The organism is Actinomycetospora chiangmaiensis DSM 45062, assembly GCF_000379625.1.
GTDB lineage: Bacteria > Actinomycetota > Actinomycetes > Mycobacteriales > Pseudonocardiaceae > Actinomycetospora > Actinomycetospora chiangmaiensis.
The window spans coordinates 1-57,671 of the sequence record NZ_KB903243.1 but is presented as its reverse complement, the minus strand read 5'-3'; the positions used below and the strand labels follow the sequence as shown (position 1 = coordinate 57,671).

Annotated in this window: 51 protein-coding genes and 1 pseudogene (1 of these 52 running past the window's edge); 29 read left to right on the top strand and 23 right to left on the bottom strand. The window is 74.7% G+C overall.

All coding sequences use genetic code 11. The features are described from left to right. Positions 1-2,275, bottom strand: the 5' portion of a protein-coding gene (locus A3CO_RS40440) for a serine/threonine-protein kinase (protein ID WP_018333960.1). The gene continues 626 nt to the left of window position 1, outside the view; only the first 2,275 of its 2,901 coding nucleotides appear in the window; the start codon lies at positions 2,273-2,275; its stop codon lies off the left edge, out of view. A gap of 351 nt (positions 2,276-2,626) precedes the next feature. Between A3CO_RS40440 and A3CO_RS0119665 the strand changes: the two genes are divergently transcribed. Then, positions 2,627-3,850 carry an amidohydrolase gene (locus A3CO_RS0119665; RefSeq protein WP_051086028.1) on the top strand — a complete coding sequence of 408 codons (1,224 nt, stop codon included), beginning with the start codon at positions 2,627-2,629 and terminating at the stop codon, positions 3,848-3,850. Between the two features lie 147 nt (positions 3,851-3,997). Further along, positions 3,998-6,529: a Tex family protein gene (locus A3CO_RS0119660; protein ID WP_018333958.1), complete on the top strand. Its 2,532-nt coding sequence runs from the start codon at positions 3,998-4,000 to the stop codon at positions 6,527-6,529. A gap of 120 nt (positions 6,530-6,649) precedes the next feature. Here A3CO_RS0119660 and A3CO_RS0119655 read toward each other — a convergent pair whose 3' ends face one another. Beyond that, positions 6,650-7,117, bottom strand: a complete 468-nt coding sequence (locus tag A3CO_RS0119655; RefSeq protein ID WP_018333957.1) for a gamma-glutamylcyclotransferase family protein — start codon at positions 7,115-7,117, stop codon at positions 6,650-6,652. 171 nt (positions 7,118-7,288) lie between these two features. Between A3CO_RS0119655 and A3CO_RS0119650 the strand changes: the two genes are divergently transcribed. Next, positions 7,289-8,695 (top strand): NAD(P)H-quinone dehydrogenase, encoded by a 1,407-nt coding sequence (locus tag A3CO_RS0119650; protein ID WP_018333956.1) that lies wholly within the window; start codon positions 7,289-7,291, stop codon positions 8,693-8,695. Between the two features lie 68 nt (positions 8,696-8,763). Here the strand turns inward: A3CO_RS0119650 and glpK are convergent, their stop codons facing one another. Then, complete coding sequence (gene glpK, locus A3CO_RS0119645; RefSeq protein ID WP_018333955.1) at positions 8,764-10,266, bottom strand: glycerol kinase GlpK; 1,503 nt, start codon at positions 10,264-10,266, stop codon at positions 8,764-8,766. Positions 10,267-10,305: 39 nt separating this feature from the next. After that, a complete protein-coding gene (locus A3CO_RS0119640) occupies positions 10,306-11,037 on the bottom strand; it encodes an MIP/aquaporin family protein (protein WP_018333954.1) in 732 nt (243 codons plus the stop codon). A 334-nt stretch (positions 11,038-11,371) separates the two neighbouring features. Between A3CO_RS0119640 and A3CO_RS0119635 the strand changes: the two genes are divergently transcribed. Continuing rightward, a complete protein-coding gene (locus A3CO_RS0119635) occupies positions 11,372-13,093 on the top strand; it encodes a glycerol-3-phosphate dehydrogenase/oxidase (RefSeq protein ID WP_026204790.1) in 1,722 nt (573 codons plus the stop codon). 650 nt (positions 13,094-13,743) lie between these two features. Here the strand turns inward: A3CO_RS0119635 and A3CO_RS33275 are convergent. From A3CO_RS33275 to A3CO_RS0119620, 3 genes and pseudogenes are all read right to left on the bottom strand, one after another. Next, positions 13,744-15,177 (bottom strand): annotated as a pseudogene (locus A3CO_RS33275) (DHA2 family efflux MFS transporter permease subunit); the annotation flags it as partial. A gap of 116 nt (positions 15,178-15,293) precedes the next feature. Then, the gene (locus A3CO_RS36105) at positions 15,294-15,758 is read right to left on the bottom strand and encodes a DUF1707 SHOCT-like domain-containing protein (RefSeq protein ID WP_018333951.1); all 465 of its coding nucleotides are present in this window, start codon (positions 15,756-15,758) and stop codon (positions 15,294-15,296) included. 82 nt (positions 15,759-15,840) lie between these two features. Next, positions 15,841-17,643: an acetyl/propionyl/methylcrotonyl-CoA carboxylase subunit alpha gene (locus tag A3CO_RS0119620; protein WP_018333950.1), complete on the bottom strand. Its 1,803-nt coding sequence runs from the start codon at positions 17,641-17,643 to the stop codon at positions 15,841-15,843. Between the two features lie 243 nt (positions 17,644-17,886). Here A3CO_RS0119620 and A3CO_RS0119615 point away from each other — a divergent pair, with 243 nt between their 5' ends. Then, positions 17,887-18,663 (top strand): hypothetical protein, encoded by a 777-nt coding sequence (locus A3CO_RS0119615; protein WP_157647719.1) that lies wholly within the window; start codon positions 17,887-17,889, stop codon positions 18,661-18,663. Here A3CO_RS0119615 and A3CO_RS0119610 read toward each other — a convergent pair. Both A3CO_RS0119610 and A3CO_RS0119605 read right to left on the bottom strand, forming a co-directional pair. Then, positions 18,629-19,261 carry a Maf family protein gene (locus A3CO_RS0119610; RefSeq protein WP_018333948.1) on the bottom strand — a complete coding sequence of 211 codons (633 nt, stop codon included), beginning with the start codon at positions 19,259-19,261 and terminating at the stop codon, positions 18,629-18,631. The two genes, A3CO_RS0119615 and A3CO_RS0119610, sit on opposite strands and share 35 nt — an antisense overlap. 11 nt (positions 19,262-19,272) lie before the next feature. Next, positions 19,273-20,217 (bottom strand): chymotrypsin family serine protease, encoded by a 945-nt coding sequence (locus A3CO_RS0119605; protein WP_157647718.1) that lies wholly within the window; start codon positions 20,215-20,217, stop codon positions 19,273-19,275. Between the two features lie 147 nt (positions 20,218-20,364). Between A3CO_RS0119605 and A3CO_RS0119600 the strand changes: the two genes are divergently transcribed. Then, complete coding sequence (locus A3CO_RS0119600) at positions 20,365-20,790, top strand: hypothetical protein (RefSeq protein ID WP_157647717.1); 426 nt, start codon at positions 20,365-20,367, stop codon at positions 20,788-20,790. Continuing rightward, complete coding sequence (locus tag A3CO_RS0119595; protein ID WP_018333945.1) at positions 20,787-21,278, top strand: hypothetical protein; 492 nt, start codon at positions 20,787-20,789, stop codon at positions 21,276-21,278. Before A3CO_RS0119600 ends, A3CO_RS0119595 begins: the two co-directional genes overlap by 4 nt. A 111-nt stretch (positions 21,279-21,389) precedes the next feature. On the opposite strand, the gene A3CO_RS0119590 is transcribed toward A3CO_RS0119595, so the two are convergent. Both A3CO_RS0119590 and A3CO_RS0119585 read right to left on the bottom strand, forming a co-directional pair. Then, the gene (locus A3CO_RS0119590) at positions 21,390-21,623 is read right to left on the bottom strand and encodes an acyl-CoA carboxylase epsilon subunit (RefSeq protein WP_018333944.1); all 234 of its coding nucleotides are present in this window, start codon (positions 21,621-21,623) and stop codon (positions 21,390-21,392) included. A 34-nt stretch (positions 21,624-21,657) separates the two neighbouring features. Beyond that, positions 21,658-23,301, bottom strand: a complete 1,644-nt coding sequence (locus A3CO_RS0119585) for an acyl-CoA carboxylase subunit beta (RefSeq protein WP_018333943.1) — start codon at positions 23,299-23,301, stop codon at positions 21,658-21,660. 83 nt (positions 23,302-23,384) lie between these two features. Here A3CO_RS0119585 and A3CO_RS0119580 point away from each other — a divergent pair, with 83 nt between their 5' ends. The 3 genes from A3CO_RS0119580 to A3CO_RS0119570 all read left to right on the top strand — a co-directional run bounded on the left by A3CO_RS0119580 (position 23,385) and on the right by A3CO_RS0119570 (position 25,452). Further along, complete coding sequence (locus A3CO_RS0119580) at positions 23,385-24,260, top strand: biotin--[acetyl-CoA-carboxylase] ligase (protein WP_245561554.1); 876 nt, start codon at positions 23,385-23,387, stop codon at positions 24,258-24,260. 99 nt (positions 24,261-24,359) lie between these two features. Further along, positions 24,360-25,073: a PH domain-containing protein gene (locus A3CO_RS36100; RefSeq protein ID WP_018333941.1), complete on the top strand. Its 714-nt coding sequence runs from the start codon at positions 24,360-24,362 to the stop codon at positions 25,071-25,073. Between the two features lie 127 nt (positions 25,074-25,200). Next, positions 25,201-25,452 carry a hypothetical protein gene (locus A3CO_RS0119570; protein WP_018333940.1) on the top strand — a complete coding sequence of 84 codons (252 nt, stop codon included), beginning with the start codon at positions 25,201-25,203 and terminating at the stop codon, positions 25,450-25,452. Here A3CO_RS0119570 and A3CO_RS0119565 read toward each other — a convergent pair. Continuing rightward, on the bottom strand, positions 25,439-26,236 hold the full coding sequence (locus tag A3CO_RS0119565) for an inositol monophosphatase family protein (protein WP_018333939.1): 798 nt from the start codon (positions 26,234-26,236) through the stop codon (positions 25,439-25,441). The two genes, A3CO_RS0119570 and A3CO_RS0119565, sit on opposite strands and share 14 nt — an antisense overlap. Positions 26,237-26,301: 65 nt before the next feature. On the opposite strand from A3CO_RS0119565, the gene A3CO_RS0119560 reads away from it, so the two are divergent. Further along, positions 26,302-26,976 (top strand): response regulator transcription factor, encoded by a 675-nt coding sequence (locus A3CO_RS0119560; RefSeq protein ID WP_018333938.1) that lies wholly within the window; start codon positions 26,302-26,304, stop codon positions 26,974-26,976. A 12-nt stretch (positions 26,977-26,988) separates the two neighbouring features. Next, positions 26,989-28,269 (top strand): ATP-binding protein, encoded by a 1,281-nt coding sequence (locus tag A3CO_RS0119555; RefSeq protein WP_018333937.1) that lies wholly within the window; start codon positions 26,989-26,991, stop codon positions 28,267-28,269. A 61-nt stretch (positions 28,270-28,330) separates the two neighbouring features. Here the strand turns inward: A3CO_RS0119555 and A3CO_RS0119550 are convergent, their stop codons facing one another. Continuing rightward, positions 28,331-28,813 (bottom strand): GtrA family protein, encoded by a 483-nt coding sequence (locus A3CO_RS0119550; protein WP_018333936.1) that lies wholly within the window; start codon positions 28,811-28,813, stop codon positions 28,331-28,333. 74 nt (positions 28,814-28,887) lie between these two features. On the opposite strand from A3CO_RS0119550, the gene A3CO_RS0119545 reads away from it, so the two are divergent. After that, on the top strand, positions 28,888-29,772 hold the full coding sequence (locus A3CO_RS0119545; protein ID WP_018333935.1) for an LLM class flavin-dependent oxidoreductase: 885 nt from the start codon (positions 28,888-28,890) through the stop codon (positions 29,770-29,772). Here A3CO_RS0119545 and A3CO_RS0119540 read toward each other — a convergent pair. Beyond that, a complete protein-coding gene (locus tag A3CO_RS0119540) occupies positions 29,729-30,616 on the bottom strand; it encodes a class I SAM-dependent methyltransferase (protein WP_018333934.1) in 888 nt (295 codons plus the stop codon). The genes A3CO_RS0119545 and A3CO_RS0119540 overlap by 44 nt on opposite strands. Positions 30,617-30,756: 140 nt before the next feature. Between A3CO_RS0119540 and A3CO_RS0119535 the strand changes: the two genes are divergently transcribed. After that, positions 30,757-32,013, top strand: coding sequence for an alpha-hydroxy-acid oxidizing protein (locus A3CO_RS0119535; protein WP_018333933.1), 1,257 nt, complete (start codon positions 30,757-30,759; stop codon positions 32,011-32,013). Here A3CO_RS0119535 and A3CO_RS0119530 read toward each other — a convergent pair. Then, positions 32,007-32,660, bottom strand: coding sequence for a DUF1707 SHOCT-like domain-containing protein (locus A3CO_RS0119530; protein ID WP_018333932.1), 654 nt, complete (start codon positions 32,658-32,660; stop codon positions 32,007-32,009). The two genes, A3CO_RS0119535 and A3CO_RS0119530, sit on opposite strands and share 7 nt — an antisense overlap. A 305-nt stretch (positions 32,661-32,965) precedes the next feature. Beyond that, positions 32,966-34,528 carry a sigma-70 family RNA polymerase sigma factor gene (locus A3CO_RS38285; RefSeq protein WP_051086012.1) on the bottom strand — a complete coding sequence of 521 codons (1,563 nt, stop codon included), beginning with the start codon at positions 34,526-34,528 and terminating at the stop codon, positions 32,966-32,968. A gap of 190 nt (positions 34,529-34,718) precedes the next feature. Here A3CO_RS38285 and A3CO_RS37615 point away from each other — a divergent pair, with 190 nt between their 5' ends. From A3CO_RS37615 to A3CO_RS0119505, 4 genes are all read left to right on the top strand, one after another. Further along, on the top strand, positions 34,719-35,702 hold the full coding sequence (locus tag A3CO_RS37615; RefSeq protein ID WP_018333931.1) for a hypothetical protein: 984 nt from the start codon (positions 34,719-34,721) through the stop codon (positions 35,700-35,702). Between the two features lie 11 nt (positions 35,703-35,713). Then, positions 35,714-36,901: a 5-(carboxyamino)imidazole ribonucleotide synthase gene (locus A3CO_RS0119515; RefSeq protein WP_018333930.1), complete on the top strand. Its 1,188-nt coding sequence runs from the start codon at positions 35,714-35,716 to the stop codon at positions 36,899-36,901. A 72-nt stretch (positions 36,902-36,973) separates the two neighbouring features. Then, complete coding sequence (gene purE, locus A3CO_RS0119510; protein ID WP_026204787.1) at positions 36,974-37,477, top strand: 5-(carboxyamino)imidazole ribonucleotide mutase; 504 nt, start codon at positions 36,974-36,976, stop codon at positions 37,475-37,477. Positions 37,478-37,629: 152 nt separating this feature from the next. Next, positions 37,630-38,787, top strand: a complete 1,158-nt coding sequence (locus A3CO_RS0119505; RefSeq protein ID WP_018333928.1) for an acyl-CoA dehydrogenase — start codon at positions 37,630-37,632, stop codon at positions 38,785-38,787. Position 38,788: 1 nt separating this feature from the next. Here A3CO_RS0119505 and A3CO_RS0119500 read toward each other — a convergent pair whose 3' ends face one another. Beyond that, the gene (locus A3CO_RS0119500) at positions 38,789-39,487 is read right to left on the bottom strand and encodes a TIGR03089 family protein (protein WP_018333927.1); all 699 of its coding nucleotides are present in this window, start codon (positions 39,485-39,487) and stop codon (positions 38,789-38,791) included. 23 nt (positions 39,488-39,510) lie between these two features. Next, the gene (locus tag A3CO_RS33250) at positions 39,511-41,280 is read right to left on the bottom strand and encodes an LCP family protein (RefSeq protein WP_018333926.1); all 1,770 of its coding nucleotides are present in this window, start codon (positions 41,278-41,280) and stop codon (positions 39,511-39,513) included. 244 nt (positions 41,281-41,524) lie between these two features. Here A3CO_RS33250 and rfbD point away from each other — a divergent pair, with 244 nt between their 5' ends. From rfbD to A3CO_RS0119480, 3 genes are all read left to right on the top strand, one after another. After that, positions 41,525-42,418, top strand: a complete 894-nt coding sequence (gene rfbD / locus A3CO_RS0119490) for a dTDP-4-dehydrorhamnose reductase (protein WP_018333925.1) — start codon at positions 41,525-41,527, stop codon at positions 42,416-42,418. 128 nt (positions 42,419-42,546) lie between these two features. Continuing rightward, a complete protein-coding gene (locus tag A3CO_RS0119485) occupies positions 42,547-42,792 on the top strand; it encodes a hypothetical protein (RefSeq protein ID WP_018333924.1) in 246 nt (81 codons plus the stop codon). 35 nt (positions 42,793-42,827) lie between these two features. Next, positions 42,828-43,709 (top strand): glycosyltransferase family 2 protein, encoded by an 882-nt coding sequence (locus A3CO_RS0119480; RefSeq protein WP_018333923.1) that lies wholly within the window; start codon positions 42,828-42,830, stop codon positions 43,707-43,709. Between the two features lie 30 nt (positions 43,710-43,739). Here the strand turns inward: A3CO_RS0119480 and A3CO_RS36095 are convergent, their stop codons facing one another. Further along, on the bottom strand, positions 43,740-44,204 hold the full coding sequence (locus tag A3CO_RS36095) for a hypothetical protein (protein ID WP_018333922.1): 465 nt from the start codon (positions 44,202-44,204) through the stop codon (positions 43,740-43,742). 154 nt (positions 44,205-44,358) lie between these two features. Here A3CO_RS36095 and manB point away from each other — a divergent pair, with 154 nt between their 5' ends. The 4 genes from manB (at position 44,359) to A3CO_RS36090 (ending at position 48,153) form a co-directional block, all read left to right on the top strand. Then, positions 44,359-45,456, top strand: a complete 1,098-nt coding sequence (gene manB, locus A3CO_RS0119470; protein ID WP_026204785.1) for a mannose-1-phosphate guanylyltransferase — start codon at positions 44,359-44,361, stop codon at positions 45,454-45,456. Further along, complete coding sequence (locus tag A3CO_RS0119465) at positions 45,449-46,381, top strand: DNA-3-methyladenine glycosylase family protein (RefSeq protein WP_018333920.1); 933 nt, start codon at positions 45,449-45,451, stop codon at positions 46,379-46,381. The genes manB and A3CO_RS0119465 overlap by 8 nt, the downstream gene beginning before the upstream one ends. Before the next feature lie 3 nt (positions 46,382-46,384). Then, a complete protein-coding gene (locus tag A3CO_RS0119460; protein WP_018333919.1) occupies positions 46,385-46,900 on the top strand; it encodes a MerR family transcriptional regulator in 516 nt (171 codons plus the stop codon). Positions 46,901-46,965: 65 nt separating this feature from the next. Further along, complete coding sequence (locus tag A3CO_RS36090; protein ID WP_018333918.1) at positions 46,966-48,153, top strand: hypothetical protein; 1,188 nt, start codon at positions 46,966-46,968, stop codon at positions 48,151-48,153. Here the strand turns inward: A3CO_RS36090 and A3CO_RS0119450 are convergent. From A3CO_RS0119450 to A3CO_RS0119435, 4 genes are read right to left on the bottom strand one after another with little or no spacing between them, the layout of a single operon-like run. Further along, positions 48,122-48,682 (bottom strand): NUDIX hydrolase, encoded by a 561-nt coding sequence (locus A3CO_RS0119450; protein WP_018333917.1) that lies wholly within the window; start codon positions 48,680-48,682, stop codon positions 48,122-48,124. The genes A3CO_RS36090 and A3CO_RS0119450 overlap by 32 nt on opposite strands. Next, positions 48,679-50,046 carry a coenzyme F420-0:L-glutamate ligase gene (locus tag A3CO_RS0119445; RefSeq protein ID WP_026204782.1) on the bottom strand — a complete coding sequence of 456 codons (1,368 nt, stop codon included), beginning with the start codon at positions 50,044-50,046 and terminating at the stop codon, positions 48,679-48,681. The genes A3CO_RS0119450 and A3CO_RS0119445 overlap by 4 nt, the downstream gene beginning before the upstream one ends. Then, on the bottom strand, positions 50,039-50,998 hold the full coding sequence (gene cofD, locus A3CO_RS0119440; protein ID WP_018333915.1) for a 2-phospho-L-lactate transferase: 960 nt from the start codon (positions 50,996-50,998) through the stop codon (positions 50,039-50,041). The genes A3CO_RS0119445 and cofD overlap by 8 nt, the downstream gene beginning before the upstream one ends. Positions 50,999-51,045: 47 nt before the next feature. Further along, positions 51,046-51,807: a site-2 protease family protein gene (locus A3CO_RS0119435; protein WP_018333914.1), complete on the bottom strand. Its 762-nt coding sequence runs from the start codon at positions 51,805-51,807 to the stop codon at positions 51,046-51,048. Positions 51,808-52,136: 329 nt separating this feature from the next. Here A3CO_RS0119435 and A3CO_RS0119430 point away from each other — a divergent pair, with 329 nt between their 5' ends. The 4 genes from A3CO_RS0119430 (at position 52,137) to A3CO_RS0119415 (ending at position 57,665) form a co-directional block, all read left to right on the top strand. Further along, positions 52,137-52,388 carry a WhiB family transcriptional regulator gene (locus A3CO_RS0119430; RefSeq protein ID WP_033414730.1) on the top strand — a complete coding sequence of 84 codons (252 nt, stop codon included), beginning with the start codon at positions 52,137-52,139 and terminating at the stop codon, positions 52,386-52,388. A gap of 116 nt (positions 52,389-52,504) precedes the next feature. Continuing rightward, entirely contained in the window at positions 52,505-56,200 is a 3,696-nt protein-coding gene (locus A3CO_RS38765; RefSeq protein ID WP_018333912.1) for a glycosyltransferase, read from the top strand. Positions 56,201-56,210: 10 nt separating this feature from the next. Beyond that, complete coding sequence (locus A3CO_RS0119420) at positions 56,211-56,585, top strand: VOC family protein (RefSeq protein WP_026204780.1); 375 nt, start codon at positions 56,211-56,213, stop codon at positions 56,583-56,585. 120 nt (positions 56,586-56,705) lie between these two features. Further along, positions 56,706-57,665, top strand: coding sequence for an IS481 family transposase (locus A3CO_RS0119415; protein ID WP_026204779.1), 960 nt, complete (start codon positions 56,706-56,708; stop codon positions 57,663-57,665). Positions 57,666-57,671 lie beyond the last annotated feature (6 nt).

The window sequence follows — 57,671 nt, the reverse complement described above, 5'->3', positions numbered from 1 at the left end:
CGACCCGCCGGCGCCGCTGCTGCTCGGGCGACGGACCGGTCGGTCGCGACGGGGCGAACGGCAGCGGACCCGGGTCCGGGGCGAGCGCCTGCGGCCCACCCGGGCGGCGGGGTCCGCCCGGCCCGGCCGGGTACGGCGGACGGCGGTGCGGCGGGGCGGGCGCCGGCCACGGGCCCGGCGTGGTCGGGCCGCGGCGCGGCGGCACGCGCGGGTTCACCATCGTCGTCTCGGCCGCCGACGGCGCGGGCACCGGCATGCCGCCCGACGGGGTCGACCGGGGCGTCCCGCCCGACGGCGTCGACGTCCGCGTCCGCGATCCCGACGACGGGTCGGGTCGCTCGGGCGCGTCGCCGGCCTTCGTGTCGCCGGCCTTCGAGTCGCCGGCCTTCGGGTCGGAGCCCGGTGCGTCGCCGTCCGTCGAGGTGTCCTTGCGGGCGGCGGCCGCGGCCGCCGCTGCCGCTGCTGCGGTGCCCGCGACGAGCGTGGTCCGCCCGCCGTCGAGGCCGCCCCGGGACTCCTCGGGCGTGTCCGGTGCGGCGGCCTCCTCGGGCGTGTCCGCTGCGACGGCGTCCTCGGCCGGGGTGGCGGCCGCGCTGTCGCCGGCACCGGCGCCCGTCGCGGGGGCGGACCCGGGGGCGTCGGCCGCCTCGGTCTCGTCGGCGTCGGCCTCGGAACCGGCCCCGGCCCCGGCCCCGGTCTCCGGGGCGACGTCCTCGGCCTCCGGCCCGGCGTCGCCGGTCGCGGTGCCGTCGCCCTCTGCTGCGGCGGGTGGGGCGGTCGCCTCGGCACGGTCCGGGTCCGCGGTGGCGTCGGCCTCGCCGTCGGGCGTCCCCGTCTCCGTGGCCGTCGATCCGGCAGCCGCGTCGGAGTCGGGGTCCGGCTCGGCTGCAGGTGCCTCCGCCTCGTCAGCCCCTGCGGTGCCGTCCTCCGCACCGCTCGTCACCGGCGCGTCGGCCGCGTCGGCGTGGTCCGCCGACGTTTCGTCCGGCTCGTCGTCGGCGGTTGCGTCGGCCTCGGCGGCAGGGGTGCCCTCCTCGGCGGCGTCCGTCCCGTCCGGCTCGGCCGCGTCGTCCGCGGCGACCTCGGGCGCGGCGGGGGAGTCCGCGCGCCCCTCCGCGGCCTCCTCGGCGGGGCGTGACTCCGGCTCCGCCGACGTGCCGGCCGCGGGCGTGTCGGGCGTGGCCGCCGGCGCCGCGTCGTCCGCCGCCGACCCACCCGAGCCGCTCGACCCGGCGTCGGGAACGGAGCGACCGGGAGCACGCAGCGGTGCCGTGCGGGGTGCCGGGCCGGGCTGCTCGGCGGGCACCTGCCCGTCGACGAGCGTGCCGCTGCGGCCGCGGGCGACCGGGATGAGGCCGGAGTGGTCGGCGGCGTCGGGCCGGGCGGGCGGCGGGGGGAGCCGGAACTCCGTCGTGGCGGGGGAGGGCGGCGCCGAGAGGATCGGGCCCTCCGGGTCGGCCATGAGCGGGCGCAGGCGGCGCCGGACGGCGGGCAGCGGCATCCGCAGCGTCGGGTCCTTGACCATCAGCCCGCGGATCACGTCCTGCACGGGGCCGTGGCCGGACGGGCGGGGCACGTCGCCGTGCACGACGGCGGACACGGTGGAGACCGGGTCGCCCGCGTCGTAGGGCGGCCGACCCTCCAGGCAGGCGTAGAGCGTGGCGCCGAGGCCCCAGAGGTCGGCGGGCGGGCCGACGGCACGCCCCATCGCGACCTCGGGGGCGATGTAGGGCGGCGAGCCCAGCACCGTGCCGGTCTGCGTCATCGAGGACTCGGCGGCGTTGCGGGCGATGCCGAAGTCGGTGAGCTTGATCTGCCCGTCCGTGCCGATGAGGACGTTGCCGGGCTTGACGTCGCGGTGGGTGATTCCGGCCCGGTGGGCGGTCATGAGGGCGGACGCGACGGCCGACCCGATCTCCGCGGTCTCGGCGGGGGTGAGCGTCCCCCGCTCGCCGATGTAGGAGGCGAGGCTGCGCGAGGGCAGCAGCTCCATGACGACGTAGGGCTCGGCGTTGACCTCGACGACGTCGTAGAGGGTGACGACGTTGGGGTGGCTGAGCATCGCGGTGGCGCGCGCCTCGCGCAGCGTCCGCTCCCGCACGATCGCCCGCTCGGACACGGGGACGAGGGAGAGCCGGACCTCCTTGACGGCCACGGGGCGGTGCAGGACCTCGTCGTAGGCCGACCAGACCGTGCCCATCGCGCCACGCCCGAGTTCGGAGTCCAGGCGGTAGCGCCCGACCAGGCGGCGGGTGTCGGCGGGGCGGGGACTCACCCCTCCATGATGGCGGCACCGCCGACCGTGGCCCCCGCCCCACCCGTCCGGTGGCACTCCGGCGCGGGGACGCGGGACGAACGGTAGGGCGCGCTCGGATCGTGTGCCGTACGACTCCGGACAACCGACCGCTCGTCCCGTTATTCGTCCGTACGGGGACCGCTGAGCCGGTGACCTGCGAGAACCGTCCGCTCGTCTCGTTACGGGACGGAGACGTGCGCCACTGACAGCAGCCCCGGGACCCCTCGGCGCGACCGCCCCGGACCGGGCTGAAGCCGCCGTTCGGGGGATGGATAGTGGTGGGCATCCGTCGCGGGGCGTGCCGTGCCGCGACCCGAGGAGGTGGAGACGGTGACGCTGCTGCAGACCCGCCCTGACGACCCGAGTGTGGTGGACCTCGGGGCGGGCACCGGCCCGCAGTGGCTGGACGCCTGGCTCGCCGAGCACTCCGCCGACCTGGTCGGTTGGCGCCGGGCGATCCACGCGCACCCGGAGCTGGCCCGCGCCGAGCGGGTCACCACCGACCTCTGCGCCAACGTGCTCCGCTCCGTCGGCCTGGCGCCGCGGCTGCTGCCCGGCACCGGCCTCGTGTGCGACATCGGCACCGGCCCGCGCACCGTCGCGCTGCGCGCCGACATGGACGCCCTGCCGCTGCACGAGCACGCCGACGTCCCGTTCGCCTCGCGCACCCCGGGCATCGCCCACATGTGCGGGCACGACGCCCACACCGCCGTGCTGCTGGGCGCCGGCGTCGCGCTCGCGTCGGTGGCCGACCGGCTGCCCGGCCGGGTCCGGCTCGTGTTCCAGCCGGCCGAGGAGGTCCAGCCGGGCGGGGCGCTCGACGTCATCGCCGCCGACGGCCTCGCCGGGGTCGACCGCATCTTCGCGCTGCACTGCGACCCGCGGCTGGAGGTCGGTCGGGTCGGCACCCGCGTCGGCCCGATCACCTCCGCCTGCGACATGCTCGAGCTGCGCCTCACCTCGCCCGGTGGGCACACCTCGCGCCCGCACCTCACCGCCGACCTGGTGCACGCGCTCGGCACCGTGATCACCGGCCTGCCCGACCTGCTGTCCCGCCGCGTCGACCCCCGCTCGGGCACGGTGCTCGTGTGGGGCCAGGTCGACGCCGGGCACGCCGCGAACGCGGTGCCCGAGGTCGGGACGCTGTCCGGGACGCTGCGCACCGCCCAGCACCAGACGTGGAACGAGCTCGAGCCGCTGGTCCGCCAGCTGGTGACGGCCCTGCTCGCCCCGACCGGGGTCGGCTACGTCCTGGAGCACCGCCGCGGGGTGCCGCCGGTGGTCAACGACGCCGTCTCGGCCGACCTGCTCGCGCGGGCCGCCGAGCGGGCAGTCGGGCCCGGCGCGGCGACCGACACCGAGCAGTCGTCGGGCGGCGAGGACTTCGGCTGGTACCTGGAGCACGTGCCCGGCGCCATGGGGCGCCTCGGCGTGTGGTCCGGCGAGGGCCCGCAGTCCGACATCCACCAGCCCACGTTCCAGCTCGACGAGCGCGCGCTGCCCGTCGGCGTGCGCACCATGGTGCAGGCGGCGCTGCTGTCGCTGGAGGGCTGAGGGTCCCCGCCCCGTGACAGCGGAGCGTCGTTGCTGTCATCCAGTGGCAGGGACGCCGCATCGTCGCCTCCGCCTGCCACACCCGATCCCGACGACGGGTCGCGGGGCCCGGCGAGGCTGTCGGTGGGGTGTTGCACGATGGCTCCCGTGACCGCGTCAGTCCCCGCCACGCTCCCGCCCGTCCCGAGCCGCATCGCCGCCGAGCTGGTGGTCGGCGAGGGGCAGGTCCGGTCCGCGATCGAGCTGCTCGACGGCGGGGCGACGGTCCCGTTCGTCGCGCGGTACCGCAAGGAGGCCACGGGCGGGCTGGACGACGCCCAGCTGCGCACACTGCACGAGCGCCTCGGGTACCTCCGCGAGCTCGAGGAGCGGCGGACCGCCGTCATCGACTCGGTGCGCGAGCAGGGCAAGCTCACCGACGAGCTGCACGCGCAGCTGCTGGGCGCGGAGACGAAGAGCCGGCTGGAGGACGTCTACCTCCCCTACAAGCCGAAGCGCCGCACGAAGGCCATGATCGCCCGCGAGGCCGGCCTGGAGCCGCTGGCCGACGGGCTCCTCGGCGACCCGACGGTCGAGCCGCGGGCCGCCGCCGCCGCGTTCGTCGACGCGGAGAAGGGCGTCGCCGACGCCGACGCGGCGCTCGAGGGCGCGCGGGCGATCCTCGTCGAGCGTCTCGCCGAGGACGCCGACCTCGTGGGTGAGCTGCGCGAGCGGATGTGGACGCGCGGCCGCCTGACGGCGGTGGTCCGCGAGGGCAAGGCGGACGACGCCGACGCCGCCAAGTTCTCCGACTACTTCGCGTTCGACGAGCCGTTCACCCGGCTGCCCTCCCACCGGATCCTCGCACTCCTGCGCGGCGAGACCGAGGAGGTCCTCCAGCTCACGTTCGACCCCTGCTCCCACGACGACGACGGCGACACCTCCGTCTACGAGGGGCGCATCGCCGCGGTGGCGGGCATCGCCGACCGCGGACGGCCCGCCGACCCGTGGCTGCTCGGCGTCGCGCGCTGGGCCTGGCGCACCCGCATCTCGTCGCGCCTCGCCGTCGACCTGCGGGTCCGACTGCGCGAGGTCGCCGAGGAGGGCGCCGTCGGCGTGTTCGCCGGCAACCTGCGCGACCTGCTGCTCGCCGCCCCGGCCGGCGCCCGCCCCACGATGGGGCTCGACCCGGGGCTGCGCACCGGCGTGAAGGTCGCGGTGGTCGACGGCACCGGCAAGGTGGTCGCGCACGAGACGATCTACCCTCACGTGCCCCGGAACCAGTGGGACGCCTCGCTCGCCACCCTCGCCCGGCTGGCGGCCGAGCACCGCGTGGAGCTGGTCGCGATCGGCAACGGCACCGCGAGCCGGGAGACGCACAAGCTCGCCGTCGAACTCGCCAAGCTGCAGACCGGGCTGATCCCGGCGATGGTCTCCGAGGCGGGCGCCTCGGTGTACTCGGCGTCGGAGGAGGCGTCGAAGGAGCTGCCCGAGCTCGACGTGTCCATCCGCGGAGCCGTCTCCATCGCTCGTCGCCTGCAGGACCCGCTCGCCGAGCTCGTCAAGATCGACCCGAAGTCGATCGGCGTCGGGCAGTACCAGCACGACGTCTCGGGCACGCTGCTCTCCCGGTCGCTCGACGGCGTGGTGGAGGACTGCGTGAACGCCGTCGGGGTCGACGTGAACACCGCCTCCGCCCCGCTGCTCCGCCGGGTCTCCGGCATCTCCAGCGGCCTCGCCACCACCATCGTCGGGTTCCGCGACGAGCACGGTCCGTTCGCGTCGCGGAAGGCGTTGACGAAGGTGCCGCGCCTCGGGGCGAAGGCGTTCGAGCAGTGCGCGGGCTTCCTTCGCATCCCCGACGCGCCCGACCCGCTCGACCGCTCGGGCGTCCACCCGGAGGCCTACCCGGTCGTGCGGCGGATCGTCGAGAAGACGGGCACGGACGTGGCGTCGCTGGTGGGCAACTCGTCGCTGCTCGGGCGGCTCGACCCCACCGACTTCACCGACGACACCTTCGGCGTCCCCACCGTCACCGACATCATCGCCGAGCTCGACAAGCCCGGCCGCGACCCGCGCCCGGCGTTCGAGACCGCCACCTTCGCCGAGGGCGTCGAGAAGATCACCGACCTGAACCCCGGGATGGTGCTCGAGGGCGTGGTCACCAACGTGGCCGCCTTCGGCGCGTTCGTCGACGTGGGCGTGCACCAGGACGGGCTCGTCCACATCTCGGCGATGTCGAAGGAGTTCGTGTCCGACCCGCGGGCGGTCGTCGGGCCCGGCGACGTGGTGCGCGTGAAGGTCCTCGAGGTCGACGTGCCGCGCAAGCGCATCTCGCTGACGCTGCGTCTCGACGACGAGCCGGGTGCCGGCTCGGGCGGCCGGGGCGGCGGCCGCGAGGGAGGTCGGCCGAACGGCGGGCGCGAGGGTGCTGGTCGGGACGGTGGTGGCCAGGCGCGGGGAGGCCAGGCGGGCCGTAGTGGTCAGGCGGGCCGTGATGGTCAGGCGGGCCGTGGTGGTCAGGCGGGCCGTGGTGGTCAGGCGGGCCGTGGTGGTCAGGCGGGTCGTGGTGGTCAGCAGCGCGGCGGGGACCAGCAGCGGGGCGGCCAGTCGAAGGAACGCGGCGGCGACCGCGACCGCCGGCCCGCCCCGGGCGGCGCGATGGCCGACGCCCTGCGCCGGGCGGGCTTCGACAAGTAGCCCGGCGCGCCATCCGCGAGAGTGACGTGGGGCAGGTTCGGGGCGCGCAGACCCTGTCTGGTGCAGCCCTCGCGGCGAGACGCACCCGCCCGACCTACCCCGACCCGCCGTCGGGAAGGGCTACATCGACGCGGAGCCCGGCCCGACCGACCGGCAGGGGCGTTCCCGCAGGGCCTGGACGTAGTCGTCCGGCGCCCCGGCGGCCTCGGCGGCGTCGGAGAGCACCCCGATGTAGCGGGCGGAGGGCAGGCCGCCCTCGTAGGCGTCGAGGACGTACACCCAGGCGAGCTGCGGGCCGTCCATCGTCTGGATGCGCAGGCGCAGCTTCTTGTGCATCCCGAGCTCGCCGCCCTCCCAGCGGTCGAGCTGGTCCACGTCGAGCGGGCTGACGTCGTAGAGCACCACGAAGACGCGGGACGCCGGGTCCTCGACCACGGTCGAGAGCGCACCCTCCCAGCCGAGGTCCTCGCCCCCGAAGGTGATCCGCCAGCCCTCGAGCCAACCGGTGCCCGAGACAGGCGAGTGGGGCGCGCGTTGCATCATCTGCGCGGGATCCATGTTCGACCCGTACGCGGCGTAGAGCGGCACGGCGCACAGGGTAGCCAGGAGTGGGCCGTTCGTTGTCAATGGTCGAGCTGCGTCGCACACGACGTCCCACACACGGGCACCTCACCCGACGGGCAGGATGGACCCTGTCCGGTCACCCCGGCACACACCACGCACCACCACCCCCACACCACCACGGAGGGACGTCCACCCATGACGCGCATCGTGATCCTCGGCGGCGGACCCGCCGGGTACGAGGCGGCGCTGGTCGCCGCACAGCACGAGGCCTCCGTCGTGCTCGTCGAGGAGGACAGCGTCGGCGGCTACTGCGTCGCGTACGACTGCGTGCCCTCCAAGACGTTCATCGCCTCGGCGGGTGTCCGCGCCGGCTTCCGCCGCAACGCCGACATGGGCATCGAGGTCGACGAGAGCGAGGCCGTCGTCGACCTGCCGCGGGTCAACGGCCGGGTCAAGGGCCTCGCACTCGCCCAGTCCTCCGACATCAAGGCGACGATCCAGCGCGCCGGGGTGCGGGTCGTCGACGGCCGGGGCCGCTTCCGCGCCGCGTCGGAGAACAGCGCCACCCACGACATCGAGATCACGCCGTCGCACGGCGGGGAGCCCGAGACGGTCACGGCCGACGTCGTGCTCATCGCCACCGGGGCCTCGCCCCGCGTGCTGCCCGACGCGGTCCCCGACGGCAGGCGCATCCTCACCTGGCGCCAGCTCTACGACCTCGAGGAGCTGCCCGAGCACCTCGTCGTCGTGGGTTCCGGGGTCACCGGCGCCGAGTTCGTGTCGGCGTACTCCGAGCTGGGGGTGCCGGTCACGCTCATCTCGAGCCGCGACCGCGTGCTGCCCCACGAGGACCCCGACGCCGCCGCGACGCTGGAGGAGGTCTTCACCGAGCGCGGCGTCACCATCGAGCCCCGCTCGCGCGCCGACAAGGTCGTGTCCACCGCCGACGGGGTGCGCGTCACGCTCTCCGACGGCCGCGAGGTCACCGGGTCGCACGCGCTCATGACGGTCGGGTCGATCCCGAACACCGCCGACCTCGGGTGCGACGAGGTCGGGCTGGAGCTGCGCGACACCGGCCACATCACCGTCGACCGCGTGTCGCGGACCTCCGTGCCCGGCGTCTACGCGGCGGGGGACTGCACCGGCCTGCTGCCGCTGGCCTCCGTGGCGGCGATGCAGGGCCGGATCGCGATGTGGCACGCGCTGGGGGAGGGCGTCTCCCCGCTGCGGCTCAAGACCGTCGCGTCGGCGGTGTTCACCCGCCCCGAGGTGGCGACCGTGGGCATCGGGCACAAGCAGGTCGAGTCGGGGGAGTTCGCGGCCCGCGAGGTGCTGCTGCCGCTGGGCACGAACCCGCGCGCCAAGATGCAGGGCCTGGACCGGGGCTTCGTGAAGATCTTCTGCCGGCCCGCGACCGGTGTCGTCATCGGCGGGGTGATCGTCGCGCCCGTGGCGAGCGAGCTCGTGCTCCCGCTCGCGATGGCGGTGCAGAACAACCTCACGGTGGACGACCTCGCCCACACGTTCTCGATCTACCCGTCGCTCTCGGGGTCGGTGACCGAGGCGGGCCGCCGCCTCATGCAGCACGACGACCTGGACTAGGTGGCTTCGCCCTGTGAGTACTTTTCCGTGCCCTGGCACGGATTACTACTCACAGGGCCGCAGGCCACCTACGCCCAGTCGAAGGTGCGCGTGACCGCCTTCTTCCACTGCTCGTAGAGCCGGTCGCGCTCGGCCGGGTCCATCGAGGGCTCCCAGACCTTGTCCTGCGCCCAGTTGTCGCGGATGTCCTGCTCGGAGGACCAGAACCCGACGGCGAGACCGGCCGCGTAGGCCGCGCCGAGGGCCGTCGTCTCCGAGACCACCGGGCGGACCACCTCGACGCCGAGCAGGTCGGCCTGGAACTGCATCAGGACCTCGTTGCCGACCATCCCGCCGTCGACCTTGAGCGTCGTCAGCGGGACGCCGGAGTCGGCGTTCATCGCGTCGATGACCTCGCGGGTCTGGAAGGCGGTGGCCTCCAGCACCGCCCGGGCGATGTGCCCCTTGTTCACGTAGCGGGTCAGACCGACGATCACGCCGCGCGCGTCGGAGCGCCAGTGCGGGGCGAACAGGCCGGAGAACGCGGGGACGATGTAGGCGCCGCCGTTGTCGTCGACCGCCTTCGCGAGGTCCTCCACCTCAGGTGCGGAGGAGATCATCCCCAGGTTGTCGCGCAGCCACTGCACGAGCGAGCCGGTCACCGCGATCGACCCCTCGAGTGCGTACACCTGCGGCTGGTCGCCGATCTTGTAGCAGACGGTGGTGAGCAGGCCGTTCTTCGACTCGACCTTCTCGGTGCCGGTGTTGAGCAGCACGAAGTTGCCGGTGCCGTAGGTGTTCTTGGCCTCGCCGACCTCCAGGCACGCCTGCCCGAAGGTCGCCGCCTGCTGGTCACCGAGGATCCCCGAGACCGGGACGTCGCGGAACGTGCCGCGCGCCCGGATGTTGCCGTAGGTCTCCGACGACGATCGGATCTCCGGCAGCATCGCCAGGGGGACGCCGATCTCCTCGCAGAGCTCCGGGTCCCACTCGAGGGTGTCGATGTTCATGAGCAGGGTGCGCGACGCGTTGGTCGGGTCGGTGACGTGCAGCCCGCCGTCGGTCCCGCCGGTGGCGTTCCACAGCACCCAGGTGTCCATCGTCCCGAACGCGAGCTCACCGCGCTCCGCCCGCTCCCGCGCGCCGTCGACGTGGTCGAGGATCCAGCGCGCCTTCGGGCCGGCGAAGTAGGTGGCGAGGGGGAGCCCGGTCTTCGCGCGGTAGCGCTCCGCGCCGCCGCCGAGCGCGCCGAGCTCGTCGCAGATCTCCTGCGTGCGGGTGTCCTGCCAGACGATCGCGTGGTGGATCGGCTCACCGGTCGCCTTGTCCCAGATGACCGTGGTCTCGCGCTGGTTGGTGATGCCGACGGCGGCGATGTCGGAGGCGTCCAGGTCGGCGCGGGCGAGCGCCCCACCGCAGACCTGGCGGGTGTTGCCCCAGATCTCGGCGGCGTCGTGCTCCACCCAGCCGGCCTTCGGGAAGATCTGCTGGTGCTCGAGCTGGTCGACGGCCACGACCCGACCCGAGTGGTCGAAGATCATGCACCGCGTCGAGGTGGTGCCCTGGTCGATCGCCGCGACGTACTGGGTCATCGAGCCTGCTCCTCTTCGGGTCGGGGTGGGGCGATGGTGTCAGCTGGCGTGGGGCAGGACGAGGGACAGCAGGCCCGCGAGGACCGCTCCGAGGAACGGGCCGATGATCGGCACCCAGGAGTAGCCCCAGTCGGCGGTGCCCTTCCCGGGGATCGGCAGCACCGAGTAGGCCACCCGGGGCCCGAGGTCGCGGGCCGGATTGATGGCGTAGCCGGTGGGGCCGCCGAGCGCCGCGCCGATCCCGACGACGAGCGCGGACACCGCGGCGTAGTTCGCCGGCGACTTGTACGGCCCGACGAGGATGAACAGGACCAGGAAGAAGGTCGCGATCGTCTCGCTGGTCAGGTTCCACACCGGGCTCTTCAGCGGCGGGTTGGTCGAGAAGATGCCGACGGTCCCCTCGTTGTTCTCCGCGTTCGCGTCGAACTGGAGCTTGTACATCAACCACGCGAGGGTCGCGCCCACGAACGCCCCCAGGAACTGGCCGATGAGGTAGAAGGGCACGAGGCCCCAGGAGACCTTCCCGGCGATCGCGAGGCCAATCGTCACGGCCGGGTTGATGTGACCACCCGTCGCGTCGGCGATGCTCGCGCCAGCGAGGACACCGACGCCCCAGCCGATGACGATCAGTACCCAGTGCGAGGTGTCCCCGTCGGCGTTGGACCGCGGGAGGATCACGTTCGCGACGACCCCGACACCGAAGAGGAGCAGCGCGGCCGTCCCGAGGAACTCCCAGAGGATGATCTCGCCGCCACTGAGCGTCGGAGTCACGTCGACCTCCCCCGTCGTGCCCTCGACGAGGCCCGGTCCGCGCCGACGAGCGCGGCGGACGCTAGTCGTGCATGTCACATGTGTCTATGGTCTTCCGGCCCGACGGAAGCGCTTTCCCGACGCCGGGTCGGTGCATCCCGGGGGTAGCGGCGCGCGGGTAGCGTGGGTGGCTCCGGTGCGGGGCACTCCCCGGACGTTGCCGCAGGTGACGACGGGTGAACACCTGTTGCGCCGCACGGAGCAGAGGCCTGACACCGAACGTACGAGGAGGCCCGACGTGGCTGCGAAGTCCGCGAACGGAGGCGGCGCCCCGGAGGCCGAGTCGCTCGACGCCGTGACCGAGCCCGCGCGGCTCGGACCCGCCGAGCGGGCCCGGTCGTGGGAGCGGCTGCGGAACGAGACGTTCGACGTCGTCGTCGTGGGCGGCGGCGTGGTGGGCGTGGGCGCCGCGCTCGACGCCGCGACCCGCGGCCTCTCGGTCGCCCTCGTCGAGGCGCGCGACCTGGCGGCGGGGACCTCGAGCCGGTCGTCCAAGCTCTTCCACGGCGGCCTGCGCTACCTCGAGCAGCTCGACTTCGGGCTGGTCCGGGAGGCGCTGTTCGAGCGCGAGCTCAACATGACCCGCCTGGCACCGCACCTGATCAAGCCGGTGCCGTTCCTGTACCCGCTGACCCACCACGTCTGGGAGCGTCCGTACGTGACGGCCGGTGTCACGCTCTACGACACGATGGGCGGCAAGAGTTCGCTGCCCAAGCAGAAGCAGCTGACCCGCTCCGGGGCGCTGCGCATGGCGCCCGCCCTCAAGCGCGACGCCCTCGTCGGCGCGGTGCGCTACTACGACGCGCAGGCCGACGACGCCCGCCACACCATGATGGTGGGCCGCACCGCCGCCCAGTACGGCGCCGTGGTGCGCACCTCGACCCAGGTCGTCGACTTCATCCACGAGGTCGACCGGATCGCCGGGGTCCGCGTCCGCGACGTCGAGACCGGCGACGAGGCGAACGTGCGCGCGCACGTCGTCGTCAACTGCACGGGCGTCTGGACCGACCAGATGCAGCACACCGCGGGCACCCGTGGCCGGTTCAAGGTCAACGCCTCGAAGGGCGTCCACTTCCTCGTCGCCCGCGACAAGATCCCCTCGGACGTGGGCATGATCCTGCGGACCGAGAAGTCGGTCCTGTTCGTCATCCCGTGGCGCAACCACTGGATCGTCGGGACCACCGACACAACGTGGCGGCTCGACCTCGCCCACCCGGCGGCGACCCGCCACGACATCGACTACCTGCTCGAGCACATCAACCGCGTGCTGGTCACGCCGCTGTCCCACGACGACATCGAGGGTGTCTACGCCGGGCTGCGGCCGCTGCTCGCCGGCGAGAGCGAGGAGACCTCCAAGCTCTCGCGCGAGCACGCCGTCTCGCGGGTGATGCCGGGGATGGTGTCGATCGCGGGCGGCAAGTACACGACCTACCGCGTGATGGCCAAGGACGCCCTCGACCTCGCGGTCCAGGACATCCCGACCCGTGTCGCCCCGTCGATCACCGACCGGGTGCCGCTCATCGGCGCCGACGGCTACTTCGCGCTGGTCAACCAGGCCGAGCACATCGGCCGGCAGTACGACCTGCACCCGCACCGGGTGCGGCACCTGCTCGACCGCTACGGCTCCCTGCTCCACGGCCTGCTCGCGATGACCGAGGACGACCCCTCGCTCCGCGAACCGGTGCCGGGCTCGTCCGACTACCTGCGCGTCGAGATCGCCTACGCCGTGGCGTACGAGGGCGCGCTGCACCTCGACGACGTGCTCACCCGCCGGACCCGCATCTCTATCGAGTACGCCCACCGTGGCGTCGACTCGGCGGAGTCGGTGGCGGACCAGATGGCCCCGCTGCTGGGGTGGAGTACCGAGACCCGCGACGAGGAGGTCCGGTCCTACGTCGAGCGGGTCGAGGCGGAGCGGCGATCGCAGACGGTGGAGACCGACGAGGAGGCCGACAAGCTGCGCCTCGCCGCCCCCGACCCGCGCCGGGAGCAGCTCGCTCCGCTCGGGACGGGCTGAGTTCGGCGTCAGGCCGTTCGCGAGGGTGACGTGGGGCAGGTTCTGGGGCTTGCCGATCTGGCTGGTGTCACTCTCGCCGTGCGCGTCCCGGTGCGTCAGCTCTGCGACGTGACCGACTCCGGGTCGCGGGCGTCGTCGGCCAGCGGCTCCGACCCGACGAGGGTGACGTCGTGGCGCAGCTCGGTGTCGTGCCCGCCGGCGACCACACGATCGGCCCGCGGGGCGTGCCCGGGCGCCGAGACCACGACGAGCCACGCACCCGAGGCCGGTAGCGACAGGTCGTAGGAACCACCCTCGGTGTCGACCCGGCCGTGCTGGACCCCGTGCTCGTCGACGAGCGTCACGACCGCCTCGCCCGCCCGCGCGAGCTCGACGCGTCCGACGACCCGCGGCCACGGGCGGGACCCGGTGCCCGACGCGGTGCCGGACGTGCCCGACGCCGCCGGGCCGTTCGACCCGGAACCGTTCGACTCGGCGCCGTACGACCCGGCGACGTTTGAACCAGCACCGTTCGACCCCGGGCTCACCGACCCGGTCGCGACCGGGAGAGGGCCGGTGCTGTCGCCGTGGCCGGCCGACGCGGAGTCCGCCCGCGGGTCGGCGCCCGGAGCGTCCGCGGCCGTCTCGAGGTCGTCCGAGGTCACGATGCGGCGCGGGAGGAAGAACGACACGACGAAGGCGAGCACGCCGACCACGCCGGCCGCCATGAACCCGGTCCGGAGACCCTGCGCGTCGGGGGAGCCGCTCGCGGTGGCCGACGCGATGGCCGAGATCGTGACGAACGCGGCCGTGCCGAACGCGCCCGCCACCTGCTGCAGCGTCGCGAGGATGGCGCTGCCGTGGGAGTAGAGCGGCCCGGGCAGGACCGCCAGCGACGACGTCATCAGCGGCGTCATCATCAGACCGAGGCCCGCCATGAGCACCATGTGGATGACGATGACCAGCCACAGCGGCGACGCCGCGCTGAGCGAGGCGAACCCCCACAGCGAGGCCGCCATGGCGAGCGCGCCCGGGATGACCAGCGGTCGGGCGCCGAAGCGGTCGAACAGCGCCCCCACCGGCCGGCCCAGCAGACCGAGCACCAGACCACCGGGGAGCACCGCGAGCCCCGTGATGAACGTGCCCTGGTTCAGCACCGTCTGCAGGTAGAGCGGCAGCAGGATCGCGGCGGCACCGAGCAGCGCCATGAACAGCAGCGCCGCGAGGATCAGCGACACCACGAAGGTGCGGTGGGTGAAGGGCCGCAGGTCGAGCAGCGCGGCCTCCCGCTTCTGCAGGGCCAGCTGACGCCCGACGAACAGCACGAGGCTGACCGCGCCGATCACCAGCGGGATCCACGGGGCCACGTGCGGGCCGGACCCGCCGGACTCCCCGATCGCGGAGAAGCCGTAGAGGATGCCTCCGAAGCCCAGGGCCGAGAGCAGCACCGAGAGCACGTCGAGCGGGACGGACCGCGTCTGCGAGGGCAGCCGCATGAGGGCGGCCCCGAGCAGGAGCGCCAGCAGCGCGAGCGGCAGCACGATCCAGAACATCCACCGCCAGCTGAGCGACGCCAGGACCGCCCCGCCGATGGTCGGGCCGATGGCCGGCGCCACGGCGATGACGATGGAGATCGTTCCCATCATCGAGCCGCGCTTGTGCTCCGGCACGAGCCGCATCACCGAGGTCATCAGCAGCGGGATGATCAGCGCGGTGCCGCACGCCTGCACCACGCGGCCGACGAGCAGCACCCCGAAGCCGGGGGCGAGCGCACTGACGAGCGTGCCGAGGCTGAACAGCGTCAACGACGCGAGGAACACCTGGCGCGGGGTGAAGCGCTCGAGCAGGAAGCCCGTCGTCGGAATGACGACGGCCATCGTCAGGAGGAAGCCGCTGGTCAGCCACTGCACGGTGGTGGTGGAGACCCCGAGGTCCCGCGTCAGGTCGTTCAGCGCGACCGACAGGATCGTCTCGTTGAGGATCATGACGAACGCGGAGACGACCAGGACCGCGATCACCACGCCGGCGCGCGTGCTCCCGGGATCGGGCGCGGCGGGATCGTCGGTCGCCGCGGGGGCGTCCGGTGTGGTCGGAGCCGTGGCCATGGGGTGACGCACCTTTCCGGGGGCGGGCTGTCGGGGCGGCCGGCGTCGGTGCCGTGCCTCCAGGTAACCACGGACCCCTGACAACGTCCGACCGCTTTACCTGAGGACGACTCGATTCACCCGCCGTGACGGTGCCCGAGGTAGGCGAGGACCCCGATCGCGACGGGGACCAGCAGGAAGAGCTGCGGGAACCGCAACCCGGTCACGAGGAACAGGACGAGGGCGATCGCCGGCGCGAGCGCGGACAGCAACCCCGCGTGCCGGCCGAGCCGTGCCCCGAGCGGGGCGACGAGCTCGGGCAGGTCCTCCCGGTCCGGCGCCCGCGTCGGCGGGGGCGGCGGGGGCGGCGGGGACCCACCCGCCGGCACCGACCCGACGTCGGGAACGGGGTGGGGGTAGGCCGGGTGCGGGGCCGGGAGGTCGGTGAACAGCGCGTCGAGCTCGGAGCGGAACCGGGCGGTCGAGGCGACCGCCGAGCGCTCGGCGTACTCGCCCGGCTCCAGGCGACCCTCGCGGAGGTGCTCGTCGAGCGCGGCCATCGCGAGCTCCCGCTCCCGGTTGCCGATCCGCAGTTCACCCACGGATTCACGATAGGCCGCGCCCGACGATGTGGCTTTCCTGGCGCTGGGTGCAAGCAATGACGCATTGCTTGCACCGGAGGTGCTAGTCGGCGATCTCGCAGATCACCGCGCCCTGGTTCACCGAGGCGCCGGCCTCGACGGACAGGCCGGTCACGGTGCCGCCCTTGTGCGCGGTCACGGGGTTCTCCATCTTCATCGCCTCGACGACGACGATCTGGTCGCCCGCGGCGACGGTGTCGCCCTCGGAGACCGCGACCTTCACGACGGTGCCCTGCATCGGCGAGGTGACCGCGTCGCCGGAGACCTTGGCGCCGCCGCCGGAGCGCTTGCGCGACTTCTTCTTGTCCGAAGCCGACGCGCGGGGCGCGGCTCCCCCTCCCAGCGCCAGGTCACCGGGCAGCGAGACCTCGAGGCGCTTGCCGCCGACCTCGACGACGACGGTCTGGCGCGGGGCCGGCTCGTCCTCGTCGTCGCCCACACCCTCGGCCACATAGGGCTCGACGGTGTTGTTCCACTCGGTCTCGATCCACCGGGTGTGCACGGTGAACGAGGAGGCGCCTTCGGGGGCGGTGAAGGCGGGGTCGGTGACCACGAGGCGGTGGAACGGGATCACCGTCGGCAGGCCCTCGACGACGATCTCCGACAGCGCGCGCCGTGAGCGTTCCAGGGCCTGCTGGCGGTCGGCGCCGGTGACGATGAGCTTGCCGACCATGGAGTCGAACTGGCCGCCGATCACGCTGCCGGACTCGACACCGGCGTCGACCCGCACGCCCGGCCCGGACGGGGCCACGAACGTCGTCACCGTCCCGGGGGCGGGCAGGAACCCGCGGCCGGCGTCCTCACCGTTGAGCCGGAACTCGATGGAGTGCCCGCGCGGCTCGGGGTCCTCGGTGATCTGCAGGTGTTCGCCGTTCGCGATGCGGAACTGCTCGCGCACCAGGTCCAGGCCGGAGGTCTCCTCGGAGACCGGGTGCTCGACCTGCAGCCGGGTGTTGACCTCGAGGAAGGAGATGGTGCCGTCCTCGCCGACGAGGAACTCCACCGTCCCGGCGCCGGAGTAGCCGGCCTCGAGGCAGATGTCGCGGGCCGAGGTGTGGATGCGCTTGCGCTGCTCGTCGGTCAGGAACGGCGCCGGGGCCTCCTCGACGAGCTTCTGGTGGCGGCGCTGCAGCGAGCAGTCCCGGGTGCCCACGACGATGCAGGTGCCGTGCTGGTCGGCCAGGACCTGGGCCTCGACGTGGCGGGGCTTGTCGAGGTAGCGCTCGACGAACGACTCGCCGCGGCCGAACGCCGAGACGGCCTCGCGGACCGCGGCGTCGAACATCTCGGCGATCTCGGAGCGTTCGCGGGCGACGCGCATGCCGCGGCCGCCGCCGCCGAACGCGGCCTTGATCGCGACCGGCAGGCCGTGCTCGTCGGCGAAGGCGATGACCTCGTCGGCGTCGGCGACCGGGTCCTTCGTGCCCGGCACCAGCGGCGCCCCGGCGCGTTCGGCGATCTTGCGGGCGGTGACCTTGTCGCCCAGGTCGCGGATGGCCTGCGGGGACGGCCCGATCCAGATCAGGCCGGCGTCGATGACGGCCTGGGCGAAGTCGGAGTTCTCCGAGAGGAACCCGTAGCCGGGGTGGACGCCGTTCGCGCCGGACTCCTTCGCCGCCGCGATCAGCTTGTCGATGTCCAGGTAGGACTCCGCGGCGGTCTGCCCGCCGAGGCCGTAGGCCTGGTCGGCGATCCGCACGTGCGGGGCGTCCCGGTCCGGGTCGGCGTACACCGCCACACTCGTCAGGCCGGCATCCCGGCACGCACGCGCCACCCGCACGGCGATCTCGCCACGGTTGGCGATCAGCACGGTGTGCAGGGCGTCCTGCTGAGCCTGCGGAGCCATCGGTGGAGCCTCCCGGGGGGCGTCGCGTCGTTGCGGGCGTGGATCGCGCGCAGTGTAGGGCCGCTGCGCGCGGAAGATCGATCGTGTGGAGCGCGAACGGTCGGGCGTGACCGTTCCTGGGACTCTCCCGCACCGCACGCCCCCGCGACACCGCGTCCCGCGTGGTCATGGCCACAGCCCGGCGCCTCGGAGGTGACGGGCGGTGGCCGACCCCCGCAGGCCGGTCGCTACCGTCGTCCACCGATGACCGAGCGCGGACGATGGTGGGGACCCGCGGTGGCCGTGTGCGCGTCCGTCGCGGCCCTGGCCGGGACGGTGGCCGCAGTCGCGACGGCGGCGGGTGCGGATTCCGAGGCCGCGCGGCGGACCGAGGACCGGACGACGGCCGCAGGGCCCGTCTCGCCGGTGGCCTCACCCGCCGTCGCGACGCCGACCGCCCCCGCGGTGACCACCCGCCCCGGGCGTGCGGGCGACCCGACGCTCGGTGCCACCGTGGCCACGGAGCCGGGGTGGACGACCGCCCGCAGCCAGGACCTCGTGCCGGTCACCCCCGGTCGGTTCCCCACCGTCCTGACGCTCGCGGACCGCGCCACCGTCCTGCTCGGGCGGCTCGACCCGGCCCGCAGCGGCGACGACGCGCTGGCGCAGGAGGCCCGCCGGCTGGTCGGGGCGTTCGCCGACGGGGTGCGGGGCGAGGGGACCGGTCGCATCGCCACCGTCTCCGACGCCGCGTCCACCCTGGACGGCCGCGACGCCTTCACGTCGGTGCGCCGCGTCGCGGACGGGACGCTGGTGCGGGTCACGACCGTCGCGGCCACCCGCGGCGAGCCGGGGCTGGTGCTGCTCGCGGTCGCGGCGCCCGGCCGGACGCAGGGCGCCGACGCGACCGCGGCCGACCGCGTCGTCCGGTCGCTCTCCTCGACGGGGGCCACCACCCCCGGGCGCGCGGCCGTGCCGCCGGCGTCGGCCACCCGGGGCGCGCGGGTCACCCCGCCGTCGGCGTCCGCCACAGATCGCTGACCTCCACGCCGAGCTCGGCGAGCAGCCGCCGTACGAGCGGCAGGCTGATACCGATGACGTTCGACGGGTCGCCCTGGATCCCCTCGACCAGCCAGCCGCCGAGCCCGTCGAGGGTGAAGGCGCCCGCGACGGCCAGCGGCTCGCCCGACGCCAGATAGGCCTCCAACTGCGCGGGGGTCGGCTCGGCGAACGTCACGAACGTCGTCGCGTGGCCGGAGATCTCGGCCTCGACCACGCCGCCCCGCAGCCGCACGAGGGCATGCCCGGTGACGAGCTCGCCGTGGCGGCCCGCCATCCGTTCCCAGCGCGCCCGGGCGTTCTCCGCGGTGTGCGGCTTGCCCACCAGCTCACCGTCGATCTCGAGCATCGAGTCGCACCCGATGACGACGACGTCGTCCTCCTCGGCCGGCACCTGGCCGGCCACCGCGCGGGCCTTCTCGACGGCGAGGGCGGTGACCTTCTCCGCGGCGGTGGCGTCGCCGAACCCCGCCAGCAGCGCGTCCTCGTCGACCGCGGAGACGATGACGTCGGGGTCCACCCCCGCGGCGCGCAGCACACCGAGGCGGGCGGGGGACGCGGAACCGAGCACGAGGCGCACGGGCCGCGACCCTACGGGCCGCCTCCGGCCGCAGGCGCATTCCGGCGCGTCGAGCCGTTCGCTGCGGCGGCGGTCTTCGACGGATCGGTGAACGAGATGTCGAGTTCGCGGGCCACCGCAGTGAGGTCGACAGCCCACGCGCGCTCGGCGGCGGGATCGGGATCGGCTTCCCCGGCCACATGCAGGCCGAGTCCGACCTCGGGTCGCTCGGCCACCGCCCAGATCGCACCCGAGTCGCCCTCACTGCTGATCTCGCCGCCCGGCAAGGCTGGACCGGCGGGATCCGGCACGACGGAGAAGCCCTTCTCGGACACACCGTCGACGATCCCGCTGGTCGTCCCCGTCGTGCGGCCGGACTTGGTGACGACGGTGCCTACCAGTGCGCTGTCGAGTTCGCTGATGCCGACCGCCCGTCCGGCGATCGCTGTCGTGAAGCCGCGTGGCCCGTGCAGCGTCGCGACTGCGGCGTCGACGCTGCGGGCGACCCGGGAGACGACCGCGACCTCGTCCCCGCCCTCGGGCTGGGTGATCTGATCGCCGGGCCCGCCGTCGAGCCCGCAGAGGACGTGACGCGCGGAGAGCAACATCGGAGCGCCGGTCGCCCGATCGAACACGATCGCGCCCAGCGTGCCGACGCCGAACGCATGCACCGCATTGGTGATCGTGATCCCGCCCAGCAGAGGATCCACCCGGTCGTCGGCCGACAGGTGCGGGCGCGGCCGTGTCACGAGTACGTCGAGCGGGCGCCCGTCGAGGTCGACCGGGCCCGGCGGGTCGGGGAGCTTCTCGTCGACGTGGATCCGTAGCGCGAGCCGCCCCGACGGTCGTCCCGAGCGGTATTCGAGGCCCACGTCGACGTGGTGGACCCCAGGACGGGCACGCAACGTCAGTCCGTGCCGCTCCAGCGCCTCGAGCCATTCCCGTTGGACGGCTCGCGTCACCGAGAATGCGTTCATGGCGCCTCCCGCGATTTCCGCAAGGGTGGCACGGGTGCGCGCCCGCGGCAATCTCGGCAACAGACCGTGAGTGGGATTCTGCGCAGCGTGATGCAGTAGTAGAGTTCGCTCGATGCCGTAGTTCGACGAGTCGAATGGACGATTCGGGTGGCGGTCGAATCCGCCATTCTGATCGGCGCAGACCGGCGGGCCGCGCCGGCACGTCCCCGAGGAGCTTCGATGAACGGTCAGTCACGCCAAGGGACGCCGGACGACGAGATCACCGACGTCGGGATCGACGCCTTCGCCGCCACGATGAAGTTCGTCGCGAATCACGACCTCTGGGACGAGGCGCGTAAATATCTCGCGGACGACGGCGTGACAGCCATTCCGGTCGGCAGCGTCGGAATACGCACGTTCAAGCGACTCGTCGCAGAGGAACTGCTCGGGAACGACCGCGTGCAGGGACGATCGGCCGAGCAGGCATCGATGATCGCCGAGTGCGGGTGCGCCCACGGGTCCCAGGGCAGCAAGGGCGCGGAGTTCCCCACGACCACCACTGACGCGGGAACCGACGCCGGGACGCCGCAGTGACATGCGGGGCGGACGAGCTCGACGCCCTGCTCGCCGATCGACCCGCAGCCACCCGCACCGTCCCGGTGGACGTCGACGTCTTCCACGCCTCGCAACGGGACCGTCGCGGCTCTCTGCGGCGGATGACCGAGGAGGAGGACGCCGAGCTCGCCGCCCACCTGGACGTGCCGGTGGCGGCGCTGGCCGGCCCGTTCCACGCGGTGGACCGGACCTGCACCTCGTGCGGACGTCGTGTGACCTTCCTCGACTTCGTCTGCACCGCCACCGCCGATGGTCACCACCTGCTCGGTGAGCTCCGAGCGGTACTCACCGGGAGCCGCGGCTGCTGGATCACGGTGCGCGGCCGCGATGGCGGACGACCGGCTCGATGCGCGGAATGCGGCACGGCGATCCCGCTCGTCGCGACCGAGGAGCTCCCCGACGAACCCGGGGTGCTCGCGTCCGGCGACTATTCGGAGTACTCGTCGAGCACGTACGCCTACGTCTGAGGGACACGCCTCGGGCCGACGGCTCTCATCGGGGTGGCCGCGCGCCGCGACCATGTGGCGTGACTGGTGCCCAGTGACAGCAATGACGCACTGCTGTCACCCGGGAGGGCCTCAGCGCGGCAGCGCCGACGCCCGCCACGCGCCGGGACCCGGGTGCACCGGACGCCGGACCAGGGCCGACCGCTCGGTCCACACCGAGGTCGGGCCGGCCTCCGGCTCCGCGCCGCCCCCGCCGGAGGCCGCCGCGAGCACGGCGGTCAGCGCGGCCAGCTCCTCGGGCGAGGGGTCGCCCCGGACGATGCGCAGCACCGGCCGGGCCGGTGCCTCCTCCTCGGGGCCGGTCACAGCGCCTCCCGTTCCAGCTCCGCTCCGCTGCGTGTCACAGCGGGATGTTCCCGTGCTTCTTGGGCGGCAGCGTCTCGCGCTTGCCCGAGAACGACCGCAGTGCGCGGGCGACGTAGCCGCGGGTCCACGACGGCGGGACCACCGCGTCGACGTACCCGCGCTCGGCCGCGATGTAGGGGTTGGCGAGGGTGTCCTCGTACTCCTGCTGCAGCTCCGCGCGGCGGGCGGCGACGTCCCCGCCGTCGTCCTCGACCTTCTTGAGCTCCTTGCGGTAGAGGATGCTCACCGCGCCCGAGGCGCCGGTGACGGCGATCTGGGCGGTCGGCCACGCCAGGTTGAGGTCGGCGCCGAGGTGCTTGGACCCCATGACGTCGTAGGCGCCGCCGTAGGCCTTGCGGCAGATGACCGTGATGAGCGGGACGGTCGCCTCGGCGTACGCGTAGATCAGCTTCGCGCCGCGCCGGATGATGCCGTTGTACTCCTGGTCGGTGCCGGGCAGGAACCCCGGCACGTCGACGAAGGTCACGACCGGCACGTTGAACGCGTCGCAGGTCCGTACGAAGCGGGCGGCCTTCTCGCTGGCGCCGATGTCGAGGCAGCCGGCGAGCTGGGAGGGCTGGTTCGCGACGAAGCCGACCGGGCGCCCCTCGATCCGTCCGTAGCCGACGACGATGTTCGCCGCGTAGAGCTCCTGGACCTCCAGGAACTCCTCGTCGTCGACGACGCGTCGGATGACCTCGCGGATGTCGTAGGGCTGGTTCGGGGAGTCCGGCACCAGCGCGTCGAGCTCGAGGTCGACCTCGGAGAGGCTCTCCTCGATGGCGCCCGACTCCTCGTCCGCGGGCAGCCGCGGCGGCTCGGAGAGGTTGTTCGACGGCAGGTAGCCGAGGAGCTCCTGCACGTAGGCGATCGCGTCGTCCTCGTCGGAGGCGAGGTAGTGCGCGTTGCCGGAGGTGGTGTTGTGGGTGCGGGCGCCGCCGAGGGTCTCGAACTCGACGTCCTCGCCGGTGACCGTCTTGATGACGTCGGGGCCGGTGATGAACATGAACGACGTCTCGTCGACCATGATCGTGAAGTCGGTCAGCGCGGGGGAGTACACCGCGCCGCCCGCCGCCGGGCCCATGACCAGGGAGATCTGCGGGACGACGCCGGAGGCGTGGGAGTTGCGCCGGAAGATCTCGCCGTAGAGCCCGAGCGCGACGACACCCTCCTGGATGCGCGCGCCGCCGCCGTCGTTGATGCCGATGACGGGGCAGCCGATCTTCATGGCCACGTCCATGACCTTGACGATCTTCTCGCCGTAGACCTCGCCGAGCGCGCCGCCGAAGACGGTGGCGTCCTGCGAGAACACGCAGACGGGACGGCCGTCGACGGTCCCCTGCCCGGTGACCACGCCGTCGCCGTAGGGGCGGTTGGCCTCGAGGCCGAAGTTCGTGGAGCGGTGACGGGCCATCGCGTCGAACTCGAGGAAGCTGCCCTCGTCGAGCAGGAGGTCGATGCGCTCGCGGGCGGTCTTGCGGCCCTTGGCGTGCTGCCGCTCGACGGCCCGCTCCGAGCCGGCGTGGACGACGTCGTCCTGGCGCCGGTGCCAGTCCGCGAGCTTGCCGGCGGAGGTGTGGACGTCGGGCTCGTCCGCGGCCTCGTCGGGCTCGGGGGGCGGCTTCGTCGCGGCGGTCATGGGGCCGGACGATAGCGAGGACGAGGGTGCTCCACCCACTGGTGCGTGGGGGTGATGATGGGCACTCCTCTACCGTGGCGGCGGTGATCCCGGGAGTGAAGGACGCCGCCGCCTGGAAGGCGCTGCAGACCACCGCCGTCGGCCCGACGGGCCCGTGGGCGCGCCTCGACGTGGTGGACGCCACCGGGTCGACGAACGCCGACCTGGCCGCCGCGGCCGCGGCCGGCGCCCCCGATCGGACCGTCCTCGTCGCCCACCACCAGACGGCGGGGCGGGGCCGGCGGGAGCGGACGTGGGAGTCGGGCCCGGCCGAGGGACTGACGTTCTCGGTGCTGCTGCGCCCCACCGAGGTCCCGCCGGCGCAGTGGGGCTGGGCGCCGCTGCTCGCGGGCCTCGCGCTCGTGGTGGCGATGGAGGACTACCGCGCCCCGGCGTCCGTCGCGACGCTCGAGGCCGCCCTGAAGTGGCCGAACGACCTGCTGCTCGGCCCCGACCAGCGCAAGGGCGCCGGCATCCTGTCCGAGGTGGTGCCCGGGGGACCCGGGGGCGAGCGCAGCGACGGAGGTTCGGCGCAGCCGGGCAACGCGCTCGTCGTCGGGATCGGGATCAACGTGTCGACGCCGGAGGCGGAACTGCCCGAGGGCGGCACCTCGCTGCTCGCGCAGAGCGTCCGGCGCTCGCGGCCCGACGTCCTCGGCGACGTGCTCGCGGTGTTCGCCTCGCTCGACGACGACTGGCGCGCCGCCCGCGGCGACGCGGGCCGCGCCGGTCTGCTCTCGGGCTACCGGCAGCGCTGCGCGACCCTCGGCCGGGAGGTCCGGGTGGTGCTGCCCGGGGACCGCGAGCTGGTCGGGACGGCCGACGACGTCGACGACGACGGCCGGCTCGTCGTCCGGGAGCCCGGTGGCGCGCTGACCACCGTGGCCGCGGGCGACGTGGTGCACGTGCGCCCCGCCTGACCTCACCCGTCCGGGGCCGGGCCCCGGCGCGGGACCTCGTGGACGGCCCGCCGCGCGGATACCCTCGAACGGCGCACCGCCGATGGGAGGGGGACGTCCGTGGCGTATCCGGAGCGTCTCCTCGTGGCGGGCGAGCGGGTGGTGCGCCACGTCCGGCCGCACTGGCGGATGCTCGTCGTGCCCGCGCTGCTGCCGCCGGTGGTCGCGTTCGTGGGGGCCTGGCTGGTGGCCGTCGCCCGGCCGACCCCGTGGGCGACCGCCGTGCTCGTCGCCGTCGCGGTGGTCGCGGTGGGGCTGCTCGGCTGGTTCTCGGTGGCGCCGATGACGCGCTGGCGGGCCACCCACTTCGTCGTCACCGACCGCCGCATCCTGGTCCGCGAGGGCGTCTTCTCCCGTTCCGGCATCGTCGTGGTCGGGCGCAGCATCACCGCGGTGCGCACCGTCCGCACCGGGGTCGACCGGCTGCTCGGCGCCGGGACGCTCGTCGTCGGCGTCGACGACACCCGCGAGCCGTGGCGCTTCGACGGCCTCGGCCGGGTCGAGCGCGTCGCCGCCGAGGTCGAGCGGATGGCCGAGCGCCGGGGCGGGCTCGACCCCGACCGCTGGGGCACCTGGGACGACGCGGACGAGGACCCGGACGACGACCCGATCGACGAGGACGACCTCGAGGACGGGATCGACGAGGACGACGACGGCCGGTTCGACGAGGACGATGTCGTGGACGCCGAGTGGGACGACGAGCCCGAGCCGGAACGCTTCCCGCGCCTGCGGCGCCTGTCCACCCGGCGTCGGGAACTCCCGGCGAGCCGGTAGTCGTCACCCTCGGACCTGACGAACGGGTCGTTCGTGGCCTCTAGGTACACGAACGACCCGTTCGTCAGGTCAGGGCCGACCCCGACGGAACCGATCGACGCGCGGCGCCGTCAGCACCCGTGTGGGAGTGGACGCGTTGCCGGGGTGGATCGAGGCGCTCGGGCTGGCGCCGGGCACCGTCGTGGTGGGCGTGCCGGGCCGGGTCGACCGGGTGTGGGTGGTGCACCCCGGCCCGGAGCGGACGTGGGAGGTCTACTGGTTCGAGAGCGGCGAGCGGTACTCGTGGACGCGGTTCGAGGAGGAGTCCGCGGCCTGCTTCCACCTCTTCGGCCGGTTGGCGTGGACGCAGATGATGCGGGGGGCGCTCAGGTCCGGATGATGCCGAGGACCGCGTCGTGCAGCGCGCCGTTGGTCGACAGCGCCTCGCCGCCGTCGATGCGCTCGGTGCCGGCGAAGTCGGTGAGGCGACCGCCGGCCTCGCGGACGACGACCGCGGGGGCGGCGAGGTCCCATGCGCTGGCGCCGGGCTCGACGGCGGCGTCCATGAGGCCCTCGGCGACGAGCATGTGGTGGTGGAAGTCGCCGAAGGCGCGGCTCTCCCAGGTGGCCTCGGTGAGGGCGAGCCAGCGGTCGCGGGTGCCGATCTCGCGCCAGTAGTCGAGGTCGGTGGTGGACACGTACGCGTCGGCGAGCTCCTGGATCCCGGACACCGTGAGGGGTGCCGCGTCGACGCCGCGCGCGACGTCGGAGGTGAAGGCGCCCTGCCCCCGCGCGGCCCACCAGCGACGCCCGAGGGCGGGGGCGCTGACCACTCCGACGACGGGCTCGCCGCCGTTCATGAGCGCGAGCAGCGTCGCGAACACGGGCACGCCGCGGGAGTAGTTCTTCGTGCCGTCGATCGGGTCGACGATCCAGTGCCGCGCGGTGGGGTCGGAGACCGAGGAGCCGCGTTCCTCGCCGAGCACCGCGTCGTCCGGCCGCTCGGCGGCGATGAGGCGGCGCACCTCGTCCTCGCAGGCGACGTCGGCGTCGGTGACGGGCGTGCGGTCGGGTTTGCGGTCCACCTGCAGGTCGCTCGCGCGGAACCGGGACAGGGTCACGCGGTCGGCGGCGTCGGCGATGCGGCGGGCGAGGTCGAGGTCCGCGAGGAGATCGTCGGTCACGCGCTCATCCTGTCCGACCCACGGCCCACACGGATCGCGCACGTGGCGGGCTACTCTCGGCGTTCATGACCACGGTGCTCCTCGTCGAGGACGATGCGGCGATCGCCGGACCGCTGTCCCGGGCGCTCACCCGCGAGGGCTACGAGGTCGACGTGGTGGACGACGGTCCGACCGCGGTGACGCGCGCCGGCGAGGGCGAGGTCGACCTCATGGTCCTCGACCTCGGGCTCCCCGGGATGGACGGTCTCGAGGTGTGCCGGCGGGTCCGCGTCGGCAAGCCGGACCTCCCCGTGCTGATGCTGACCGCGCGCACCGACGAGGTCGACTTCGTCGTCGGCCTCGACGCCGGCGCCGACGACTACGTCGGCAAGCCGTTCCGGCTCGCCGAGCTCCTGGCCCGGGTGCGGGCGCTGCTGCGGCGCCGGGCCCCGGAGGTTCTCGACGCCGGGGGTGTGCGGATGGAGCCCTCGGCGCGCCGCGTGCTGGTGGACGGCGTCGAGATCGGGCTGGCCAACAAGGAGTTCGAGCTGCTGCGGGTGCTGCTCGCCCACGCGGGCCAGGTCGTCTCGCGCGAGGAGATCCTCCGCGAGGTGTGGAACGACCCCGAGATGAAGACCTCGAAGACGCTCGACATGCACATGTCCTGGCTGCGGCGCAAGCTCGGCGACACCGACGGCGGCCCGTCGGGCGGCAAGCGCATCTCGACCGTCCGCGGCGTCGGGTTCCGCTTCAATACCTAGGCCTGGTGCTCCGTGCGTCGCCGCATCCTGGTCTCGACGCTGCTCGTCGTCGCGATCACCGTCACCGTCCTCGGCGGGCCGCTGGCGTTCACCACCTGGCGGCTCGTGGAGGACTTCACCCACGCGGAGCTCGCCGGCCGGCTGCGTCAGGTGGTCGCCACGCTCGACTCGCAGCTGCAGACCGACCGCCCGGTGGACCTGACGGCGGTCGCGATCGCGGTGCCGCCGGGCGGGTCGCTGGTGGTGCGCACCCCCCGGGGCACGAGCGCGATCGGCGACACCGCCGACCCCGACCAGATCACCGAGAGCGCGTCGTTCGGCATCAACGGGTCGGCCGTGCTGGCCGAGCCCGCGGACGAGATGCGGTCCCGCCAGCTCCAGGCGACGGCTCTGGTGCTGAGCGCGATCGTGCTGTCGGTCGCGGTCGGGGCCGTCGTCGCGACCCTCACCGCCCGGCGGCTCGCCGACCCCCTGCAGCAGGTGGCGGGCCGCGCGGCCCGGCTGGGTGCGGGGGACTTCCGGCAGGCCCCCCTGCGTCACGGTATCCCGGAGCTGGACCGCGTCGCCGACGTGCTGGACTCCTCGGCGGTCGCGCTCGCCGAGCTCGTGCAGCGCGAGCGGGACCTGGTCGGCGACGTCTCCCACCAGCTCCGCAGCCGCCTCACGGCCCTGCAGCTGCGCCTCGACGAGCTCTCGTCGCACCCCGACCCGGAGGTCTCGTCGGAGGGCGGAGCCGCCCTGGAACAGGCCGAACGGCTGTCCGAGGTGCTCGACGAACTGCTGAACTCGGCCCGCGCGGCCCGGGCGGCGAGCGCGTCCCCGCTGGAGCTCGACGGCGAGCTCGCGGCGGTGGCGGACGAGTGGCAGGACGCGGCGCGCGGGCAGGGACGGGGGCTGCGCGTGCGGGTCGCCGACGGCCTCGTCGCCCGGGCGACATCGGCGCGCCTGCGTGAGGCGCTCGGGGTGCTGGTGGACAACGCGCTGCGCCACGGGGCCGGGACGATCACGATCGCCGCCCGGCACTCCGACCACGACACGATCGTCGTGGAGGTCTCCGACAACGGCGACGGCGTGCCGTCCGAGCTCGCCCCGCACGTGTTCGACCGCGGCGTCTCGGGCTCCGCGTCCACCGGCGTCGGGCTCGCCCTCGCGCGGGCGCTGGTGGAGGCCGACGGCGGACGCCTGGAGCTGGCCCGCACGAAGCCCGCGGTGTTCGCGCTGTTCCTCCCGGTGCCGCGTACCGACCAGGCGGTCGCCTCGCCCCGGCCGTTGCCCGCGACGGGGCCGCGCTGACGGTGTGGCTCTCCTGGCGTTCAGTGCCGGTAGTGACGCATTGCTTGCACCGGGAGGGCCGTCAGCCCGACAGCGCCGTCGGGAAGACCCAGCGGCGGAAGGCCCACCAGCGGAACGCCATGGCGAGCAGGGTGCCGACGATCTGGGCGCTCACGAGGTCGGCGACCTGCTCGGTGAGGGCCGACACGGCGGGGGTCGCGAGGTGGAGGACGTAGCGCGAGACGCCGAGCGGGGCGGCGTTGACCGCGAGGGCGGCGCCGCTGACGACGAAGTACAGGACCGCTTCCCGACGACGGGCCAACCCGCCCCGGGCGCGGAAGGACCACTCGCGGTTGGCGAGGTAGCCGACGACCGTCGCGACGAGCACGGCGAGGACCTTCGCGGTGACCGGCTTCGGCTCCAGGATCGTGGTCTTGAGCAGCAGGAACACCGCGGTGTCCACCACGAAGGTGCTCGCGCCGACGACGGCGAAGCGCACCAGCTCGCCGTGCCGGTGCCACGCCAGCGACCAGCGCTGCCGGCGGGTCGGGGTGGCGGAGCTCATCGGGGCGAGTCTAGGCCGTCGGGCGCGGTGGCCCCCGTCCTCACCCGGTCCACGTCCGGGCAGACTGCGGCGTCGTGCGCATCGGCCTCACCGTCCTGCCCGAACACCGCCGCGACGAGGCGACGCGCATCTGGCGCGCGGTCGAGGAGCTGGGGTTCGACAGCGGCTGGACCTTCGACCACCTCGGGTGGCGCACCCTGGTCGACGGGCCCTGGTACGGCGCGGTGCCCACGCTGTCGCTGGCCGCCCTCGTCACGGAGCGGATCGAGATCGGCCCCTTCGTGGTGAGCCCGAACGTCCGCTCGCCCGTCCCGTTCGCCCGGGACGTGCTCGCGCTCGACGAGCTCTCCCGGGGCCGCTTCACCGCGGCGCTCGGCGCGGGCACGCCCCGCGGGTACGACACGGAGGTGCTCGGCCTGCCGCGCCCGGCCAGCCGCCTCGCGCGCTTCGAGGAGTTCACGGTCCTGCTCGACCGGCTGCTCACCGAGGAGCGGGTCACGCACCACGGCGAGTACTACACGGCGGTCGAGGCCCGCAGCGCGCCCGGCTGCGTGCAGCGGCCGCGGGTGCCGTTCGTGCTCGCGGCCGACGGGCCGCGCACGGTCGACCTCGCCGCCCGGCTCGGCGAGGGGTGGGTGACCACCGGGTCGGCGCACGACGACCTCGAGCCGTGGTGGCGCGGCCTCGCGGACCTCTGCGCCGCCTACGACGAGGCCCGCGCGCGGGCCGGGCACGACCCGTCGTCGGGAAGGCGCATCCTCGACTCCGACGGGGCGCCGGTCTACGCGCTCTCCTCGGCGGGCCTGTTCGACGACGTGGTGGGCCGGGCGGGGGAGCTCGGCTTCACCGACGTCGTCGCGGCCTGGCCGCGCCGGGAGGGCGTGTTCGCGGGGGACGAGGACGTGCTGACGCGGGTCAGCGTGCCTTCGTCGCCGTCACGAACGAGCTCTGGCCGTTGAGCCGCTGGGTGAGCGGGTCGAGGGTGCGGCCGTAGGACTTGGCGACCTCGACCGCCACGTGGGTGTCGGTGGTCCAGCCGCGCGAGCGCAGCGTCGCGGCAGGGTCGGGCCGCTCGTCGCTGTACAGGAGCTGCTGCATGTCCACGCCCATCTTCGCGGCCACCCGTCCGAAGGCCGGGTCGTCGAACTGCTGGGCGATGTTGGTGAAGTCCTCGATGGCCCACTCGGAACCGGGGGCCGAGAGGTCGTCGATCGCGTCGACGAGGGCGCTCTGGGTCTCGGCCGGCAGGTAGGGCAGGAGACCCTCGGTCAGCCAGGCGGTCGGGGTGGCCGGGTCGAACCCGGCGGCGCGGAGGGCCGCGGGCCAGTCGTCGCGCAGGTCGGCGAGCACGGTGCGGCGGTCGCAGCGCGCGGTGGCGCCCTCCTGCTCGAGCACCGCGTCCTTGAACTCGATCATCTTCGCCTGGTCGACCTCGTAGAACGACGTGCCGGCCGGCCAGTCGAGGCGGTGGGCGCGCGTGTCCAGCCCCGAGGCCAGGACGACGACCTGGCGCAGCCCCCGGCCCGTGGCGCCCGCGAAGTACTCGTCGAAGAAGCGGGTGCGGGTGCCCATGTAGCCCGACATCATCTGCCAGAGCTCGTCGTCGGAGTCGTCCTTCGGCTCGACCGGACGGGTCGCGAGGGGCTGCGCCGGGTTCGCGGCCTGGACGAACGCCTCGGCGTACGGGTCCGAGATCAGCCCGTCCGGCCGGTGCGTGTCCACCGACCGGCCCGCCGCGACGACGAGTGCCGTCAGGCCCACGCTCGACACGACGTCCCACTGCTCGAAACGGCTGTCCGTCACGTCCGCCTCCCGGGGTAGATTGTTAGCTTCCGAAAGGAGAGTCCCCGGATCTCCGGGTTCCGCACAAGCACAGCGTGAGAGGTCCGACACCGTCCGTGCCCGTACGGCACGGCTCCCGCGTTCGTGCTAGACGACGCCGCATGTCGATCGGCGCGGGCCGTGCCCGCCAGGAGCAGGTCTATCGCGACGGCGTCTCCGGTTCCCGGCCCCGGGTCCCGACGACGGCGGGGGAGCTCGAGCGCCGCGGCCGCCGGGCCATGTCGCGCCGGGCCGACGCCTACGTGACCGGCGGTGCCGGCGCCGAGGCCACCGTGCGGGCCAACCGGGCCGCCTTCGAGCGGTGGCAGACCGTCCCGCGGATGCTGCGCGACGTCGGGTCGCGGGACCTCTCCGTCGAGCTCTTCGGCCGTCGCCTCGACCACCCGCTGCTGCTCGCCCCGATCGGCGCGCTCGACCTCGTGACGCGGGGCGCCGACCTCGCGGTGGCCCGCGGTGCCGCCGCCGCGGGCGTGCCGATGATCGTCAGCAACCAGGCGGGCACGGCGATGGAGTCGCTGTCGGGGATCGGGCGGCGGTGGTTCCAGCTGTACTGGTCGACCTCCGACGAGCTCGTCGACAGCTTCCTCGCCCGCGCCGAGGCGAGCGGGTGCGAGGCCGTCGTCGTCACCCTCGACACCACGATGCTGGGCTGGCGTCCCCGCGACCTCGATCTCGGGCACCTGCCGTTCAGCCGCGGCCTCGGGATCGCGCAGTACACCTCCGACCCGGTGTTCTCCCGGCTCGCGCGGGAGCGGGCCGCCGCGCCGCGCACCGGGCCGTCACCACGGATCACCCCGGCGGCCGTGCGGACCCTGCTCGAGATCACGCGGAACTTCCCCGGCCCGCCGCTGGAGAACCTGCGCTCCCCGGTGCCGCGGGCCGCGGTCGAGACCTTCCTCGACGTGTACTCCCGCCCGCACCTGACGTGGGACGACGTGGCGACGCTGCGGTCGCGGACGTCGCTGCCGGTGGTGCTCAAGGGGGTCCTGCACCCCGACGACGCGCGCCGCGCGGTCGACGCGGGCGTCGACGCGGTGCTGGTGTCCAACCACGGCGGCCGGCAGGTCGACCACGCGATCGCGGCGCTCGACGCGCTGCCCGGCGTCGTCGACGCGGTGGCCGACCGGCTGCCGGTGCTCCTCGACTCGGGCATCCGCACCGGCGCGGACGTCGCGGTCGCCCTCGCCCTCGGCGCCCGCGCGGTCTGCCTCGGCCGCCCGTTCGTCTGGGGCCTCGCCCTCGCCGGGGCGGACGGCGTCGCGCAGGTCGTCGCCGACGTGCTCGCCGAGCTGGACCTCACCGTCGGGCTGGGCGGCGCCTCGTCCGCCGCCGAGCTGGAGGTGCAGCGCCGCTACTGAGGGCCCTCGACCGCGAGCGGGCGGCGGGTGACCGTGACGCCGCCCATCATCGCGAAACCGGTGACCCGGATCCGCGGCCCGCCGGGTCCGCGTGGTGGTCCCGCCTGGTCGGCGAACCCGCCCATGACGCCGACCCCGGTGACCTCGACGACGGTGTCCGGGTCGACCACGACCTCGCAGCCGCCCATCAACGCGAACGCCTGCACGGTGACGTCGCGCCCGACCCCGCGCAGGTCGACGTTCGCGCCGCCCATGATCGAGACGATCTGCAGCGTCAGTCCGCGGGCGTCAAGCTGCGCGTGCCGCAGGTCGAGGTTCGTCCCGCCCATCAGGCTCACCGCGCGGTGCGTCAGCCCGGGCGTCCACGTCCCGGACCGGTCCGCGCCGCCCATCACGGCGATCGACCCGGTGCTGTCCGGCCGCTCGACGGGACCCTCCCCGACGTCGGGTGCGTCCGGCTCGAGCGGCTCCAGGTCCGCCGTGATCGGCGCCAGCTCGTGGCGGAACGTCGCCCCGTAGGCGGCCCGCTGCCGCTCGTCGCCCTCCACCACGGTGAGCCGGCCGTCGCCGACCGCCCGCCGCACCAGGTCGGCGACCTGCTCGCGCTCGGCGTCCGACGCGCGCACCGCCGGGGTGGGGTCGCTCATGGCGTGCAGCCTAGAAGGAGCCTCACGGGTGTCGTGGACCTCTGCCCGCGCGAGCGGACCGGGACGTCGCGACGGTGCCGGACCCGCTGCGCGACCGCTACGACCAGGTCGTCCGCCACGCGCCGGGCCACGGACGAACCTCGTGATGACGCTTCGCGGGACGCCGCTGCTCACGCGGCAGTGCTCCCGTTCATCCGAGTCACGGCGACTCGGATGAACGGACACGTCCTCCTCCTCCGGCGCGGAGAGCCCACGGCCGGAGTCGGGAGACGCGGTGCGCGGCGGGATCGGCGGCCGCGGCGCGATCAGTGCAGCAGGACGTCCAGGACCGGTTCGAGCAGACCCCGGCGCAGGACCTGGTCGGTCAGCACGCCCGGGTCGAGGACGTCCAGGCGGCTGCCAGTCGTCGGTCCGCTGCCGTCCGTCGTCCGGCCCCCCGAGCTGACCAGGCCCGACGACGGGACCGGGGTCGCCGCGTGCGCCACCGGCCGGCCGGCGGAGGACCCGCGGCCGCCGGATGCCGAGCCGGGTCCCGACCTGCCCGTCCCGGAGTCGCCCGTCCCCGAGCCGCCCGTCCCCGCGCCGACTGTTCCCGATCCGTCCGACACCGAGCCGCTCGTCCCGGAGTCGCCCGTTCCCGATTCCGTCCCCGAGCCGCCCGTCCCCGAGCGGGCCGGGGTGCGCGACAGGGTGCCGGCGTCAGCCGGCGCCGGCGCCGGCATGGACCCGGCGTCGGGAACGGGGAGCGGGGCGGGCGGCGGCGGGACCGGCACCGACCCGCCGTCGGGAAGGAGGACCGCGGGCGGCGCGGCGACGGGGGCCTCGGGGCCGGCGGCGGTGAGGGCGGTGGCCGTGGCGATGCCGAGGCCCGCGAGGCCGACGACGGCGGCGCCGAGCCGGCGGGTCCGCGGTACCTCGGCGGACCGGGCGACGCCGCCGAGCGCGCCGATCACCCCGACGACCCCGCTCCCCGCGACGACGAGCTCCGCGGTCGACGGCACCCACGCCCCCTGCCGGGCGGCCAGGTAGCCGACGAGGGCGGCGCCGAGGACGAGCGGGGCGATCGCGGAGCGCAGGATGCCGGAGTTGACCTCCCGCAGCTCGGCGGCGAGGGCGCGGCACTCGGCGCACTCGCGCAGGTGCTCCTCGACCTTCGCGGCGTCGCGCTTGGACAGCCCGCCGCGGGTCCACGCGCCGAGCTTCTCCTCGGTCTCGCGGTGTCGGCGGTCCTTCGGCGGCGCCTCGGGGCCGCCGCCCGAGAGGTGTTCCTGCAGGTAGGCCTGGCGGAGCCCCTCACGGGCACGGTAGCCGAGGGCGGACACCGCGTTGGGGGTGAGGCCGAAGAGCGGCGCGATGTCGGCGGGGGAGTCGCCCTCGACCTCGAGGTGCCAGAGGACGGCCTGCCAGCGTTCGGGGAGGGTCGCGAAGGCCCGCGCGGCGAGGGAACGCTCGAGACCGGCGACGGCGGGGTCGGCGAACGGGACGACGGTGCGCTCGGGGTCGACGCCGACGACCTCGCCCATGTCCTCGGTGAGGTCGAGGCGTCGTTCCGCGCGGGTCCGGTCGTAGGCGAGGTGGCGCAGCGAGGTCAGCAGGTAGGCACGGAACGCCTCGGTGGGCCCGCCCCCGGCGCGCAGGATCTCCAGGAGGCGGGCGAAGGCGGCGGAGACGAGGTCGTCGGCGTCGGAGGGGGACCGGGCGAGCTGGCGGGCGAGGGCGCGGGCGGCGTCGCGGTGGCGGTCGTACAGCGTGCCGAAGGCGACGGTCGACTCGGTGTCGGCGGGGCGCCCGCGGATGACGCCGAGCAGCTCGGCGTCGCTGGGTCCGGGCAGGCCGGAGCCCGCTGCGGTACCGCCGACCTCGGCCATCCGGGCGCACCTCCCCCCTCCGCGAGGAGTCTGCGGCGGACTCGGGGAGGATCCCGGCAGTGTCACCGTCACGGATGACCGTCTCGCGCGTCGCCAGGGGGAGAACCCGCGACGACCGGGGTGGCCGACACCGTCGGTCACCGCGGCGGGCACGACGGTGGCGGGCACGGGGAGCAGCGGAGGTGCGTGGATGACGCTCGCGGACGAGCGCAGGGACGAGGTCGTCGGGAACGCCGGGGCCGACGGCGCCGACCTTCCCGGTGCCGACCCCGCGCCCCTCGCCCGCGGCGCCGGGACCGGGCGGCCCGGACCCGCGCACGCGGCGCTCAAGGAGCGGTGGTTCGCGTGCAGCAACGCCCTCGGGTGGTCGGTGGCCTCGGAGTGGCCCGACCCGACGGTCGACGAGGTCTGCGACGCCGTCCTCTCCGGCCGGGTCGGTCCGCCGCTCGAGCGGGCGATGACGCGGTGGGCGGGCGCCCGGGCGGCCGCCGGCATCGGGCTCGACGAGACGCTGTCCGACCTCGCCGCGCTGCACACGGCCGTCAGCGGCGCCCTCGGGGCCCTGGGCGAGCGGCGGCGGCTGGGTCTGCCGGGCGCGGAGGGCTCGCGGCTCGTGCGGGTCGTCTCGCTCGGCTGGACCGACGTGGCCTGCGGTGACCTCTCCGAGGCGGCCGCGCTCGACCCGCTCTCCGGCCTCGCCAGTGCGCGCTACCTCCGCACCCGGCTCGCCGAGGTCTACCGGGCGGCCCGCGCGCACGGCACGTCGGTGGGCGACGCGTACGCCCTCGTCGTCGTGACCCTGCAGGTGGCGGGCTGGTCCCGCGTCGCGCCCCTCACCGTCACGGGGGACGCCGCCGCGGTGGTGTTCGACGCCGGGGAGACGATCGCGGTGGTCGGGCGGTCGACGGTCGTCGTGCTCGCGCCCCGCGAGGGCCTGGCCGCCCGCGTGCGGGTGCTCCGCGGGATGCTCGCGCGGCGCCTGGCCGGGGCGTCCGGGGTCACCGGGTCGCCCAGCGCGCGGATCGTCCCGCTGCCCGCGACGCTCGACGCCGTCGGCGACACCCTCGCGAAGCTGCGCGACGCCGAGCCGGCGGTGCCCCGTCGGGACAGGATCCTCGGCTTCGACGTCCCCGTGATCGCCCCGGAGGGCGACCTCGCCGATCCCGCCGACTAGGTTCTCCGCCCGTGGAGGAGCGCACCGGCCTGCCCGTCGTCGCCATGGTCGGGGGCGGCCAGTTGGCCCGCATGACGCACCAGGCGGCGATCTCGCTCGGTCAGACGCTGCGGGTGCTGGCCACCTCGCCTGACGAGGCCGCGGCGATGGTGACGCCCGAGGTCCAGATCGGCGACCACCGCGACCTCGGGGCGCTGCGACGGGTCGCCGTCGGGGCCGAGGCGCTGACCTTCGACCACGAGCACGTGCCCGGCGAGCTGCTGACGACCCTCGTCGCGGACGGCGTCACCGTGCACCCCGGCCCGGAGGCCCTGCTCCACGCCCAGGACAAGCTGGTGATGCGCCGTCGGCTCGCCGAGCGGGGGGAGCCCGTCCCGCCCTTCGCGCCCGTCACGTCCGCCGCCGACCTCGAGGCGTTCGCCGCCGAGCACGGCTGGCCCGTGGTGCTCAAGGCCGCCCGCGGGGGCTACGACGGGCGCGGGGTGTGGATCGTCGACTCGGCGGCGGAGGCCCGGCCCCTGGTGGCCGATCTGCTGGAGGCCGGGACGCCGCTGCTCGCCGAGGTGAAGGTCGAGCTCGCCCGCGAGCTCGCCGTCGTGCTGGCGCGCTCGCCCTTCGGCCAGGCCGCGGTCTACCCCGCCGTCGAGACGGTCCAGCAGGACGGGATCAACACCGAGGTCCTCGCGCCCGCGCCCGGCCTCGACGAGGACACCGCGGAGGAGATCGAGGAGCTCGCGATCCGCATCGCCGCCGCCACCGGCGTGGTGGGGCTGCTCGCCGTCGAGCTCTTCGAGACCCCCGACGGCCGGATCCTCGTCAACGAACTCGCGATGCGGCCGCACAACTCGGCGCACTGGTCCATGGACGGGGCCGTGACCGGGCAGTTCGAGCAGCACCTGCGCGCCGTCCTCGACTACCCGCTCGGGTCGACGGCGACGTTGCGCCCGGCGTGCGTGATGGCGAACGTGCTCGGTGGGGACCCCGTGCCCTCCACCGGACCCGACGAGCGGCTGCACCACACCCTCGCCCGCTTCCCGGAGGCGAGGGTGCACCTCTACGGCAAGGCCGAACGCCCGGGCCGCAAGCTCGGGCACGTGACGATCACCGGTGACGACATGAGGGAGGTCCGCCGGCGCGCCCGGCTCGCCGCCGACCACCTCGCCACCGGGAAGTGGAGCGACGGATGGAGTGCGCACTAGATGTCCTCTGCTGAGCTGGTCCCCGGCCAGGCGGTCGCGACGACGGACTCCTCCCAGGTCTCGGACGCCCGGCTGCCCCCGCTGGTCGGCATCGTCATGGGGTCGGACTCCGACTGGCCGACGATGCAGGCCGCCGCGCAGGCCCTCGACGAGTTCGGCGTGCCGTGGGAGGCCCGGGTCCTCTCGGCCCACCGCACGCCGCGCGCGATGCTGGAGTGGTCGGAGACGGCGGCGTCCCGCGGCCTGCGCGTGGTGGTCGCGGGCGCGGGCGGGGCGGCCCACCTGCCGGGCATGGTCGCGGCGGCGACCGTCCTGCCGGTGATCGGCGTGCCCGTGCCGCTCAAGCACCTCGACGGCATGGACTCGCTGCTCTCGATCGTGCAGATGCCCGCGGGCGTGCCGGTCGCGACGGTGTCGATCGGCGGCGCCCGCAACGGTGGCCTGCTCGCCGTCCGCATCCTCGCCGCGGCCGACGCCGGGCTCGCCGCCCGCATGGCCGACTTCCAGGCCGACCTGCGCACCTCCGTGGCGGGCAAGGACGAGGCCGTCCGCAAGCTGGGGCCCGGCTCGTCCTGAGGGCGGGCGGGCCGCCCCGGGCCGACGCGGCGCCGACCCTCCGCCCGGGGACGTCCCGCGAGGGCGAGAGTCATCCCACGAACGGTAGGACGTCCAACCAATCCGGCTGTACCGTCGCTCCCGAGCATGTTTCGGTTCGGGAGGAGTTCGCGGTGAACCCGGAGTTCGACGTCTACGACCTGGGCGAGGAGCGCGCTGCGCTGCGGGAGGCCATCCGCGCGCTGAGCGAGAAGGAGATCGCGCCGTTCGCGGCGGAGGTCGACCAGCAGGCCCGGTTCCCGCAGGAGGCCCGCGACGCGCTGACCGCCTCCGGCTTCCACGCCATCCACATCCCCGAGCAGTACGCCGGTGAGGGCGCCGACTCGATCGTCGCCTGCATGGTCATCGAGGAGGTGGCGCGCGTCGACGCGTCGGCCTCGCTCATCCCGGCGGTGAACAAGCTCGGCTCGATGCCGATCATCCTGTCCGGCTCGGAGGAGCTGAAGCAGGAGGTCCTGCCGACGATCGCACGCGGCGAGTCGATGATCAGCTACGCGCTCTCCGAGCGGGAGGCCGGCTCGGACACCGTCTCGATGCGCACGCGCGCGCAGCAGGACGGGGACGACTGGGTCCTCAACGGCACCAAGTGCTGGATCACCAATGGTGGTATCTCCGACTGGTACACGGTCATGGCCAAGACCGACCCCGACAAGGGCGCCAACGGCATCTCGGCCTTCGTCGTGCACAAGGACGACCCGGGGTTCTCGGTCGGCCCCAAGGAGCACAAGCTCGGCATCAAGGGCTCGCCGACCACCGAGATCTACTTCGAGAACTGCCGCATCCCGGGCAGCCGGATCATCGGCGAGCCCGGCACCGGTCTGAAGACCGCGTTCGCCACGCTCGACCACACCCGCCCCACCATCGGGGCGCAGGCGGTCGGGATCGCGCAGGGCGCCCTCGACGCGGCCGTGGAGTACGTGAAGGACCGCAAGCAGTTCGGCAAGGCGGTCGCGGAGTTCCAGGGCGTGCAGTTCATGCTGGCCGACATGGCGATGAAGATCGAGGCGGCCCGCCACCTCGTCTACGTCGCCGCGGCGAAGGCCGAGCGGGGCGAGAAGAACATCGGGCTCATCGCCTCGGCGTCGAAGTGCTTCGCCTCGGACACCGCGATGGAGGTGACCACCGACGCCGTCCAGCTCTTCGGCGGCGCCGGCTACACCACCGACTTCCCGGTCGAGCGCATGATGCGCGACGCCAAGATCACGCAGATCTACGAGGGCACCAACCAGATCCAGCGGGTCGTCATGGGCCGCCAGGTCCTGCGCGGCTGATTCAGAGCCGCGCCGTGCACCTCTCGGCCTCGGCCCGCCGGTCGAGCGCCGAGGGGTCGGCGTGGCGCACCTGCACGAGTGAACCGCCGGCCGCGAGGACGGCGAGCAGCCCGTCGACGAGCCCGCCGTCGGCCGCCACCGGCCAGTCGGCCGTGGACAGCAGACGCGAGGCGGGACCGTAGTCGAGCTCCGCGGCCCGTCGTCGGGACCGCTCCACCACCTCGTCGACGGAGTGCGTCCCGAGGGCCGGACCGGAGCCCGCCACCGGGTCCGGGGTGAAGTGGTCCCCGTGCATCCGGACCTCGCTCGCGTAGTCGATCGCGTCGGCCGGCAGGTCCGCGAGCGGACGCCCGAAGGCGTCCAGCGAGAAGCCGACGACCAGGCCGGCATCGGCGTCCAGGTGGTCGGCGTCGACGAGCGCCACCGCGGGCCCGTCGTCGGTCACGTGCGCCCCGCACCACCACGCCCCGAGCAGTGCCACGGCCTTCTGCCAGTGCGCCGGGAGGGCCACCGAGACCCGGGTGCCGGGCTCGACGTCGCACTCGTCGCGCAGCAGGTTCGCGGTCTTCGCCACCCAGTTGGCGAGGGTCTCGCCGGAGAACTCGAGGCGTTCGCCGGTCGCGTCGTCGTAGAAGGTGATCAGCGGACGACGGGCGTCGGCGGCGAGGACGGGGGCGAGCAGGGCGTCGGTGACGGTCATCGGGCGGCGAGCCTAGTCGGCGCTCAGTTGACGCAGGGGATCCCGTCGGCGGTGATCGGCGGCTGCGGCGGAGGCGGCGGCGCGCTGTCGGCGCTGTCGGAGGGCGAGACGACCGCGCCGGGTCCGCGGTAGTCGGTGGCGAGCAGCACCTGCACCCCGCTGGGCGGCAGCGTGGCGTCCGGCCGCGTGGGCAGGCCGCCGAGGGCCCGTGCGACCACCCCGGCGCCGGCGTCACCACCGGGTCCGAAGAGCACGGCCGACGTGGTCGCCGTGCGGTCGGCGTTGCCGGAGCGCAGCTGCGTGTAGCCCTGCGCGCCGAGGATCTGCACGACGCGCGCCGCCGCGCCCCCGGTGCCCGAGGCGTTGCGGACGTCGACCGGGATCTGGGCCGGGGCCGGACCGGTCGGGACCAGCGGCGCGTCCTTGGGGCCGATCGCGTCGGCGACGAACTGCTTGATCTCGCTCTCGTTCACCTTGAGCGCGTCCCCGGCGTCGGTGCTGATGCCGCCCTCGGTGGGGATCGTCATGAAGCTGACGGCCCCACCGCTGACGCCCTGCATCTGCTGGGCGAAGCCCAGGAGATCCCAGTTGCCGTCGAGGACGACCGACTGCTTCACCGCGTCGAGGAGGCGCGCCAGCGTGATCGGGTCGGCGAGCGTGCCGGCCGAGAGGACCTTGTGCGAGAGCCCGGCGAGGAACGCCTGCTGACGGCGCACCCGGTCGAGGTCACCGAGCGGCAGCCCGTGGCGCTGGCGGACGAAGGCCAACGCGTCGTGGCCGGACACCGAGCGGGGACCGGCCGGGAAGTGGGCGCCGGAGAAGTCGTCGTCCACCGCGTTCTTGAGGCATACGTCGACGCCGCCGATCGCGTTGGTCAGGTTGAAGAAGCCGAGCAGGTTGATCTCGGCGTAGTGGTCGACCCCGATGCCGGTCAGTTCCTGCACGGTGTCGATCAACGCGGAGCGGCCGGCCTCGGAGGAGCGGACGTCGACGTCGCGCGGATCGGCGTCCCCGCCGGACACCAGCTTCTCCGCCATCGCGGCCTTCGCGCCGGGGTAGACCGAGTTCAGCTTGCCCTTGCCGACCTGACCCGGGATCGACACGTAGCTGTCGCGGGGCAGCGAGAAGGCCACCGCGCGGCTGCCGTCGTTCGGCACCCGCACCAGGATCATCGTGTCGGTGTTCAGCTCGCCGTCGGCCGAGCCCGCGTCGAGTTGGGCCAGCACGTTGCGCGGCAGCGGGTTGCCCTGCGCGTCGTTCCGGCTGTCGGTGCCGACGAGCAGGATGTCGGTGGCGCCGTCGGCGGCCGTGCCCTTCGACAGCGCGCCCGAGGTCGCGAAGCTGCCCGAGAGCGCCGCCCACGCCGTGCCGCTCACGGCGAGGACCAGCACCGACGCGATCGTCGCGACGACGCGCAGCATCCGCCAGGGACGACGGTCGCGACCTCCCGCGGGCGGGGGACCGGGGCGCGGCGGCGGGACGGGGCGGGCGGGTGCGGGCCGCGCCGGGGGCGGACCGGACGCACCGCCGGCGGGGGGCCGGGCCGGACCCTCCCGCAGGGCCACCGAGGACGGCGGGCGACCCATGCCCGCCGGAGCGGCGGCGCCGCCCGGGCCGGCGGGCCGGAGGTCCTGCAGGTCGCTGCGCCGCAGCCGTGCCGACGGACCCGCGGCGGGCGGGGCGGCCGCACTCCGGGCCTGGGGCTCGCGGCGACGCTCGGCGTCCGAGCGGCCCGCGGAGGGCCCGAACCGGCGCGCGGGATCGCGACGGGGGCGTCCTCGGTCGTCGTTCACGGGCGCCTCCCCTCACGTCTGAAGTCAGCGGCGTCGTCGTCAGTGTCGGTCACGGCGGTCGTCGTCGGGGCCGTGTCGGAGACATCGTCGTCTCGGCCGTCCGGCTCAAGGGCAGGCTAGACGGCCTCACCCGGCATTCCCGGGCACCACCCGTTCGGACCCGCCGCGGTCCGTCGGAGGATGACACAGCATCACCCGGCCGTGCGGACCGGGATCGATCTTCGGAGGCTCAAGCGTGCGGTGGATGGTGACGGGAGCGGGCGGAGCACTCGGGACGGACCTCGTCCGGGTCCTGACCGCGGGCGGTGAGCGGTTCCGGGCCTTCCTGCGGGCCGACCTCGACATCACCGACCCCGCCGCGGTGGAGGTGGCCGTCGGCGACTGGGCCGGCGGGGTCGACGAACCGGCCGTCCTGCTGAACGCGGCCGCCTTCACCGCCGTCGACCTCGCCGAGAGCGACGCCGACGCCGCCCGCGCCGCGCACGCGGTCAACGCCGACGCCCCCGGGCTGCTCGCGTCCGCCTGTGCCCGGCACGGCGCGCGGCTGGTGCACGTGTCCACCGACTACGTGTTCGACGGGCGCGGCCCGGCGGGACGGCCGGGTGCGGGCTACGAGCCGGACGACCCCACGGGCGCCCGCAGTGTCTACGGGCGCACGAAGGAACTGGGGGAGCAGCGGGTGCGGGACGCCCTCGACGCCCACCACGTCGTGCGCACCGCCTGGGTCTACGGCGACACCGGCGCCAACTTCGTCGCGACCATGGCCCGGCTGGCCGGCGTGCGCGACACCCTCGACGTCGTCGACGACCAGCACGGCTCCCCGACGTGGTCCGCGGACCTGGCCGCCGCCCTCGTGGCGCTGGGCCGCTCCGAGGCGCCCCCCGGGACCCTGCACGCGACGGGGAGCGGCGCCACCACCTGGTGCGGCTTCGCCCGCGCGGTGTTCGAGGAACTGGGGGCCGACCCGGGGCGGGTGCACGGCTGCACCACCGAGCAGTTCCCCCGCCCGGCCCCGCGTCCGGCCTGGTCGGTGCTGTCCCCGACCTCGTGGACGACCGCCGGACTGGACCCGCTGCCCGACTGGCGCGACGCGCTGCGGACGGCCGTCACCCGCCACCCGGAGCTGCTCGGCCGTTGACGGGACCGGAGGGCCCGTCCGGCGCAGACACCCGTCGTCGGGAAGATCGTCCGGAAACGGATGGAAGATTTTTCCGGGCATGTCGGCGATGGATCGTCACCTCTCGGCGCCTCACGCGTTCACGACGTATGGCGTTGGAGACGGTGCTGCTCGCCCTGTTGGGTGTGGTCGCGGTCGGGCTCGTGATCGATGCGGGCCGGGAGCGTCACCGACTCCGTGCCCGGATGGACCGTGCCACCCGCCGGGCTGCCGCGCCGCCGCCGCGGCGGACCGCCCCGCCGGTGCGTCCCGCGGCGAACACCGGCGGCCTCGGACCGGGGTCCTGGCAGTACTGGCCCGTCGCGCTCCCGGCGACCGACGAGACGCGTCGCTAGCCCCTCTTCCCGACGACGGGTGCGCGGCCGTCAGGATGGGCCGCATGCCGGGTCCGATCACGCCCTACGGGGACGACCTCGCCGTCGTCGTCGTGACCTACTCGCCGGGTGACTCGCTCCCGGCGTTCCTCGACTCGTTGGCCGACGCCACCACACGCCGCCCCACCGTGGTCCTGGCCGACAACGGGTCGACCGACGGCGTCCCCGAGGCGGCCGCGGCCGCCGGGCGCGCGCAGCTGCTGCCGATGGGGGAGAACCTCGGCTACGGCGCCGCGGCGAACCGCGCAGTCGCCGGGCTGCCGGCCGGCACCGGGTGGGTGCTGGTGTCCAACCCCGACATCGTGCTCGGCCCGAAGTCGCTGGACCTGCTCCTCGAGGCGGCCGACCGGTGGCCGCGCGCCGGGTCCCTCGGGCCGCTCATCCGGACCGACGGCGAGGTCTACCCGTCGGCGCGCCTCGTCCCGTCCCTGGGCCGCGGGGTGGGTCACGCCGTGTTCGGCGCGGTGTGGCCGCGGAACCCCTGGACGCGCTCCTACCGCCAGGAGGGGTCGGTCGCCGAGCGGACCGCCGGCTGGCTGTCGGGGTCCTGCGTGCTGCTGCGCCGCGAGGCCTGGGACTCGGTGGACGGGTTCGACCCGCGCTTCTTCATGTACTTCGAGGACGTCGACCTCGGGGACCGGCTCGGGCGCGCCGGCTGGCTCAACGTGTACGTGCCGGACGCCGAGGTGGTGCACACCGGCGGGCACGCCACGGAAACCGACGTGCCGACGTCGGCCCGCATGCTGCGCGAGCACCACCGCAGCGCCTACCGCTTCCTGGCCGACCGCTACCGCGGCGCCCGGTGGGCGCCGCTGCGGGTCGGGCTGCGCGCCGCGCTCGGGGTCCGCGCCCGGTGGAGCACCCGGCACGCGAGCTGACCGGCTCGTCCGCGGTCGTCCGAGGCATGCTCAGCGGCGGAAGAGCCGCCTCCAGAACGGGACCTTGACCCCCACCGGCGGGGTGGTGGGCGAGTCGTCGGGGCGGGGCTGCTCGTCGCGCGGGCGCTCCTGGGCGGGGAACGGCGCCGTCGGCGGCCGGGTCGCGGCCGTGCGGACGGTGGGCGCCTCCGCGGGGAGGGGACGCATCAGGGTCGGGTCGGAGACCTCGACCGGGGTGGTCTCGGGTTCCCGGGGGCTCCAGTCCGTGGGCTGACGATGCCGCCCGTCCTGGTGGTGGAGGGCGCTCGCCGACGGCCGGCGGTGACGCTGCGTCACCGCATCGTCGCCCGGACGCAGGGCCGACTGCGGGATCATCTGCGTGGCGGCGGCGTCGAAGGGTGACTGTGCGCTGTCAGGCGTCACCACGGTGGCATTGCGCTGCTGCGCCCGGGCGATAGCCTCCTGGGCGCGGTCCCACGCGTTCGACGGCTCCACCACGCTTCTCCTGCCCTGCTCCCGGCGGCGGATAGGGCGTCCGGTGGGCCCCGGAGGACCCGGACCGGTGACATCCGAGTGGAGTTCACACTAGCGCCCGGACACGACGCCGTCGTCACGCCGGGGCCGGAGACGTACCCAGGAGGGCACGAACGTGACGAGTACGGGGGGAACGGCCGAGGGCACGGCGGCGGTGGTGCTGGTCGGCGGGCAGGGCAGCCGGCTGCGGCCGCTGACGGCGTCGACGCCGAAGCCGATGCTGCCGACGGCGGGGGTGCCGTTCATCGGTCACCTGCTCTCGCGGATCGCCGCCACCGGCATCCGCCGGGTGGTGCTCGGCACCAGCTACCGCGCCGAGGTGTTCGCCGACTACCTCGGCGACGGGTCCGCGTTCGGGCTCGACCTCGAGTGCGTGCCCGAGCCCGAACCGCTGGGGACCGGCGGCGGCATCCGGCACGCCGCGGCCGCGCTCGACCCGGCCTTCGAGGAGGTCATGGTCTTCAACGGGGACATCCTGTCCGGGGTGGACCTCGGGGCCGTGCTGGCCGAGCACCGGGGCGCGGACGCCGACGCGACGCTGCACCTCGTCCGCGTGCCCGATCCCACCGCCTTCGGCTGCGTGCCCACGGACGCCACGGGGCGGGTCGAGGCGTTCCTGGAGAAGACGCTGAACCCGCCGACCGACCAGGTCAACGCGGGCTGCTACGTCTTCCGGCGGGCCGTGATCGACGCGATCCCGACGGGGCGTCCGGTCAGCGTCGAGCGCGAGACCTTCCCCGGTCTGCTGCGCGAGGGACGGCGGCTGCAGGGCCACGTGGAGTCGTCGTACTGGCTCGACCTCGGCACCCCCGCCGCGTTCGTGCGCGGCTGCGCCGACCTGGTGCAGGGCATCGCCCCGACCTCGGCGCTGCCCGGCCCGGTCGGCACCGCGCTGCTGCTCCCGGGCGCGAAGACCGCGGCGACCGCCTCGGTCTCCGACGGCAGCACCCTCGGCCGCGACGTCGTCGTGGGCGACGGGTCGCGCATCATCGGCTCGGTCGTGATGGACGGTGCGCGGATCGGGGACAACGTCGTCGTGACCCGCTCGGTGATCGGCCCCCACGCCGTCATCGGCGACGAGACGGTGGTGAGCGACGCCGTCATCGGCGACGACGTCACCGTCGGCGCCGGCTGCGAGCTGCGCGACGGCGTCCGCCTGTGGCCCGGTCTGTCCATCCCGGACGGCGGTCTGCGATTCTCGGGGAGTGCCTGAGGCCGTACTGACCGCGCGGGCCCCGGTCACCCGTCGCTGGGTTCCGGGCTTCGTGCTGGACATCGCCGCCCTGATCTCGCCACTGCGCCACGGCCGGGGCGACCCGACCTGCCGTATCGACGAGGCGGGGGTCGTGTGGCGCGTCGGCTCCACCCCGGCCGGCCCGGCGACCACACGGATCCGCCGGTCCGGCACGGAGGTCGTGGCCGACGCGTGGGGCGACGGCGCCGAGTGGGTCCTCGACGGGCTCCCCGCGCTGCTCGGCGCGGACGACGACGACGAGGGCTTCGTCGGCCACCACCCGCTGGTGGCCGACGCCCGGCACCGCCTGCCGGGGCTGCGGCTCGGGGCGTGCGGCGCGGTGTGGGACCAGCTCTTCGCCGCGATCCTCGAGCAGAAGGTCACCGGCATCGAGGCCCACCGCTCCTGGCGGGAACTCTGCTGGCGCTTCGGCGGGACCGCGCCCGGTCCGGCGCCGCAGGGCATGCGGGTGCCGCCGACGCCGCGCGACACGAAGGCGATCCCCGACTGGGAGTGGCACAAGGCGGGCGTGGACCAGTCCCGGCGCCGCGCGATCCTCGCGGCGGCGACGGTCGCGCACCGGCTCGAGAAGGCCGTGGAGCTGCGCGGGGTCGAGGGACGGTCGCTGCTGCGCAAGGTCCCCGGCATCGGTGTGTGGACCGCCGCGGAGGTGGCCCAGCGCGCCTGGGGCGACCCGGACGCCGTCTCGATCGGCGACTTCCACATCCCCTCGACCGTCGGCTACGCCCTCGTCGGCCGGAAGCTCGACGACGCCGGGATGATGGAGGTCCTCGCCTGCTACGCGCCGCAGCGCCAGCGCGCGGTGCGCTACGTCGAGGCCTCCGGGTTCCGGCGGCCCCGCTTCGGGCCGCGGTACTCGCCGCGCGACTTCCGGGAGTACTGAGCCGTGACGGGGTTCAGCGCCGTGACGGGGTTCAGCGCCGCCGAGGTCGCCCGCGCAAGCGGGCAGCCGCTCACGGCGCTGCGCCCCGGCCTGTGGTCGCGGGACGACCTCGTCGAGCTGCAACGGACGCTGCTGTGTCGGGAGCTCGGCCTTCCCGACGACGGGTGCGCCTCGTCGGTCGAGCTCCTCGGGCTGCTCGAGGCCGTGCGCGACCGGCTGGACCGGCAGCTCGCCGCCGTCCGCGGCACCGCCGACGGGCGGCTGGACACCCCGGCCGGGATGTTGGACGGCTTCGGCGACCGGCCGGGGCCGGACGAGGCGCTCGACGACCTCGGGCTCGCATGGGCCCGGGCGTGGACGGCGGGCGAACCGGTCGACTCGCCGGCGGCGCGCGCCGTCGCCCGGCGACACCGCGCGACGGCGGGCCCCGGGGTCGACGAGGCGCTGGCGGCCGTCCTCGACCGGCACGCCCTCGGCGTCGCCGCCTATGCCCGCGACGCGCTCGACGTCGGCGGCTGAGCACCCGCTGTGGATCCGCGCCCGTCGCTGGCGGCGCGGCCCGGGGAGCGGACAGTCTCGCCGGTGTGATCATCCGTCGCGTGCTGCCCGTCCTGGTCCTGGTGGCCGTCCTCGTGACCGCGGGTTGCAGCAGCACGGTCCGGTCGGTCGTCGGCGCCCGCGACCGGCACGTGCTGAACGGGACGGTGACGGCCGAGTCCGGCTCGACGTGGACGGTGCTCGCGACGACCGGGGTGAGCTGGACGGTGCAGCTCACGCCCACGACGCGCTACGGGCGGACGCACCAGCCCACCGACGCCGCGCACTTCCCGGTCGGCTCCCGGGTCCGCGTGGTCGGCACGCCGTCGGGGACCACGGGGACCACGGGGACCACGGGGACCACGCTGACGGCACGCCAGGTCCTCCCGTCGCTCTCCGTCCGGCCGGGCCAGACCGCGACCGCCCGCCCCACGGCGCCGACCACGACTCCGCCCCCGACCGCCACCAGCGCACCTCCGCGGGTCTCGCCGGCCACCGCCGACGCGTCGGCGGGCACCGCCGTCGCGCAGGCCGTCGCGGCGGCCCCGGGCGGGGTCGCGGTCGGCGTCGCGGTGATGGACACGACCGACGGTGCGGTCGTCGGGGGCAGCACCGGGTCGACCGGCTTCGAGTCGGCGTCGGTGGTCAAGCTGTTCACGATCGTCGACCTGCTCCACCACGCCGAGGCCGGCGACATCACGCTGTCGCCGGACGACATGACGGCCGTCGGCCGCGCGCTGAGCCTCTCCGACGACGACGCGATGGACACGCTGTGGGAGGAGTACGGGGGCACGCAGACGATCACCGACGTCGTCTCCCTCGCCGGCCTGCAGGACACCACCCCGCCCACCGATCCCGACGAGTGGGGCGAGACCGTGATCTCCGCGCGCGACGTCCTCGCGGTCTACCGCTACGCGTTCACCGCCCTCTCGGCGGCCGACCAGCAGGTGGTGCGGACCGGGCTCGCGAACGCCGCCGACGCCGGCGCCGACGGCTTCGACCAGGCCTTCGGCCTGCTGGACCCGCCCCGGCCGACCGGGGCGATGGCGAAGCAGGGCTGGATGTCCGACGGCGACCTCTACCTGCACACCACCGGCGTCCCCGCGGCCGGGTCGTCGTGGGTCGTCGCGGTGCTCAGCCGGCTGCCCGGCGGCGACTCGTGGGACACCGCGCGCTCGGCGGTGGACACGGTGACCCGCACCCTCACGACCGGGCTGACGGCTCCGACGGCGTGAGCGACCGGCCGAACGCCCGCCCGAAAGCCACGTCGTCGGGCAGCTCGGCGAGCGGCCACCACCGCAGGTCGACCGACTCGTCGCTGCGGACGGCGGTCGCGCCCGCCGGGGCCCGGACGAGGTAGCGGACGTCGAGGTGCCGGGTGGGCACCCCGAGCGAGCAGGTGACCGGGTGGACGTCGAGGTGCACCGGCGCGTCGGAGATCGTGAGGTCGGCGATGCCCGACTCCTCGGTGGCCTCGCGCAGCGCCGCGTCGCGCAGCGTCGGGTCGTCGGCCTCGATGTGGCCGCCGAGCTGCAGCCAGCGACCCACCCGCGGGTGCAGCGTCAGCAGCGCGTGCTCCCCGACGGCGTCGACGACGAGGGCCGAGGCCGTCAGGTGCCCGCTCGCGCAGGCCCGGGCGCAGGCGTCGGACCGCGCGGCGAGGTAGGCGAGCAGGGCGTACCGGATCGCCGACTGGTCGGGCGTCGGCGCCTCCCACGCCGTCAGGACCGCCGTGGCGTCGTCGTGCACGGGCGGCGGCGTCACCGCTCCACCAGCCGGTCGTCGGCGGTCGGCTCGCCGCGCGCGGCGGGCGGCTCGGCCGGATGCCCCAGGGCGACCGCACCGAGCGGTTCCCACGTCGGCGGCAGGTCCAGCACCGAGCGCACCAGGTCGGCCGCGAAGATCGTCGAGCCGACCCAGCACGAGCCCAGGTCCTCCGCGGCGAGCGCCACCAGCAGGCCCTGCACCGCCGCACCGCCCGCGACGGTGAACATCGTGGCCTCGCCGGCGGACCGGCGGGCGTCGGGGTAGTCGTGGGCCCCGCCGTCGGGACCCCGCACGAGGAACGGCAGCACCAGCTCCGGCGCCCGGTACAGCAGGTCGCCGCGGGCGAGCCGCTTCTCGACCTGGGCCGCGGTGAACCCGTCGTCCTCGAGGTCGGCGCGCCAGGCGGTGGCCATGGCGTCGAGCAGTTCCCGACGACGGGTCGCGTCGCGCAGCCACACGAAGCGCACCGGCCGCGAGTGGTGCGGCGCGGGCGCGGTGAGGCCGGCCGCGACGGCCCGGCGGACGGCGTCCGGGTCGACCGGCTCGTCGGCGAACGCCCGCACCGAGCGGCGGGCGGGCACGGCCTCCCGCCGACCGCGGGCGATGGCCTCGTTCGTGCCGAGCCAGAAGAGGTCCTCCTCGACGGGCCGGACCAGCTCGCCCGCCGTCGGGCCGGTCCCGCGCAGCGCGCCGAGGCCGCGGACGACGGCGACCGGCACCCCGCCCAGCTTGCCCTTGACCAGGTCCGCGGCCGAGGCGATCTCGTCGGCCACCGCGACCTGCGTGACCAGCAGTTCGTTGCCCTGCCGGTCGACGGCCCCGCCGTAGCCGTGCAGCGCGACGAGCCCCGCCGAGCCGATCGCGGCGTCGGTCTGGCCCGAGCGCCAGCAGCGCCCCATGGTGTCGGTGACGACCACCGCGACGTCGACGCCCAGCGCGGTGGTCAGGTGCGCCCGCAGTCGGGCCGCCGAGCCGTCGGGGTCGACGGGCAACAGCGCGACCTCGTCGGTCTCGACGTTGGAGCCGTCGACGCCGGCGGCGGCCTGCACGATGCCGAGCCGGTTCGTGACGATCTTGGTGCGGCCCTTCGTCGCGAGGACCCGGACCGTCTCGTCGTCGATCAGCCGACGGCGCGCGGCGTCGCGCTCCTCGGGGTCGCGCGGGACGGTGACCAGCCGGCCCTCGACCTTGGAGAACACCTTCGAGGTCACGACCACGACGTCGCCGTCGACCACCTGTCCGCGCAGCGCCTCGGTCAGCGCGGCGGCGAGGTCGTCGCCCGGGCGGAACTCGGGCAGGCCGGGCACGCCCCACGCAGTGATGCCGTCGGTGGCGGCGTGGTCGGTGGGCACGTCAGACATGCAGGCCCGCCAGGTCGATCGCCGCCCGGACCATCGCCGCGGTGGCCTCCGGGTCGCTCATCAGCAGCGGGACCGAGCGGACCGCCACCCCGGGCACCTCGGCGGTGTCGGTCTCGTGCACGAGCCAGCCGTCGAGCAGGCCGCCGGCGGAGCGGGCGCCGTAGTGCAGCCCGACGCCCTCCGCGGAGACCTCCACGCCCACCGCGTCGAGGCAGGCCTCGGCCATCCCGCGGACCGCGCGGCCGCCGATGATCGGGCTGATCCCGACGACGGGTGCGGTGGCGGCGGTGAGGGCCGCCCGCAGGCCGGGGACGTCGACGACGGTGCCGACGCTGACCACCGGGTTGGACGGCGCCAGCAGCACGAGATCGGCCCCGGCGATCGCCGTGAGGGCGGCCGGGCAGGCGGTCGCCTGGTCGCGCCCGACGGAGGCGAACCCCTGCGCGGGCGGGACGGCGCGGTAGCGGACCCACCACTCCTGGAAGTGGACCGCGCGCCGCTCGCCGGTGTCCGGGTCGTCGATGACCACGTGGGTCTCGATCCGGTCGTCGCTCGCGGGGATGAGCGCGACGCCGGGCTTCCACCGGTTGCACAGGGCCTCGGTGACCTGCGAGAGCGGGTAGCCGGCGCGCAGCATGCGGGTGCGGACCAGGTGGGTGGCGACGTCCCGGTCGCCGAGCCCGAACCACGTCGGGTCGGCGCCGTAGGCCTCCAGCTCGGCCTTGACCGACCACGTCTCGCCGGCGCGGCCCCACCCCTTCTCGGCGTCGATGCCGCCGCCGAGGGTGTACATGCAGGTGTCGAGGTCCGGGCAGACCCGCAGGCCGTGCAGCCAGATGTCGTCCCCGACGTTGACCACCGCGGAGACCTCGTCCGTGGGCCTCAGCGCCGCCAGGACCCCCTGCAGGAACCGCGCGCCGCCGACGCCCCCGACCAGAACCGTGACCTTCACGCCGATGATCGTGCCCCCGACCCCCGACAGCGTGCCGGGTCGGGGTCCTAGCGCTGCCAGAAGAAGAAGATCGCGCGCCCGGCCTCGGCCAGCGACAGGTCGCCGCCGGTGGCCTGGTAGACGAACGACGCGAGGCCGAACAGCGCCTGCGCCGCGGGGGAGAAGAGGAGCAGCACGACGAAGAGCACGAGGGGGGCGTACGGCGTGAACGGGGCGACCGTCTGCCGGGTCCGGTCGGAGAGGTACGGGTCGAGGACGCCCCACCCGTCCAGCCCGGGGATCGGCAGGATGTTCAGGACGAACGCGAGCACCTGGATCAGGGCGAGGAACGACAGCCCCGCCCCGAGGTAGACCGGCACCACCGGGACCAGCAGCGCGAGCAGCACCGCCAGCACCAGGTTCACCAGCGGACCGGCGAACGAGACCAGGCTCTGCGCCCACCGGGCGCGCAGGGTGCCGCGGGCGATGTAGACCGCGCCGCCGGGCAGCGGGATGCCGCCGATGATCAGGAACAGTACCGGGAGCACGAAGGTGAGGCCGGGGTTGGCGTACTTCGTGATGTCGAGCGTGAGGTAGCCCCGGGCCTTGACCCACGGGTCGCCGCAGCGGTGCGCGGTCAGGGCGTGGGCGAACTCGTGCAGGCAGAGCGAGACGCACCAGCCGGCCAGGATGATGATCACCACACCGGCCGTGACGGCGATCTCGGCGTCGAAGAGCGTCAGGACGCACCCGGCCACCGTCGCGGCGAGGAGCCCCAGGAAGATGGGGCTGGTCCGGGTCAGGCTCCCACCGGAGCGCAGGCTGGCCACGGGTCCAGTGTCCCAGGTCCGGGCGGGCCGGGAGACCACGCAGCGTCGATGAACGTCGAAAACACGTTCACCGCACGTGACGACCGTCCGTCGCGACATGCGGCCATGCGTGTACCCCGACTTGACCCACATGGAACGACACCGATGTAATTCCTGGCGACGTACACGCCGGCGCGGGGCCGGCGCTCCGCCAGCTGGGGAGTGCTAGCGGTGAGGGAGGCCGTGTGAACGGTGCGGAGAGCGGGTCGGTGGTGCTGGGCAGCGTGAGGTTCGACGGGACGTCCACGGCGGCAGGGGGACCGCACGGGGCCGGTCGGCCTCGTGACGTCCTGGGGGAGCTGTTCGCCGTCACGGGCGAGGACGAGCAGGAGTGGCAGGAACGCGCCCTGTGCGCGCAGACCGACCCGGAGGCGTTCTTCCCCGAGAAGGGCGGATCCACCCGGGAGGCCAAGCAGATCTGCAACAGCTGCGAGGTGCGCTCCGAGTGCCTGGAGTACGCCCTCGGGCACGACGAGCGGTTCGGTATCTGGGGTGGTCTCTCCGAGCGGGAGCGCCGCCGTCTGAAGCGTCGGGTGGTCTGACCCGGACGCTCCGGGTCACGGCGTGGTGACCCTGTCCGACGGCGCTGTCGGACCCCCCTTCTAGTCTCGGGCCCGTCCGGCGACCGCCGGGCGACCCGACGGCGGGAGGGACTGCGGTGGCCCCCACGGCGCCCGTGCTGGCGGTCCTCGTCTGTCACGACGGCGAGGCCTGGCTGCCCGAGACCCTCGGTGCCCTCGGCCGGCTCACCGTCGGGCCCCGTCGGGTCGTGGCGGTCGACACCGGCTCGCGGGACTCCACGCCCGATCTGCTGCGGTCGTCCAACCGCGTCGACGTCGTGCTCGACCTCCCCCGGGACACCCCGTTCGGGACGGCCGTCGCGGCGGCGGTGGCCGACGCGGACCGGCGGTGGGGTCGGGCCGAGGGGTCGGACCGCAGCTCGGGCGACTGGCTGTGGGTGCTGCACGACGACGCGGCCCCCGAGCCCTCGTGCCTCGACGTCCTGCTCTCCGTCGCCGAGGCCTCGCCGTCCGCGGCGATGCTCGGCCCCCTCCAGCTCGACTGGGACGATCCCCGGCTGGTCGTCGAGGCGGGCCTGTCCACCGACGCCTCCGGGCACCGGCAGACCGGCATCGGCTCCGACGAGCTCGACCTCGGGCAGTTCGCCACCAACTCCGAGGTGCTGGCGGTCGGGTCCGCGGGCGCCCTGGTCCGGCGCCGCGAGTGGGACGCCCTCGGCGGGTACGACTCGGCGTTCGGGCTGCTCCGCGAGGACCTCGACCTCGGCTGGCGCGTCAACCGCGCGGGCGGCCTGGTCCTCTGCGTCCCCTCCGCGCGGCTGCACCACGCCCGGGCGGTCACGGTCGGCGCGCGGGACCTCGACGCCCGGGGCACCGACGGCGGCCTGCGGACCACCGACCGTCGCAACGGCATGGCGACGGTCCTCGTCAACGGGTCCGCCGCCGCGTACGCGATCGGCCTGGTGCGCCTGCCGCTGCTCGCGGTGCTGCGGGCCATCGGCTTCCTCCTGCTGCGCCGCCCGCGGGCGGCCAACGCCGAGCTCGGCGCGATGGGCCGGCTGGTGGCCGATCTCGGCGACCTGCGGGAGGCCCGCCGCCGTCGTCGGCCCGACGCCGGGTCGGGGGACGTCCGCGGGCTGCTCACCAGCCGCACCACCCGCCTGCGCAACGCGGTGTCCGGGGGCCTCGCGAGCATCGTCCGCAACCGCGTCCGGGACGACCTCGACCTCGGGCGGCTGCCGGACTGGGCGGCCCGTCCCACGCGGGAGCCGGTCTCCGCCGCCGCGGCGGCGGCCGAGGGGCCCGAGGCGGGGGCGCTGCTCGTCGGGCAGGGCGCGCTGCCGGCCGGTGCCACCGCCCCCAAGCGGTCGAGCCGGCGCAAGGCCGGTCTGCGGCGCCCGGGCGGCGAGTCCGTCGCCGTGTCCCTGGCCGGGCCGGTCGCGTCGGGCGAGGCCGGTCCCACCGAGCTGATCGGCGCACGGAGCGGCCGCCACCGCACGGCGGAGCCCGACCCCGAGGCCGCCACCGCCCTGGTCGGGATTCCCGACCCCCGCGAGGCGCCGCACGCGGAGCCCGACCCGCGGCTCGTCGTCGTCCCGGTCACCCCCGGTCGCGTGCTGCGGGAGCTGCTGCTCGCGCCGCCCCTGCTGATGGTGCTGGCGCTCACCGCCGTGTCGCTGCTGGCCCAGCGCTCCCGCCTCGGCCTCGACCTCGCCGGCGGCCGCCTCCGGGTCCTGCCCGAGCTCGGTCCGCTGTGGGCGGCCTACCTCGCCGAGTGGCACCCGGTCGCCGGGGGTACGGCCGCACCGGCCTCGGCCGCGCTCGCCGTCGTCGGGGTCGTCGGCGGGCTGTTGTGGCCGGTCGCCGGCGCCTCCGGTCCCGCCGTCGCCGTGTCGCTCCTCCTCCTGGGGGCGCTGCCGCTCGCCGGGCTCGCGGCCTACGTCGCCACCCGCCCGGTCCGGGTCGGCCGCGTGCTCCGCGCCCTCGCGGCGTCGGTGTACGCGCTGCTCGGCATCGCCGGGGCCGCGGTCGCCCAGGGCCGGCTCGACGGCGTCGTGGTCGTCGTGCTGCTGCCGCTGGTCCTCGCGGGCGTGGCGGCGGTGCTGCGCGGCAGCCGCACCGCGGCGGGCGACGAGGGGACGCGTGGGCGACGGACGTCCTGGTGGAGCGCCGCCGCGGGCACCTCACTGTTGCTCGCGGTCGTGTCCGCGTTCGCGCCGCTGGTGCACCTCATGGTGCTCGTCGTGGTCGTCGTCGGGTTCGTGGCGGTCCCGGCGCCCGTGGGGGCGGCGAAGCGGCGGGCGGTCGCGCTGGCCGCCGTCGTGGTGCTGCCGGTGCTGCTGCTCCTGCCCTGGCCCTCGACCCTGCTCCGCGCCCCGCAGGTGCTCCTGCACGGCACCGGGTCACCGGTCGCCGAGCGGTTCACCAGCACGCTCGACGTGCTGTCCCTCGACCCCGGGGGCGCCGGGTCCCTGCCCGTCGTCGGGCTGATCGTGCTGGTCGCCGCGGTCGGTGGCGCCCTGCTCGCGCCGCGCCGCACGATGGTCCCCGGCCTCGGGATCATGCTGCTCGGGATCGTCGCCGCGGGCATCGTCGGGACGGTCGCGCTGGCGCCGCTCTCCGGCGGCGATCCCCGCCCGGGCTGGACCGGCCCCGCGCTCGCCTTCGCCGCGTGCGGAGCGCTGTGGAGTCTGCTCGCGCTCGTGGCCGAGGCCCGCGTGACGCCGCTCGGCACCCTCGTGACGGGACGGTCGGGGCCGAGGCACCGACCCGCCCCGCGTCAGCTCGGCGACCCCGCGATCGACCTCGGCCCCGAGGGCGTGCTCTCCCGCGTTGGCGGCGGGGCGCGCTCCGCGGCCTCCCGCCTGGGCACGGCGTTCTCCTCCCGGCTCCGGCTGCGCGCGAGTGCGGCCTCGACCGGGCGGGCCCGCGGCATCGCGGTCCCGGTGGCCGCCGCGGGCGCCGTCGCGCTCGCCGTGTGCGCCGCCCTCCTCGGGACCGGCGGCCCGCTCGCCGAGCGTCCCGCCCCGGTACTCGACGCGCAGCTGGCCGGTCGCCTCGCCGGCTCCGGGGCCACGGTGGTCGAGGTGGGCCTCGCCCCGCGTGCCGACGGCCGCGGTTTCGCCCTCGACGCCGACGCCACCCGCCGCGCGGGTGCCGACCTCTCCCGCTACGGCGACGACGACCTGGTGCCGGTCGGGGCGGCGCCCGCCCGGCTCACCCGCGACGTCACGGCGCTGCTGTCCGGTGACCCCGCCACGGTGCAGGCCGGCGCGGCGGAACTCGCCGCGTCCGGGACGGCGGCGGTGGTCCTGCCGGACGCCGGCGTCGCGGACCGCGCGGTGAGCGCCGGTGCCCCGCTGCTGACCCCGGCGGCGCCGACCTCCGACGGCCGCACGGTCCTCACGATCGGCCTGCCCGTGGCCGGGGCGGTCGTCCTCGAGCCGCCGGTGTCCGACGACGCCACCGACGCGAAGGCCGCGCCGCGCCGCCCGTCGGGCATCGGCATCCTGCCCGCGAGCCCGCCCGACGTCGGGGTGCTCATCTCGCCCGGCGCCGACCGTCGCCTGGTGGTGCTCGCCGCGGAGCGGGAGTCGGGGTGGACCGCCACGGTCGGCGGGACGCCCGCCGACATCATCCCGGCCTGGGGGCACCTCGTCGGGGTGCCGGTACCCGCCGGGGGCGGACCGGTGGTCGTCACCCGGGACACGACGCTGCGGGGCCTGCTCCTGCTGCTCCAGCTGGCGCTGGTGCTCTTCACGGTGCTCTCGGCGCTGCCGTCGCGGACGCGGCTGGACGAGCGGCCCGGCGAGCGTGTCGGGGGTCACCGCTAGCGTCCGCGGCATGCTCGATCACCTCGGGATCCCGGTCGCCGACGTCGACGCCGCCGTGGCCCGCTACCTGCAGATCTTCGCTCCGCTCGGCTTCAGAGAGGCGATGCGGATCCCGCACGAGGGGAGCGCCGTCGTCGGGCTCGCCGACGCGGCAGGGGTGCCGCGGTTCTGGCTGACGCCGGGAGGCCCGCTCGACCGGGAGCTGCACGTCGCGTTCTCGGCGCCCGACCGGGCGGCGGTCGACGCGGTGCACGAGGCGGCCCTGGCGGCCGGGGTGGAGGTGCTGCACGCCCCGCGGGAGTGGCCCGAGTACCACCCCGGCTACTACGGGGTGTTCCTCCGCGACCCCGACGGACACAACGTCGAGGCCGTCCACCACGGCTAGTTGTACTGACCACTGAGGTTAGGTACGCGGTGCGACACAGGGCGATGATCTTGATGTAGGTGAGGGCCTCCTGGCTCGGTGTGGATTGCGACATCTGCACCCCGAGCCAGGGAGGCCCTCGTGGTCCACCGTAATGCGCCCCTGACCCCGACCGGACGGCTACGGCTGGCCCGGTGTGTCGTTGAGGACGGCTGGTGCGAGCGCCGCGCCGCGGAACGGTTCCAGGTCTCGGTCACCACCACGCGACGTTGGGTCGGGCGCTATCGCGAGCTCGGCGAGGCCGGCATGGCCGACCGATCCTCGCGCCCGCACCACAGCCCCGCTCAGACCCCGACCCGCCGTGAGCGGCGCATCATCAAGGTCCGGGTCCTGCGCCGGTGGGGTCCGGCGCGGATCGGGTTCCTCCTCGGGATCTGGCCCTCGACGGTGCACAAGGTCCTGGTCCGCTACGGGCTGGCGCGTCTGTCTCATCTCGACCGCGCCACCGGCCGGGTGATCCGCCGCTACGAGCACCCCCACCCCGGGGACATGGTGCACGTCGACATCAAGAAGCTCGGCAACATTCCCGACGGCGGCGGCCACAAGGTCCTCGGTCGCGCCGTTGGCAAGCGCGACCGACGCCGGGGTATGGGCTATACCTACCTGCACAACGCCGTCGACGACCACTCCAGGCTGGCCTACACCGAACTGCTCGCAGACGAACGCAAGCAGACCGCCGCTGAGTTCTGGCGCCGCGCCCGGGTGTTCTTCGCCCACGCCGGCATCACCCGCATCCAGCGAGTTCTCACCGACAACGGCGCCTGCTACCGCTCCCGGGACTTCGCGGCTGCCCTGGCCGAGACCGGCATCGCCCACAAACGCACCCGGCCCTACCGTCCGCAGACCAATGGCAAGGTCGAGCGCTACAACCGCACCATGCTCGAGGAATGGGCCTACGCGGCGGCCTACCGCTCCGAGACCGCCCGCCGCGAGGCCTTTCCCCNCTGGCTGCACTCCTACAATCACCACCGCGGCCACACCGCGCTCGGCGGACACCCGCCCGCCAGCCGCGTGACCAACCTCAGTGGTCAGAACAGCTAGTCCTCG

Coding starts and splice junctions, on each gene's coding strand:
- A3CO_RS0119650 (WP_018333956.1), top strand. CDS start 7,289: ATGACGCGCATCGTGATCCTCGGCGGCGGACCCGCCGGGTACGAGGCG.
- glpK (WP_018333955.1), bottom strand. CDS start 10,266: ATGACCCAGTACGTCGCGGCGATCGACCAGGGCACCACCTCGACGCGG.
- A3CO_RS0119620 (WP_018333950.1), bottom strand. CDS start 17,643: ATGGCTCCGCAGGCTCAGCAGGACGCCCTGCACACCGTGCTGATCGCC.
- A3CO_RS0119615 (WP_157647719.1), top strand. CDS start 17,887: ATGACCGAGCGCGGACGATGGTGGGGACCCGCGGTGGCCGTGTGCGCG.
- A3CO_RS0119605 (WP_157647718.1), bottom strand. CDS start 20,217: ATGAACGCATTCTCGGTGACGCGAGCCGTCCAACGGGAATGGCTCGAG.
- A3CO_RS0119585 (WP_018333943.1), bottom strand. CDS start 23,301: ATGACCGCCGCGACGAAGCCGCCCCCCGAGCCCGACGAGGCCGCGGAC.
- A3CO_RS0119560 (WP_018333938.1), top strand. CDS start 26,302: ATGACCACGGTGCTCCTCGTCGAGGACGATGCGGCGATCGCCGGACCG.
- A3CO_RS0119550 (WP_018333936.1), bottom strand. CDS start 28,813: ATGAGCTCCGCCACCCCGACCCGCCGGCAGCGCTGGTCGCTGGCGTGG.
- A3CO_RS0119535 (WP_018333933.1), top strand. CDS start 30,757: ATGTCGATCGGCGCGGGCCGTGCCCGCCAGGAGCAGGTCTATCGCGAC.
- A3CO_RS0119530 (WP_018333932.1), bottom strand. CDS start 32,660: ATGAGCGACCCCACCCCGGCGGTGCGCGCGTCGGACGCCGAGCGCGAG.
- A3CO_RS38285 (WP_051086012.1), bottom strand. CDS start 34,528: ATGGCCGAGGTCGGCGGTACCGCAGCGGGCTCCGGCCTGCCCGGACCC.
- A3CO_RS37615 (WP_018333931.1), top strand. CDS start 34,719: ATGACGCTCGCGGACGAGCGCAGGGACGAGGTCGTCGGGAACGCCGGG.
- A3CO_RS0119500 (WP_018333927.1), bottom strand. CDS start 39,487: ATGACCGTCACCGACGCCCTGCTCGCCCCCGTCCTCGCCGCCGACGCC.
- rfbD (WP_018333925.1), top strand. CDS start 41,525: ATGGTGACGGGAGCGGGCGGAGCACTCGGGACGGACCTCGTCCGGGTC.
- A3CO_RS0119485 (WP_018333924.1), top strand. CDS start 42,547: ATGGCGTTGGAGACGGTGCTGCTCGCCCTGTTGGGTGTGGTCGCGGTC.
- A3CO_RS0119480 (WP_018333923.1), top strand. CDS start 42,828: ATGGGCCGCATGCCGGGTCCGATCACGCCCTACGGGGACGACCTCGCC.
- A3CO_RS0119445 (WP_026204782.1), bottom strand. CDS start 50,046: ATGTCTGACGTGCCCACCGACCACGCCGCCACCGACGGCATCACTGCG.
- A3CO_RS0119420 (WP_026204780.1), top strand. CDS start 56,211: ATGCTCGATCACCTCGGGATCCCGGTCGCCGACGTCGACGCCGCCGTG.